52 protein-coding genes (2 of these 52 only partly in view) are annotated in these 57,671 nt (G+C 56.1%); 21 read left to right on the top strand and 31 right to left on the bottom strand.

Going from position 1 to position 57,671, the window contains the following annotated elements:
- Positions 1-6,304 carry the 5' portion of a tail fiber domain-containing protein gene (locus tag A11S_RS07515; RefSeq protein WP_235067590.1) on the bottom strand. The gene continues 1,916 nt to the left of window position 1, outside the view, so the window shows 6,304 of its 8,220 coding nt (coding positions 1-6,304); it begins with the start codon at positions 6,302-6,304; the stop codon falls past the left edge of the window.
- A 456-nt stretch (positions 6,305-6,760) separates the two neighbouring features.
- Positions 6,761-7,390: a hypothetical protein gene (locus A11S_RS07520; RefSeq protein ID WP_015467905.1), complete on the bottom strand. Its 630-nt coding sequence runs from the start codon at positions 7,388-7,390 to the stop codon at positions 6,761-6,763.
- Positions 7,391-7,699: 309 nt separating this feature from the next.
- Here A11S_RS07520 and A11S_RS07525 point away from each other — a divergent pair, with 309 nt between their 5' ends.
- On the top strand, positions 7,700-8,113 hold the full coding sequence (locus A11S_RS07525) for a disulfide bond formation protein B (RefSeq protein WP_015467906.1): 414 nt from the start codon (positions 7,700-7,702) through the stop codon (positions 8,111-8,113).
- A 317-nt stretch (positions 8,114-8,430) separates the two neighbouring features.
- Here the strand turns inward: A11S_RS07525 and A11S_RS07530 are convergent, their stop codons facing one another.
- The 3 genes from A11S_RS07530 to A11S_RS07540 all read right to left on the bottom strand — a co-directional run bounded on the left by A11S_RS07530 (position 8,431) and on the right by A11S_RS07540 (position 10,249).
- On the bottom strand, positions 8,431-8,787 hold the full coding sequence (locus A11S_RS07530; protein WP_015467908.1) for a hypothetical protein: 357 nt from the start codon (positions 8,785-8,787) through the stop codon (positions 8,431-8,433).
- 37 nt (positions 8,788-8,824) lie between these two features.
- On the bottom strand, positions 8,825-9,394 hold the full coding sequence (locus tag A11S_RS07535) for an HNH endonuclease (RefSeq protein ID WP_015467909.1): 570 nt from the start codon (positions 9,392-9,394) through the stop codon (positions 8,825-8,827).
- Positions 9,395-9,595: 201 nt separating this feature from the next.
- Positions 9,596-10,249, bottom strand: coding sequence for an alpha/beta hydrolase (locus tag A11S_RS07540; RefSeq protein WP_015467910.1), 654 nt, complete (start codon positions 10,247-10,249; stop codon positions 9,596-9,598).
- Between the two features lie 152 nt (positions 10,250-10,401).
- Between A11S_RS07540 and gluQRS the strand changes: the two genes are divergently transcribed.
- On the top strand, positions 10,402-11,280 hold the full coding sequence (gene gluQRS, locus A11S_RS07545; protein ID WP_015467911.1) for a tRNA glutamyl-Q(34) synthetase GluQRS: 879 nt from the start codon (positions 10,402-10,404) through the stop codon (positions 11,278-11,280).
- On the opposite strand, the gene A11S_RS07550 is transcribed toward gluQRS, so the two are convergent.
- Both A11S_RS07550 and A11S_RS07555 read right to left on the bottom strand, forming a co-directional pair.
- Entirely contained in the window at positions 11,219-12,304 is a 1,086-nt protein-coding gene (locus tag A11S_RS07550; protein WP_015467912.1) for a phosphatase PAP2 family protein, read from the bottom strand. The two genes, gluQRS and A11S_RS07550, sit on opposite strands and share 62 nt — an antisense overlap.
- Positions 12,288-13,343, bottom strand: a complete 1,056-nt coding sequence (locus A11S_RS07555; RefSeq protein ID WP_015467913.1) for a phosphatase PAP2 family protein — start codon at positions 13,341-13,343, stop codon at positions 12,288-12,290. Before A11S_RS07555 ends, A11S_RS07550 begins: the two co-directional genes overlap by 17 nt.
- Positions 13,344-13,469: 126 nt before the next feature.
- On the opposite strand from A11S_RS07555, the gene A11S_RS07560 reads away from it, so the two are divergent.
- Positions 13,470-13,799 (top strand): helix-turn-helix domain-containing protein, encoded by a 330-nt coding sequence (locus tag A11S_RS07560; protein ID WP_015467914.1) that lies wholly within the window; start codon positions 13,470-13,472, stop codon positions 13,797-13,799.
- A 3-nt stretch (positions 13,800-13,802) separates the two neighbouring features.
- Here the strand turns inward: A11S_RS07560 and A11S_RS07565 are convergent, their stop codons facing one another.
- Positions 13,803-14,639, bottom strand: coding sequence for a carbon-nitrogen hydrolase family protein (locus A11S_RS07565; RefSeq protein WP_015467915.1), 837 nt, complete (start codon positions 14,637-14,639; stop codon positions 13,803-13,805).
- A complete protein-coding gene (grxC, locus tag A11S_RS07570; protein ID WP_015467916.1) occupies positions 14,636-14,893 on the bottom strand; it encodes a glutaredoxin 3 in 258 nt (85 codons plus the stop codon). The genes A11S_RS07565 and grxC overlap by 4 nt, the downstream gene beginning before the upstream one ends.
- A gap of 64 nt (positions 14,894-14,957) precedes the next feature.
- Here grxC and A11S_RS07575 point away from each other — a divergent pair, with 64 nt between their 5' ends.
- Positions 14,958-16,196 (top strand): FAD-dependent monooxygenase, encoded by a 1,239-nt coding sequence (locus A11S_RS07575; RefSeq protein ID WP_015467917.1) that lies wholly within the window; start codon positions 14,958-14,960, stop codon positions 16,194-16,196.
- A gap of 1 nt (position 16,197) precedes the next feature.
- On the opposite strand, the gene A11S_RS07580 is transcribed toward A11S_RS07575, so the two are convergent.
- A complete protein-coding gene (locus tag A11S_RS07580; RefSeq protein WP_321162777.1) occupies positions 16,198-16,971 on the bottom strand; it encodes a ComF family protein in 774 nt (257 codons plus the stop codon).
- Positions 16,972-17,088: 117 nt separating this feature from the next.
- Between A11S_RS07580 and A11S_RS07585 the strand changes: the two genes are divergently transcribed.
- Together A11S_RS07585 and A11S_RS07590 are read left to right on the top strand one after the other, a co-directional pair.
- Positions 17,089-19,686 (top strand): class I SAM-dependent methyltransferase, encoded by a 2,598-nt coding sequence (locus tag A11S_RS07585; RefSeq protein ID WP_015467919.1) that lies wholly within the window; start codon positions 17,089-17,091, stop codon positions 19,684-19,686.
- A gap of 2 nt (positions 19,687-19,688) precedes the next feature.
- On the top strand, positions 19,689-20,624 hold the full coding sequence (locus A11S_RS07590; RefSeq protein WP_015467920.1) for a methyltransferase domain-containing protein: 936 nt from the start codon (positions 19,689-19,691) through the stop codon (positions 20,622-20,624).
- Between the two features lie 40 nt (positions 20,625-20,664).
- Here the strand turns inward: A11S_RS07590 and A11S_RS07595 are convergent, their stop codons facing one another.
- The 3 genes from A11S_RS07595 to A11S_RS07605 all read right to left on the bottom strand — a co-directional run bounded on the left by A11S_RS07595 (position 20,665) and on the right by A11S_RS07605 (position 22,484).
- The gene (locus tag A11S_RS07595) at positions 20,665-21,102 is read right to left on the bottom strand and encodes a hypothetical protein (RefSeq protein WP_015467921.1); all 438 of its coding nucleotides are present in this window, start codon (positions 21,100-21,102) and stop codon (positions 20,665-20,667) included.
- Positions 21,103-21,219: 117 nt separating this feature from the next.
- Positions 21,220-22,266, bottom strand: a complete 1,047-nt coding sequence (locus A11S_RS07600; protein WP_015467922.1) for a GMP reductase — start codon at positions 22,264-22,266, stop codon at positions 21,220-21,222.
- A gap of 32 nt (positions 22,267-22,298) precedes the next feature.
- Entirely contained in the window at positions 22,299-22,484 is a 186-nt protein-coding gene (locus tag A11S_RS07605; protein WP_015467923.1) for a DUF1192 domain-containing protein, read from the bottom strand.
- A 72-nt stretch (positions 22,485-22,556) separates the two neighbouring features.
- Here A11S_RS07605 and A11S_RS07610 point away from each other — a divergent pair, with 72 nt between their 5' ends.
- A complete protein-coding gene (locus A11S_RS07610; RefSeq protein WP_015467924.1) occupies positions 22,557-23,531 on the top strand; it encodes an NAD(P)H-quinone oxidoreductase in 975 nt (324 codons plus the stop codon).
- Between the two features lie 148 nt (positions 23,532-23,679).
- Positions 23,680-24,363 (top strand): DUF1013 domain-containing protein, encoded by a 684-nt coding sequence (locus A11S_RS07615; protein WP_015467925.1) that lies wholly within the window; start codon positions 23,680-23,682, stop codon positions 24,361-24,363.
- Between the two features lie 73 nt (positions 24,364-24,436).
- Here A11S_RS07615 and A11S_RS07620 read toward each other — a convergent pair whose 3' ends face one another.
- The 8 genes from A11S_RS07620 to petA form a co-directional block, all read right to left on the bottom strand.
- The gene (locus A11S_RS07620; RefSeq protein ID WP_015467926.1) at positions 24,437-24,631 is read right to left on the bottom strand and encodes a YdcH family protein; all 195 of its coding nucleotides are present in this window, start codon (positions 24,629-24,631) and stop codon (positions 24,437-24,439) included.
- 545 nt (positions 24,632-25,176) lie between these two features.
- Positions 25,177-26,724, bottom strand: a complete 1,548-nt coding sequence (gene amaB, locus A11S_RS07625; protein WP_051054919.1) for an L-piperidine-6-carboxylate dehydrogenase — start codon at positions 26,722-26,724, stop codon at positions 25,177-25,179.
- A gap of 49 nt (positions 26,725-26,773) precedes the next feature.
- Positions 26,774-28,558 carry a Na/Pi cotransporter family protein gene (locus A11S_RS07630; protein WP_015467928.1) on the bottom strand — a complete coding sequence of 595 codons (1,785 nt, stop codon included), beginning with the start codon at positions 28,556-28,558 and terminating at the stop codon, positions 26,774-26,776.
- A gap of 212 nt (positions 28,559-28,770) precedes the next feature.
- The gene (locus tag A11S_RS07635; protein ID WP_015467929.1) at positions 28,771-29,322 is read right to left on the bottom strand and encodes a DUF924 family protein; all 552 of its coding nucleotides are present in this window, start codon (positions 29,320-29,322) and stop codon (positions 28,771-28,773) included.
- Between the two features lie 37 nt (positions 29,323-29,359).
- Positions 29,360-29,623 carry a hypothetical protein gene (locus A11S_RS07640; RefSeq protein WP_015467930.1) on the bottom strand — a complete coding sequence of 88 codons (264 nt, stop codon included), beginning with the start codon at positions 29,621-29,623 and terminating at the stop codon, positions 29,360-29,362.
- A gap of 162 nt (positions 29,624-29,785) precedes the next feature.
- Complete coding sequence (locus A11S_RS07645) at positions 29,786-30,553, bottom strand: cytochrome c1 (protein ID WP_015467931.1); 768 nt, start codon at positions 30,551-30,553, stop codon at positions 29,786-29,788.
- 18 nt (positions 30,554-30,571) lie between these two features.
- On the bottom strand, positions 30,572-31,843 hold the full coding sequence (locus A11S_RS07650) for a cytochrome b (RefSeq protein WP_015467932.1): 1,272 nt from the start codon (positions 31,841-31,843) through the stop codon (positions 30,572-30,574).
- Between the two features lie 30 nt (positions 31,844-31,873).
- Positions 31,874-32,431, bottom strand: a complete 558-nt coding sequence (gene petA, locus A11S_RS07655) for a ubiquinol-cytochrome c reductase iron-sulfur subunit (RefSeq protein WP_015467933.1) — start codon at positions 32,429-32,431, stop codon at positions 31,874-31,876.
- A gap of 154 nt (positions 32,432-32,585) precedes the next feature.
- Here petA and A11S_RS07660 point away from each other — a divergent pair, with 154 nt between their 5' ends.
- From A11S_RS07660 to A11S_RS07670, 3 genes are all read left to right on the top strand, one after another.
- On the top strand, positions 32,586-33,050 hold the full coding sequence (locus A11S_RS07660) for a tRNA (cytidine(34)-2'-O)-methyltransferase (protein ID WP_015467934.1): 465 nt from the start codon (positions 32,586-32,588) through the stop codon (positions 33,048-33,050).
- A gap of 89 nt (positions 33,051-33,139) precedes the next feature.
- On the top strand, positions 33,140-34,069 hold the full coding sequence (gene hemF, locus A11S_RS07665; protein ID WP_041803102.1) for an oxygen-dependent coproporphyrinogen oxidase: 930 nt from the start codon (positions 33,140-33,142) through the stop codon (positions 34,067-34,069).
- A gap of 48 nt (positions 34,070-34,117) precedes the next feature.
- Entirely contained in the window at positions 34,118-34,840 is a 723-nt protein-coding gene (locus A11S_RS07670) for an SIMPL domain-containing protein (protein WP_015467936.1), read from the top strand.
- 111 nt (positions 34,841-34,951) lie between these two features.
- Here A11S_RS07670 and A11S_RS07675 read toward each other — a convergent pair whose 3' ends face one another.
- A complete protein-coding gene (locus A11S_RS07675; RefSeq protein ID WP_015467937.1) occupies positions 34,952-36,184 on the bottom strand; it encodes a CCA tRNA nucleotidyltransferase in 1,233 nt (410 codons plus the stop codon).
- Positions 36,185-36,192: 8 nt separating this feature from the next.
- Positions 36,193-36,675 (bottom strand): DUF1285 domain-containing protein, encoded by a 483-nt coding sequence (locus tag A11S_RS07680; protein WP_015467938.1) that lies wholly within the window; start codon positions 36,673-36,675, stop codon positions 36,193-36,195.
- A gap of 140 nt (positions 36,676-36,815) precedes the next feature.
- On the opposite strand from A11S_RS07680, the gene A11S_RS07685 reads away from it, so the two are divergent.
- The 4 genes from A11S_RS07685 to A11S_RS07700 are packed head-to-tail and all read left to right on the top strand — an operon-like array spanning position 36,816 to position 43,633.
- Positions 36,816-37,823 carry an AAA family ATPase gene (locus A11S_RS07685; RefSeq protein ID WP_015467939.1) on the top strand — a complete coding sequence of 336 codons (1,008 nt, stop codon included), beginning with the start codon at positions 36,816-36,818 and terminating at the stop codon, positions 37,821-37,823.
- Between the two features lie 5 nt (positions 37,824-37,828).
- Positions 37,829-38,800: a DUF58 domain-containing protein gene (locus A11S_RS07690; protein WP_015467940.1), complete on the top strand. Its 972-nt coding sequence runs from the start codon at positions 37,829-37,831 to the stop codon at positions 38,798-38,800.
- On the top strand, positions 38,797-41,541 hold the full coding sequence (locus A11S_RS07695) for a DUF4159 domain-containing protein (RefSeq protein ID WP_015467941.1): 2,745 nt from the start codon (positions 38,797-38,799) through the stop codon (positions 41,539-41,541). The genes A11S_RS07690 and A11S_RS07695 overlap by 4 nt, the downstream gene beginning before the upstream one ends.
- A 1-nt stretch (position 41,542) precedes the next feature.
- Positions 41,543-43,633, top strand: coding sequence for a Threonine dehydrogenase-related Zn-dependent dehydrogenase (locus A11S_RS07700; protein ID WP_015467942.1), 2,091 nt, complete (start codon positions 41,543-41,545; stop codon positions 43,631-43,633).
- A 132-nt stretch (positions 43,634-43,765) separates the two neighbouring features.
- On the opposite strand, the gene A11S_RS07705 is transcribed toward A11S_RS07700, so the two are convergent.
- Both A11S_RS07705 and A11S_RS07710 read right to left on the bottom strand, forming a co-directional pair.
- Positions 43,766-44,446 (bottom strand): LuxR C-terminal-related transcriptional regulator, encoded by a 681-nt coding sequence (locus A11S_RS07705; protein WP_015467943.1) that lies wholly within the window; start codon positions 44,444-44,446, stop codon positions 43,766-43,768.
- Between the two features lie 140 nt (positions 44,447-44,586).
- Positions 44,587-46,674 carry a lytic transglycosylase domain-containing protein gene (locus A11S_RS07710; protein WP_015467944.1) on the bottom strand — a complete coding sequence of 696 codons (2,088 nt, stop codon included), beginning with the start codon at positions 46,672-46,674 and terminating at the stop codon, positions 44,587-44,589.
- A gap of 75 nt (positions 46,675-46,749) precedes the next feature.
- On the opposite strand from A11S_RS07710, the gene dapA reads away from it, so the two are divergent.
- The 3 genes from dapA to A11S_RS07725 are packed head-to-tail and all read left to right on the top strand — an operon-like array spanning position 46,750 to position 48,934.
- Positions 46,750-47,670: a 4-hydroxy-tetrahydrodipicolinate synthase gene (gene dapA, locus A11S_RS07715; protein ID WP_015467945.1), complete on the top strand. Its 921-nt coding sequence runs from the start codon at positions 46,750-46,752 to the stop codon at positions 47,668-47,670.
- Positions 47,663-48,154, top strand: coding sequence for an SsrA-binding protein SmpB (smpB, locus tag A11S_RS07720; RefSeq protein WP_015467946.1), 492 nt, complete (start codon positions 47,663-47,665; stop codon positions 48,152-48,154). The genes dapA and smpB overlap by 8 nt, the downstream gene beginning before the upstream one ends.
- 57 nt (positions 48,155-48,211) lie before the next feature.
- Entirely contained in the window at positions 48,212-48,934 is a 723-nt protein-coding gene (locus A11S_RS07725; protein WP_015467947.1) for a type VI secretion system-associated protein TagO, read from the top strand.
- A gap of 100 nt (positions 48,935-49,034) precedes the next feature.
- On the opposite strand, the gene recA is transcribed toward A11S_RS07725, so the two are convergent.
- Both recA and A11S_RS07735 read right to left on the bottom strand, forming a co-directional pair.
- Positions 49,035-50,186 carry a recombinase RecA gene (recA, locus tag A11S_RS07730; RefSeq protein WP_041802584.1) on the bottom strand — a complete coding sequence of 384 codons (1,152 nt, stop codon included), beginning with the start codon at positions 50,184-50,186 and terminating at the stop codon, positions 49,035-49,037.
- 188 nt (positions 50,187-50,374) lie between these two features.
- Positions 50,375-50,839 (bottom strand): hypothetical protein, encoded by a 465-nt coding sequence (locus tag A11S_RS07735; RefSeq protein ID WP_041802586.1) that lies wholly within the window; start codon positions 50,837-50,839, stop codon positions 50,375-50,377.
- A 169-nt stretch (positions 50,840-51,008) separates the two neighbouring features.
- On the opposite strand from A11S_RS07735, the gene A11S_RS07740 reads away from it, so the two are divergent.
- Positions 51,009-51,626 (top strand): YcbK family protein, encoded by a 618-nt coding sequence (locus A11S_RS07740; RefSeq protein WP_015467951.1) that lies wholly within the window; start codon positions 51,009-51,011, stop codon positions 51,624-51,626.
- A gap of 26 nt (positions 51,627-51,652) precedes the next feature.
- Positions 51,653-51,916 (top strand): hypothetical protein, encoded by a 264-nt coding sequence (locus A11S_RS07745; RefSeq protein WP_041802588.1) that lies wholly within the window; start codon positions 51,653-51,655, stop codon positions 51,914-51,916.
- Between the two features lie 26 nt (positions 51,917-51,942).
- Here A11S_RS07745 and A11S_RS07750 read toward each other — a convergent pair whose 3' ends face one another.
- From A11S_RS07750 to fliQ, 4 genes are read right to left on the bottom strand one after another with little or no spacing between them, the layout of a single operon-like run.
- Positions 51,943-54,477 carry a hybrid sensor histidine kinase/response regulator gene (locus tag A11S_RS07750; RefSeq protein ID WP_015467953.1) on the bottom strand — a complete coding sequence of 845 codons (2,535 nt, stop codon included), beginning with the start codon at positions 54,475-54,477 and terminating at the stop codon, positions 51,943-51,945.
- Positions 54,478-54,528: 51 nt separating this feature from the next.
- On the bottom strand, positions 54,529-55,599 hold the full coding sequence (flhB, locus tag A11S_RS07755; RefSeq protein ID WP_015467954.1) for a flagellar biosynthesis protein FlhB: 1,071 nt from the start codon (positions 55,597-55,599) through the stop codon (positions 54,529-54,531).
- Positions 55,600-55,605: 6 nt separating this feature from the next.
- Positions 55,606-56,382 carry a flagellar biosynthetic protein FliR gene (gene fliR, locus A11S_RS07760; RefSeq protein WP_015467955.1) on the bottom strand — a complete coding sequence of 259 codons (777 nt, stop codon included), beginning with the start codon at positions 56,380-56,382 and terminating at the stop codon, positions 55,606-55,608.
- A 1-nt stretch (position 56,383) separates the two neighbouring features.
- Positions 56,384-56,650: a flagellar biosynthesis protein FliQ gene (fliQ, locus tag A11S_RS07765; protein ID WP_014103234.1), complete on the bottom strand. Its 267-nt coding sequence runs from the start codon at positions 56,648-56,650 to the stop codon at positions 56,384-56,386.
- A 202-nt stretch (positions 56,651-56,852) separates the two neighbouring features.
- Between fliQ and A11S_RS07770 the strand changes: the two genes are divergently transcribed.
- Positions 56,853-57,671, top strand: the 5' portion of a protein-coding gene (locus A11S_RS07770; RefSeq protein ID WP_015467956.1) for a peptidoglycan-binding domain-containing protein. 546 nt of this gene lie beyond the right edge of the window; 819 of the gene's 1,365 nt are visible here — the first part of the coding sequence; the start codon lies at positions 56,853-56,855; the stop codon falls past the right edge of the window.

Raw genomic sequence — 57,671 nt, forward strand, 5'->3', positions numbered from 1 at the left:
CGCCCGTCGTATCCACATCGGACAACCCATTCAGGCCCATATAGGTCGGCAGGTTCCCGGCCACGCCGCCCATGGCAATTTTTTCACCGACGCTGACCACGCCGCTGATGCTCAGGATCGTATTACCCTGATCCCATGTGAAATCCGCCGTGCCGCCCAACGCGCCGTTGGAATTAAACTGAACATACGTATCAGCCCCGCCCGGAGTCGCACCGCCGCCACCACCACCGCAAGCCGCCGCAGTCCATTGCGCACCATCATAGGCCAGACATTCACCATTCGCCACGCCCGACACGTCAACATCGGACAAATCGGCCAGAGCAATATAGGTCGGTGCGTTACCCGCCGTGCCACCCAGAACCAGACGGTCGCTGATGCTGACCACGCCGTTTACGTCCAGCGTTGTGGTGCCTTCATTCCATGTGAAGTTCGAAGACCCGTCCAGCGTACCGTTGGAATTAAATTGAACGTTGGTATCCACACCGCCCGGCGTTCCGCCACCGCCAATCGCTTCCCAATCATTGGCCGCCACGGCGCACATTTCAAATGTGTCGGTGCTGGACATGTAACGGATGGAACCTTCGCGGCTGGCATCGCACGCCTCCCCGCTATAGGCAATCTTGATCGTGCCTTCCACTTCAAACGCGGTATCGGCGGACAGGTTCGACGCCGGAACACGCGGGTCGATCACCATTTTACCGCCGAACAAGCCCATGGTGTTGTTATCGGCCAATTCGACGGCCTCTTGAGCGCTCATAAAGATACCCAGCGATTGATTCCCAGTCACTTTCGGGAAGACCGTAAGGAAATTATTCGCATTGTCCGCAGTCACAAGACCGATGGCCATTGTGGCTTCACCCACCAATGGGTTTTGGCTTCCCTGTTCAGGGTCAGAGCCTACAAACAATCCATCACCGGCAACAGCGGCAAGCCCCATGGCAATACCGTATCGACCAGTGGCCATGGTTCCCTCACCCATCGCGGTCGAGGCCTCGCCCGTGGCCATTGAAAACGTCCCCATTGCGGTGCTGGCATAACCAGACGCCTTCGTTTGATGCCCCAGGGCCGTACTGTTCTCACCGCCTGCAAAGGATGCGCTACCGCTGGCAAGGCTGCGGTTACCCAGAGCCCGAGACGTGCTCCCCAACGCCGTTGCCGCGTAGCCGCCCGCTTCGGTATCGGCCCCGAAAGCCATGGATGAATCACCACTGGCAATTGAATTTTCACCGACGGCGAAGGCCTGGTTCCCGGTGGCCTGGGTGAAATTACCCATGGCGACGGCGCGCTGGCCGCTGGCCGTTGTATTTTGCCCCAAGGCCACGCTCGCCCACCCGCGGTTCGCGGAATCCCAGAACACGTCATCACCGACAAATCCGGCCCGGAATGCAGCGTTGTCCTTATCAAAGAACATCTTCGTATTATCATCGGACGAACCGGAATCATCATCCATTTGAGAAGAACCGATGATCAGGCTTCCTTCGGACGTGTAAACAAAGTTGGCATCAGCCGCGAATGAATTGTTGGAGTTAAACTGAATCTGACGATCCGCACCCGCGGCGCTTGGGGCGCTGGATGTACAGGCACTGTTGATCCAGTTTGTACCGTTATAGGTCAAGCATTCACCGTTTGCGGAACCAGACAACACGACATCGCCCAGATCATTCAGATCTTCGACAAAGTTGCTGACCGGGGGATCGCCCGCGACCTGTTCAATATTGCCGCCAATTTCTTCCCATCCGCTGGCCGTTGCCGCGCAGACTTCGAAGGTGTCGGTATTGCTCATGTAACGGATGGAGCCTTCGCGCGATGCGTCACAGGCTTCGTTGCTGTAGGAAATTTTGATTGTGCCTTCGACTTCGAAGGTTGTATCCGCCGTCAGGTTCGTCGCCGGAACACGCGGGTCGATCACCATTGTACCGCCGAGCAGGCTCATCTGGTTATTGGCCGATACAACCAATCCATCCTGATCACCCATGAAAATACCCATGGATTGAATGCCGGTGACCTGGGATGGAGTCGTGATGGTCACAGCATCATCAATCAAACCAAGAGCCAGAGATCCATCTCCCAAACCGCTGAGCGCCACACCGTCACCAGCCACAACACTACGGCCCATGGCTGTGCTGGAAAGACCGCTGGCTATCGTCTGGTTACCAGCCGCAAAGCTGTTGGCACCACTGGCCGTTGTCACATGACCCAATGCAACGCTTGCTATACCACTGGCCGTATTTTGCCGCCCCATGGCCACGCTGTATGTACCGCTGGCTGTGCCGGTCTGACCAGAAACAAAACTATACGAACCGCTCGCAGTAACAGCACGTCCCGTTGCAAAGCTGGCGAGACCACTGGCAGTCGTATCCAGACCAAATGCAGCGCTGTTCACTCCGATGTTGGCATCATCCCATTGCGCCAAGGCAACGCGGCCGGCGCGGAATGCACCTTTGGAACGATTAAAGACCATCCGTGCATCTTCATTTCCGGTGGTTGTGTCATCGAACTGGTACGAACCAACAATAAAATCGCCGGCAGATGTATAAACAAATCTCGAATCCGCCGCCAACGCTCCATTCGAATTAAACTGGACCTGGCGATCCGTACCGGCGGCACCGATCGAACCAGCGCCGACCGTCCCCACAACCCAGTTTGTGCCGTCAAATATGATGGCATTACCGTCCACAGCACCCGTTGTATCCACATCGGTCAGATCACCCAGGCGCATCAATTGCGGAGCGCTGCCGACCTGTCCCGCGATGTTGACGCGGTCAGTGATATTCACGCGGCCCGTAACGTTCAACGCGCTGGAGCCTTCCGCCCAGGTAAAGCCCGGCGAACCGGCCAGTTTCCCGCCGCTGTTAAACTGCACTTCCGTATCAGCCCCACCGGCACCGGATACGTCGGCGATGTCGATACAATTCAAACCATCTTCATCGCAATATTCCGTTGCACCGACCGCGCCGTTGACGTCCAGACGCAGGCCCGCATCCGCCGCCAGATCACCCAGAACGATATTCCCGTCGGATTGCAGGATCATGGCATCCAGATCCATGGACGTACCGTTATGTACGCCAAACTGGATCGCCCCTGTCGCGCCTGTATGCGGGAACTGGATCATCGACACCAGATCAGAATTATTCCACGCCCCGATCGCACCAACGGCGGCACCATCGGCCACATTACCCTGCAGATTGATCCCAACCGCGCCCGAAGCCAACCCCGTGGACACAGAAAATTCGCGCGCGGCACTCATCAAATTCGGCGCTGTTGTTCCCACACCGACATTACCATCCGGCAAAACAACCAGACCGACGGACACGCAATCCTGCACATCGCCTTCGCCGTCAAAATCACCCGCGACATAACCCGCCGGGCACACGGCCGTATCATACAGCGTATCACCCGTTTGCAGACGGCCCGTTGGCGATGCTACACCAAGGCCCATGCGCGCGGTTGCGCGGTCCCATGTGAAATTTGCATCAGCACCCAGCGTACCGGCGCTGTTATAAACAACCTGGCTGTCAGAACCGGGCGCGCCACCAACACTGCTGCTGCTGGAAATCGGCGACCATGTGCCGCTGCTGTTCTTGATTTCCATGATGCCGTTATTGTCGCGGATACCGTACCCGGTCGTACCACGCGTTGTACCCCAGTTCAGGTAATGGTTCGGCCCGATACCAACATCATTTTCCGAATACAGACCCCAGCCACCAGCAAGGTTTTGGAAGTAACCACCAATACCATCAGGGCTGTTCACATCACCATAAACGCCATACGTGTTGCCCGTCGCTGATGCCGCGCGAGCAAAAAGACCATATCCGTTAGAACCATTACTGATCGCCTGAACACCGTAGTTCACACCTACCGTGGCGCTGGCATAACCATACACACCGCGGCCGCTGCCACTATCGCTTTGACCAATAACGCCCGTTACAAATCCTGCTGCCCCGCTGGCAAGACCAGTGATCGCCGATGCACCCGATGTCGTCGATGTCGTTGAAACATTCAGCGCCGCCGCCGATGCTCCCGTGTTCGTTCCGGCGATATTCAGGATGCTGCCTGATGTGATTGACGACGATCCCAAAATCAGGCCGTTATCCGTCGTCAGAGAATCCCAGCGCCATGTCTGCGTGTAGTTCGCGTTGTCGATGATGTTGGTCGCCGCCGCTTCCTGCAACGCGCTGATGCGCGGGGAACCAACGCCACCGCCACCGCCGCCAGACGCACCGATCGTGTACCAATTGCCATCGGACGAGCAATATTCCAGCGCATCGCCGGAACTGGTGTATTTGATCGAACCGGATGTTCCAGCCGCGCAACCATTGGCCGTATCACCGATACGGATTGCACCAGCAACTTCCAAATCCATATTCGGATTTGTTGTGCCGATACCCACTTCACCAGACGCCAAAACCGTCAACGCCGGCGCACCGCCGACATTCAGCGACACGCCCGTGCCCTGTTCATACAAACCGGAGTCGGAATTTACACGGAACGATTCACCCAGAACATAACCAGAAAATTCACCATTCCCGACAACATCCAACGCCTGCCCCGGTGACGGTTCACCGATACCAACGTTCCCGGATGAATCGACGACGAGGCGTTGCAGACCATTCGTGGAAATGGCCAAATCGCCGGCTCCTGAGCCAAAAATACCCGTATCCGCATCGCCATCAAACGAATAAGCAGGAGCGCCCGCATTTCCCTCATCAGCATAGAAACTTTCGCTCGCACGAATATCGCCAGCAACATCCAGCTCTTCAGACGGTGCCATACCAATACCGACAAGGCCGGCACTGTCGATCACCAAGCGCGTTGTGTTCGACGTCCCAAGAAGAAGATCTGACCCACTGGTGCTGTAGAAAACGTTAGGAGCAACTTCATAGCGATCCGCATTCACGGTACCGCCTTCAACATCAAGCTTATATCCAGCACCCGGCGCGCCCCCTATACCAAGGCGACCACCAGAAATATCACCAAAAATGAAATTGCTGATACGCAGTTCATTGCTCGTACCAGCAGCAAGCGCATCCGAATTACCAATGATGATGTTGTTCGAACCCGTCGTAACACCACCCCCAGCACCCGAGCCTATCATTACGTTGTTGTTACCGGTTGTAATATTGTAACCGGCCGAGTTACCCAACAACGTATTGTTATCGCCCGACACTATAGCTTCGCCCGAGCCCAAGCCCAGCGCTACGTTACTGATCGCCTGCGCAGGATCTACGTTCAGGTTGGCGTCTTCAGAACCAAGAAACAAGTTACGGCTAGCGCCATGGCTATATCCATCGGTCAGCCCGTCAATATTGCCGCCAACGCCGCCCGATCCACCGATATCAACCCACTTGTCCCCATCCGGGTCCAGAATAACGTCCGCGGAGGGATCGCAAATCTGCAACAGCTGGCCACCGCCAGATGTATCGATGCGCAACACGCCCGTGTTGGCAACGTTACAAACGCCGGACGTTGCCTGCGTCGGCAGTTTCATCAAACCGCCCGCGCTCAAATCAAGGAAGCCGCTGTCAAACTTTGCACCACCCTGGAAGCTGGTTTCGCTCAGGAAGCTTGCGGCCTTGCTCAGTTCGATTTCTTTATCGATGGTTGCAACATTCGGACTGCCCTGCTTCAACGTCCACAGGCCATCAGACAAACCACGTGCATCATCATAAGTGAAGGTGTGAACAATATCATCACCCGCCTGCGTCACATGGTCGTTATTCGCCGTATACGTTTCGCAAGCCGTTTGGAATGCACGGTCGGGACCCGCGGAAATAATTGCCAGCACGACAGAGCTGTTGGCGGCGGCATCCACAGTTGGCCCATCAATCAGACCGGCGGCGCAAGTCCCCGTACCAATATCTTTCATGTCCCAAACGCAATAGCCGTATTCCGTTCCCCATGGGTCGGTTTTGGTTGCGCCGATAACACCGGGGATCAAACCACCATTGGTGGGAATGGGTTCGCTACCCGATGGGCCACGCGGCACCAACGGCTCGATATAACCATCAGCATCGCAATCGCCACCCGCCGACTGTTGTGCAGCCTCCATAATCGCAAGCTTCGCCGCCAACTGCATTTGCGTGTCGGCTTTGGCTCTCTGGTTTACGGTGACAACGGTGGAAAGAGGGCCACGCATCAGCGCGGTGGATGCGGCACCAACAACGCCAATGAGGGCGACCGCCCCGAACAGGGCGGCGAAAATATTCCCGCGCTCGCTTCTGCGCTGTGACGTCAAACGGAAGTCCCCCGCTAGGTCCCTAGTATTATTACGCTCAATATTATTCTCGGGCCGGTGGTCGGTCATATGCCACTCCCCCCTCTTACCGGGGTGCCGTCACATACAATCGTTTTCATACCCCAAGCCCATAATTCTTTAACCGACTGAATTAAAAATTCTTTTTTGTTTTTATGGAGCCGGGGCAAATTGCAAATACACTGGCTTAGGTTAGATTCTCCCAGAAAATCATTACCAAAACCATAATTCCCGACACCAAGGCCCGCGATCCAACGTTTTGAAAAAAATACATTTTCGCACTCACCTGCCCGGGTTACGGCCAGGGGAGAATTGCATCGCATTCTGAATGATATGATCCGGGGTAAACCCATGGAAATACAACACTTGGGATAGGGTGAAGAACGCGAGAATATATAAAAAACGAACCGGGGACGACCGCCCCCGGTGAAAACGGGTACACACACCCGTCTATCTTACGGATTTTAAAGCGCGAATCAAGCCAACGCCCGCGCCAGAGGGCGAATTTCAGCCCCGCCCGGCCACCGGAGCCTGATTACGAAAAACCTCTGGTGCCACCGCCTGCACCTGCAGGGCAATACCGCCCGCCCGGTCGGTCAGCAGATGATGCTCGCGCAGGGCGCTGGCAAACTGTTGCCCCAGCTTTTTATCCGTAAACATATTGGCCGGACTGACCACCAGCGCGGCATCCCCCCCACTCACGATTTTACGGAGTGGCTCGACAAAATCCGGGTGGTTGGCCGCAAAAGATTGCACGTTCTGGGCCGTTGCATTGAAAATTGACGGCATAAAAGGCCGCCCATTGGCATTCTTCATAAACCCGGGGTGATAGTCTTTCTGAAACCCGTGCGCGGCATAATCCGACAACACCTTCATCACCGACGCATCGCGCGACAAACCCGTATTTTGCAAGGCTTTATCCAATGCCTGTAACCGATCCGCCGGAAGCGTTTCACCACTGCGATCACGCCAGCTTTTCGCCAGCCTGCTGAGATCGTCAAAAGCCTGCGGATGATCACGGCGCAATGTATCCAGTTGGCCACGCATGGTCGTGTAGCCCTGCTCGGTCAAAAACCCACCATCAACATCCACGTTCAACGCCACAAGGCGGGATCCGCCACGCTTATAATCGGTCATAACGATCTCTTTCTTACGGGTTCTGGTTTTCGAGTCAGAGCCCCTGACTATCTGTATCAGAGCATACAGCTCGATATGTAAATATTAGGTAAAGCAAATACAAGATAAATGCCCACAAACCTGCCATTTTCACGGTAGAATACTACATGACTGCCCATGACCACCAACGACCACAGCACATCATCAAAGCCATGCACCTGAAAAACCTGATCAATTTTGCCCTGACCCGCCCCACCCCAGCCGCCGCGTTTTTTTTTTTTTTTTTTTTTGCTGCTGGCGGCGGCGTTTATTTTTCAATATGGCTTTGGCTTGGCCCCATGCGTGTTGTGCATCTATCAACGCTGGCCCTATGCCGCGATCATCGTGATTGGACTGACCGCCTTCGTTCTGGCCCGACGCGGTCACGCCAAACCGGCCGCCGCGCTGATTTTTATCACCGCACTGATCTTTATCGGCGAAACGCTGCTCGCCGCCTACCATGTTGGTGTTGAATATCATTGGTGGGCATCCGCATTCGAAGGATGCTCCACCGGATTTGATGTCACGGGCGGCGGATCCATTCTGGATAAAATAGAAAGCACCGCGGCTGTACGCTGCGATGCTGTGGCATGGTCGTTGTTTGGAATTTCAATGGCGGGCTATAACGCGATCATCGCTTTCGCCATGGGGATTTATGCGATCGTCGCATCCATCATGGTCACGCGCAAAGCCAATGGGTTTTAAGCGAACAACCCAACCAGACCCGTAATGCCCAGACCGACCGCGCCGTAGAAAATATAAAAGCCCACGCTTTCTTTCAGGCTGCGGGATTTGGACAGGTCAAACAGGTCGTTAAACATTTTGCGAAGGCCTTTTTCAAAAATCAAATTGTGCGAAGTATTTATACTTAAATGTTGCACCTGCGAAGTCAAGCAGAATCTTCTGAAAACGCCTTATTTTATTGAACTTTTGCCACCTCCCCTATCCTTCAGCATAAGAAAACCGGGCCCCGCGGGTGCCCGGTTCGTTATTCAGTCAAGTCACGTAACGTGACGCGCGTTCTATTTGCGTGCGTCGAACGTGCTGAGCAATGCAACGGGGATCAGCCCCAGAAGCACACCCGTGGTCCAGGCCAAATAAATACCTGCGACCGCCAGGATGATTGAGAACACATCGCTGCTCAATCCCTTGCTCATAACGATACCGCTGGCCAGCAACAGCACGAAGGCTGAGCCGATCATCGTGTAAACAGATCCACCTTCGAAGAAACTTCCGGCTGCGCCATCAATGACGCCCATCATTCCCAAGACGTGGACCAACGTTGTTGAAATACCCACCAAGATCACCGTCTGTACGACGAAGAACATGATGGCATCCATCACCGTTTTTTGATTTATGCTAAAGACCTTCCCAAACATGACAACCTCCCTTCAAGGTTCTCTTACGCTTATGGGCTTACTGGTCTACAAGCTCTGTATCCCAGTAGAGAAAGTCGCCCCAGCTTCTATGCAAGAAGTTTGGAGGAAACCTTCGCCCGTTTTCCTGGAGCTCGAATATCGACGGCTGTATGGGATCGGTCATCGGAAACATGCCACACTCGCGTGGGGTCATGCTGCCTTTGGCCAAGTTACATCCCTGACAGGCCGTGACGATATTGTCCCAGGTTGTACGTCCGCCCCGTGACCGCGGGATCACATGATCGAACGTCAACTCTTGCGTCCTGAAGGTATCGCCACAATACTGGCATTCAAACCCATCCCTCAGGAACACGTTAAATCGCGTAAAGGCCGGTGCCCGTTCCATGGGCACGTATTCCTTCAGCGCCAGAACGCTGGGCAGCCGCATCTGATGCGATGGCGAGCTGATCACGCGTTCATATTCCGACACAACGACAACGGATTCGCGGAAGATTGCTTTAATCGCGTCCTGCCACGACCAGAGTGAGAGAGGGAAATAACTCAACGGTCTGAAATCCGCATTCAGGATCAGAGCCGGACATTGTTCAAGGGGAGTTATAGCACTCATGCAAACACACTCCTTCGCTGTGACGAAAGGGAGACCCTACGGGCGGGAGTGAGGAGAACAAAAAGGTCTCGCGCTTTGCCTACACAATATATTGTAGGGCAAAAACACATTTTGCACAATTTTTTCGCAATCGAAGATTGATGCGTTGCGTCAATATGGTAAGACGCTTTCTTCACACGCAGAGCGGAAGAACGCCCGTCTTTAATGGCCTAAATGCGATTGCAGGAATTCCGAACCCGTTTCAATCGCGGCATCATCAATGCCATGCGCCAGATACGGGATCATCTTCCCTGTCACTGGAAACCCTTTGTTTTCAAGCGTCTGTAACGCCATTTGATAAAACCCAACGGGCACGACCGGGTCCATTCCCCCATGCACCAGATGAATGGGCAATTTGCAAATTGCATCACCATTCAATCCATCAGCACCCGCTAATAAACCGGAATAAGCCAGCACACCGGCAAGCTTTTGCGCACGGCGCGGCGCAACATAAAGCGCCATCATCGTGCCCTGGGAAAAGCCCAGCAACGCGATATTTTCATCCTTCAGCCCGTAATGGTCCCGCTGTTCCGTAATAAAATCATCGACGATTTTCGCACTCTCTTTCACACCGCGCTCCATCGCCTCCTGCGTAAATTCGCGGATGGAAAACCATTGCCGTCCCATCGGGGCCATATCAAATGGTTGCGCGCCATCGGGTGATACAAAAACCGTATGCGGCAATTTTTCCGCCAGCACCGGGGCCAACCCCAGCAAATCCTGTCCGTCCGCGCCAACACCGTGCAACAAAATCACCATGGATGTCGGTGCCCCGCCCGCGGCAGGACCAAATGTGTAGGATTTCAATGCGGACATGGGCACACCTGTTTTCTTGTTATGACGCCCCGCAATTTAGCACGGTGCTCCGATTTTTACACCCGTCATTCCGGAGAAAGCCGGAATCTTCAACCCTTATGGCGAAAAGATCCCGGCTTGCGCCGGGATGACGTCTCCATGATAATGCCCCCATGACTGTCTCCCGCTTCGCCCCATCGCCCACCGGCTATCTGCATATCGGCCATGCCTGGTCCGCGCTGTTCAGCGCCGCCCACGGTACGATGATTTTGCGCATTGAGGACATCGACACAACACGATGCAAGGCGGAATTTGAAACCGGACTTTACGACGATCTGCGCTGGCTCGGCCTGACATGGCCGGAACCGGTACGACGCCAATCAGATCACTTTGCAGATTACCGCGCGGCGCTGGCGCGGCTGGATGATATGGGCCTGCTCTATCCCTGCTTCTGCACCCGCAAGGATATCCAGGATGAAATCGCCCGCGCTGATTCCGCCCCGCACGATATTGCAACGGGGCCGGAAGGCCACCTGTACCCCGGCACATGCCGCCATCTCTCCGCCGACGACCGCGCGCGAAAAATGGATCTGGGCCAGTCCTACGCCCTGCGCCTGAACATGGATGCCGCGCTGGCCACCCTCACGGCTCCGCTCACATGGCACGACCGCTATCGCGGCCCGCAAACCGCCACACCGGATATTTTGGGCGATGTTGTTCTGGCCCGCAAGGACACCCCCGCCAGCTATCATCTGTGCGTCACGCTGGATGACCATATCCAGAACGTGGACATTGTGACGCGCGGCGAAGACCTGTTCTACGCCTCACACCTGCATCGCCTGTTACAAAATCTTTTGGATTTAAATGTCCCTGAATGGGCGCACCACCCACTCCTGTTGGACCCGGACGGCAAACGCTTCGCCAAACGCAACAACGCCGTCACCCTGCACCATATGCGCACGGTTGAGGGAAAAAATCGGACTGACATCCTTACGCTTGTGCGGGACTCTCTACCAATTGACGGGCCGTGGCGCGAGCATCTACCCACTTAAGCACCTGCCCAACACTCAGCCAGATAATCAGCGTGCTGATAATCGCAAAATATCCGTCAATGGCGTAATGCCATCCGAGGAATACAGACCCCACCATCACCAGCAGGAAATAAACGGTAAACAGAATACCCGTTTTACGCCCCGTGCCCCAACCGACCAGCACAAACAGGAAGGCCAGAGAGACGTGAAGGCTGGGCATCGCCGAAATACCGGAGAACCGTAAAATTTCTTTGCTTTCATACGCGTACCACAAGTAATCCTGCGCCACCAAATCCCAAACAGGCATGGTTTTATTGGTTTCGCGCAGGAACGCCATCAACTCCGCGTACGGATTGGGACCGTCCACAACATTGCCGTAGAAACATGGCCCCACAGATGAAAACAAAAGCGCGAAAATCGTTCCATTGATAATCCAGACCAGAATATAGGTCAGGAAAAATTGTTCCCGCAACCGCGGACGTTTAAGCGAAAATGCCTGCCAGAACAGAACGGAAAACTTGGCAACAAACCAGATTTTGTAAAAGAAACTCAGGACCGAAACCATAATCCCGACACTGAAAACCGGGAATAAAATACGCCACGGATCAACACCAAAATGCAATGTTCGATCAATGTGTGAGAAAAGTTCATCGTACTTGAACGGAACGATTTCAGGGATCAAGCTTTTATAACTGGTAAACACCGAAAACATGACGGAGAACATCAAGACAATCGGGATACCCCGCGCCAGTCGCTGCGGGTTCAGGCAGATGCGCCGCAAATCCTGCAAAATGGTCAAGGTCAACCGCTTTGGCCGCAGCGCAATCATGATGTAAAAACTGCGCCAACTGACAATCCCCAGCGTAAACCAGATCACAGCCCAGTGCAGCGCCTTGGAATACATCAACGTGTGAATTTCCAGAGGCCAGCCGTAAACACGCGCCAGGACCGCCCCGACAAGTATGTGTAAAGCCGCGATGGAGAGAATCCAGAGTGTCAGGCGATTGCCCAGCTCCTGCCGAAAACTATCAAACCAGCTTTTCATCCATCGGCTCCTTTAACACCAGACCGCAAATCCACCAGATCAGGGCCGCAACCGCCGCCCCCAGATACCCATCCAAAGCATAGTGCCACGCCAGATGAACGGACCCAATCATGATTATGAACACAAAAATACCAAAAAACCATTGAACAAGCCGCCCATAAGAACGCGACAACAGAAAAAATAAAAAGGCGAGTGCCACATGCACGCTGGGCATCGCCGAAATACCTGACCCAATACCCGTGGCATTCGCTTGATAAGCCGTCCAAAGCATATCCTGCGTCTGCAACGCCCAAACCGGCCACCCACTCTCCCCCATACTATGGAAGTAATCCATTTGCGCCGCAAACGGATTGGGGCCATCCACCAGATAACCGTAAAAACACGGCCCCCCGGATGACAATCCCATCGCCAGAACATTTCCGCAGATGACCCAGGTCAACAAAAAGGCCCAGAAAAATCGTATCCGCAACACCGGGCGTTTCAGGTTAAACAACTGCCAGTACAGCACCCCGAACATCACCGCAAACCACAGATTATAAATCAGGTTGATAACGAAGGTGATCGGCGAATATCCCAAAACAGGCTGGAGGATACGCCACGGATCGATTCCAAAATGAAGGGCACGATCCCACGCCGCGAATGTTTCATCCCACCGGTAATCCTGCACCAGCGGGATCATGGATTTCAGGCTGGTAAATGTTCCCATAAACAGGATGAAGGCAAAGAACAAAGGCGCAGCCGCCACCAGCATACGGCGGTTGAACAGCATGCGCCGCAGATCCGCAATCAACTCCCGCGTCAAATGATCAGGGCGATCGACAATCATCATGCGGAAACCGCGCCACCCCAGAAACAGGCTGAACAGCAAGAACGTCACCGTCACCACGGCGCGGGAATAAATGAACGGACTAAATTGATCCGCCGCCCCGAGATAAAGAGACAGCCCCCACCCCGCCACCGCGTAAACGGCAACGGCCAAAACCCACCCGGTAACAGCGGGGGCATAAGGCCAGAATTTATGCAGACGGGGAAATTTCATCGGAGGTTGATTCTTTATGCAGATTCAATATACTGTAGCTTAATGTGACATTGCCGCTTCAGGCAAGCCCACCCCGCCATTTTTCTTCACTCGCTACCTCAACATCCCACCTTAAGAGGTTATTTCATGGATCTTCTTCATATTGACGGCAAACCCTATGTGCTGGTTCCGATGCAGGAATACCGCAAACTGACCAACCGGGTGGATGAAGATGCGGCGGCGGATGCAGCCCTGCCCGACGATGTCCTGAACGCCATTGCCGCGGGCGCTGATCACCCGGTCAAAATCCTGCGCCGCTTCCGCAAGATGACACAGGTTGATCTGGCCAAATTGGCCGACATGTCCCGTGCCTATTTGACCGAGATCGAAACCGGCCGCAAGCAAGGATCCATCCGCGCCATGCGCCAATTGGCGGATGCACTGAAGGTCAATCCCGGCCTGTTGCTAGCCCAATAAGAATTATACGGAAACCACGTTAAAATTCCGGTCATGACGAAGCGCGGGGATGGCACTCCGCGCTTTTTCGCTGTCGGCCAGATTGAGCGTGGCGGTGATCAGACCCGGCGCATCGCCCCCTTCGGCCAACACCTTGCCCCACGGGTCCACGACCAAAGAATGGCCATAGGTCATCCGCCCGCCTTCATGCGTGCCGCATTGCGCCGCCGCCAGAACGAAGGACCCCGTTTCAATCGCCCGCGCCCGCAACAGGGATTCCCAATGCGCCAGCCCGGTCGGTACTGTAAACGCCGCCGGAACGGTCAAAATGCGCGCGCCACCTTGCGCCAGCGCGCGGAACAGCGGCGCAAAGCGCAGATCATAACAAATGCCCATGCCGATTTTGCCAAACGGCGTATCGACCACAACGGCCTTGTCGCCCGGCACGATATGCGCGCTTTCACGGTGCGTTTCCCCGGTGGGCAAATCCACGTCGAACAAATGGATTTTGTCGTAGCGCGCTGCAATGTCGCCGTTGGCGGCAAAGATGTAACCGCGATTGGCCATCTTATCATCCGCGACCTTCACCGCGATGGACCCGACATGAATCCACACACCCAGATCCCGCGCGAGGTCGGAAAAATATGGTAAAGCCGGATGATCGCTTTCCGCCTTGGCGGATTTCAATTTTTCCGTCGCCGGGAACCGCATGTGACAGGTGTTTTCCGGCGTCTGAATAAACTGCGCCCCATCCAATGCCGCCACGCGGATCATATCACCGGCGGTTTTCAGATTAGCGTCAATGTCCGGCCCGCTGGTCATCTGGACCAGCGCGACATTTAATGTTTCCGGCACGCTCATGCGGACAGGAGCTGGTCCAGCTCCCCTTTCGAATCCAGCGCATGCAGATCATCACACCCGCCAATATGCGCATCGTTGATGAAAATCTGCGGAATGGTGCGGCGGCCATTGGCCCGGCCCAGCATTTCTTCGCGCTTTGCATCGTCCTCATCCACTTTGTATTCGGTGAAGGACACGCCCTTGCGGGTCAGCAGGGCTTTTGCCCGGTCGCAATACGGGCAATACGCCCCGGAGTAAATCTCGACTTTTGCCATGGTTCGGTTTCCTCTATGTTAGGCCCTTAGATATAGCACGCTTAAACGGGTTTGACAGACCATCATGACAACAAAACGACAAGCTTTTGATGTTGTTATCAGCGGCGCCGGGGTTCCCGGGCTGGCGCTGGCTGCCCTTTTGGGCCGGGCCGGGCTGAATGTGGCCATCATCGACCCCGCCCCCATCCCCGCGCCGGACGATGTGGCGGATAACGCCCGCACCGCCGCCTTGATGCATGCCTCTGTCAACGTCCTGCGCGCCACCGGGGTGTGGGATGATGTGGCCCGCTTTGGCGCGGCGCTGGAAACCTTGCGGATTGTTGAGGACAGCACCGGAGGGAAAGACCGCGCCGTTACCGTTGATTTCCATGCGTCTGACATCGACCTGCCGTGGTTTGGCATCAATATGCCGAATGACCGCCTGCGCGCGGGCTTAGGACTTGCGTGCAACGATATTCAAAACATTACGTTCTTCATCCCCGCCCGCGTTGCCGATTATGCCGCCGATGACACGGGTATCAGCCTCACACTGGATGACAAAACACATTTACGCGCGCGCCTGTTGATCGGCGCGGATGGACGCAATTCCAATATCCGCACCATCGCAGGCATTGAATGTGATGAATTTGATCCGGGGCAAAGCGCCATCACGTGCCTGGTGCAACACACGCGCCCGCACGGCCATGTGTCCACCGAACATCACCGCCCCGGCGGCCCGTTCACCACCGTTCCCCTGCCCGGCGCGCACCATTCCAGCATTGTCTGGGTTGAATACGCCGATGACGCCGATGCGTTCATGCGGATGCGCAAAAATGAATTTTTACAGGCATTACAAGATCGCGCGGGTACTGCGCTTGGCACCGTCACGCTGGACAGCGACCCGACCTGCTGGCCCTTAAAAATCATGCGGGCGCAAAAACTGACCGCGCCGCGCATGGCCCTGATGGCTGAGGCCGCCCACGTCCTGCACCCGATGGGCGCGCAAGGGCTGAACCTCAGCCTGCGTGATTGTGCCGTTCTGGCCGAAGTCATCGTTGATGCCGCCCGTGTTGGCATTGATATCGGGTCGCGCAGTGTTCTCGACACTTACGAATCCCGTCGCCGCCCGGATATCGTCACCCGCGTTGCCGCGACGACCGGCCTGAACAAAATGGCCAGCAATGATTTTTCAATCCTGCGCTATCTGCGCCGCGCCGGATTGAAAACAGTCGACAGCATTACACCACTGAAAAAATTCGCAATGAACGAAGGCGTGATGCCGGGATACGACGACAGCCGTTTGGCACGCGGAGAAAACCTGTAATCTACTCCCGGCTCACCCGCGCCACGGCCACCACATCCACGCGTGCAGCACCCGCATTCAATAGCGTTTGCGCACATTCGCGCACCGTGGCCCCGGTCGTGAACACATCGTCAATCAGCACGACATTTTTACCGCGCACAGCATCCGCATGACGGGGATTGACCGCAAACGCGCCCTTCACATTCTTGCGGCGTTCGGCGGCGCGTTTGTGTCCTTGGGATTCCGTGGCACGGTGGCGGATTAATCCATCCGCCAGACAGGGCAAGCCCGTTTCCTTCGCCACACCGTGCGCCAGCAACGCAGCCTGATTATACCGCCGCCGCATCAGCCGCCAGCGATGCAATGGCACAGGCACCAGCACATCAGCATCCGCCCACAATTCTGCCCCTGCCCGCATGATCCACGGCACCAAAACCGGGACGGCGTGCAAATGATCGGCATGCTTGAATTTTAAAATCACACCCCGGCTGGCATCGTCATACACCACCGCCGCCCGGGCCGCGGTAAAGGGTGGTGGATCATCCAGACAGGCCGCGCATTGCAGGTCTTTCACCCCTTCGGATGTAAACGGAAACGGCATGCCGCAGGTCCGGCAAAAAGGGGGAGCGATAAAGGACAACCCGGCCCAGGCCCCCGGGTCCAACTGCCCCGGCGCCCCCACAATGGCCCCACTTATGATGCAGCGCGGTGGAAAAATTGCATCCACAACCTGCCCCGCCCCGTGGAGAAGAGTATTAACACACTGTTTTAAAGCAGATATTTGCTCCACACCCACCCCTGCTCAGGCCCCCGATATATGTTGCGAAAAACCGGGCCCTTCCGGTATTATACGGAAACCCTAAAAAGCCGGGTTTCCGGGCAAAAATGTAACGTCTAACCGTCGAAATTACAAATGGCAGGCGCGAAGAAACGCACATTGCGGGACGGCCACAAGAAAGCCCTCGGGCTGGACCAAGACGACTCCGTCCGCGCCACGCGCCAGCAGCCCAAACCCAAAATCCCCGATTCCAATCCGTTGCAGGACCGTTACCAACGTCTGGCCCACCTGCCCGATGCCACGGTGCGCCGCGCATGGTTTACATTGGCTCACCTGATGGTCCAGCCGGGTTCGACAATCCTCGATCTGGGTTGCGGTGGTGGCAAGCTCACCTACGCCATGGCCGTGCTGGCACCGGACATGAAATTTATCGGCATGGATACCGATACGCGCGGCATTCAATCCGCGATCAAAACATGGGATGCGCCCAATCTGGAATTCCAGAATGGGCCGATTGATAATCCCGCCGCTGCTGGTATCGGCCCGGTCGATGCGATTATCAATTGCTTTACCCTGCACGAAATTTATTCCAGCAATGCGTTCCATGACCGCCCCGTGGTTCAGGCGCTGGAAAACCAGTTTGCCCTGCTGAAACCCGAAGGGTTGATGTTGATCCGCGATTACGCGAAACCGGACCCGGATGGTTACGTCCTGATGGAAATGCCGGATGTGCGCAGCACAGGCGAAGAATTGCACGAGTTGTCCGAGGCCGACCTGCTGGTCTGGTTCTCCGAACATGCCAGCCCGAACGGTGACCCGGGTTGCGCCGGATTCTTCATCGAAGAATTGCCACCGCGCTTCCCGCGCACGCGCCTGTTCCGCCTGCCGCACAAATGGGCTTATGAATTCATCATGCGTAAGGATGATCTGAGCAGCTGGGAAAGCAACCTGCCCAAGGAATTTACATTCTTTACCCAACGCGAATACCGCAAGGCTCTGCGGTCGCTGGGCGCGCGCGTTTATTACTCCGCGCCGCACTGGAATGACGAGTACGTGAAAAGCCGGTTCGAAGGTCACTTCCGCCTGTATGGCGAAGACGGCAAACCGCTCGGCCCGCCACCGACCAGCTTTATCGCTGTCGCGCAAAAAGTTGGCGAACGCCGCTCTCTGCGCCTGCAGGAACGCCGCCCGTCATCAAAAACCGGATCATCCCTGCGCGTTCAAGCGATGCGGAATGATAATGATGGCCGTTTGGTTGATATCGTCACACGCGATATCAACATCACCGAAATTCTGCCCTATCGCGTCACGGAAAATGGCGAACTGAACATCTTCGTTCATCACGGCGTTCCGCGCGGTATCGTCAACGCCGTTCCGCGGATGGGCCAGGATTTAGACGGTAAAAAATGGTCCGGTCACATGACCGAAGCGATTGCCGTTGAAACCGAAACCGTGACCCATATCGGCCCGGACGATGTGAAGGGCGCCGCCCTGTTCGCGCGCGATATGCTGGGCCTCAAACCCATGCCGAACCGCGTGATGGAAAAGGGCCCGGCTGTATACCCCGCCCCGGACTACATCGATGAACGCATTGATACGCTGTATCTGGAAGTCGAAAGCACCGGTGCGACGCTGGAGCCGAAAGTTATCAATGCCGACATTGCGGGTTTCTTAAGCCGCGGGAAGATTGTTGAAATCAGCGCGCAAAGCATCCTGAACGGCATAGCCGTCGGCATGATCCCGAACGCGCGCATGGAAATTCAAATTCTGGCTCTGTACCAGCGTTTGGGGATGAAGGCCGAAAGCTGGTCCGAATGCCCGCTGATCCTGGAAGAAGCCGACGTGCCCGTTACCGATGTGCATGATCTGATGGCCAAGATGACCGAAACCGATGGCCGTTACCGCGCCACACGCGGCAGCGCCGGTCAATTGCGCCCGGTTCAATCCATCTTCGTCGATGAAGGCCAGATCAATGGCGGCGTTGCTGGCCTGGCCGCCCGCGACATGGATTTCATTATTGCCGATGACCAGACGGAAAACATCGCCATCGTCATGCCGCTGCTGCGCAGCCATTCGGGCGAAGTTCTTGCCGGATACACCACCGAATTCCTGCCCGTTCCACAACGGTACAAGGGCAACGGCCTGACCGTGACGGTACCCAGCATTCCCCTGCCCCGCGATATTCGCAGCATGGACGATGCCCGCCACTACATCGCCGATTATATGAAGGTCAAACCCGAACACGTCGCACGCATGGGCGAAAGCTTCTTCCTGCACATGGGCCTGACCCCGCGCCGGGTGTACCCGTTTGTCATGTCCGGTCCGTTCGGCCAGACCAAGGGACAAATTCACGGCACGACCAATTATTCGCCGCTCAAAGATCTGTGGAAGCTGATGTATTGGGACAATTCAAAAAGCTTCGCCAAGATCATGTCCCAATCCTATAAATCTCTCTGTCATGACAGTGATATGAGCCCCGTTTTCTCCTTCTCCAAGAAGATGGCGGAATCCTATGGCAAAAGCCCCATGTCCGCGCACGCCACCGATATGCGCGGCCTAGGCGGATCGACCAGCGGCGACAGCGGCAGCGGCGGAGCGGCCAGTGGCGGTGACGCCCCATCTGGCGTATTGCTGCAAGACCAGCCGCAAAACAACGACACCATCCAACAAAAACGGATGGAACGTCGTGAAAAGGCGCGTGACCAGAACGACAAAAAACCGATCATAAAATAACCATGACGGTTGCATCATCCAAACCCATGAACGACATGGCGGTTTTTGACCGCAACCGCGTCCGCGCCAACCGCGACCGCGCAGCGCCTTTCATGGTGAACGGACATAATTTTCTGCACAACCATGCCATGGCCGTTCTGGCCGACCGGATCATGGATGTGAAACGCACATTCGACACCGTAATCCAGATTGGCGCGGGACCATCGATTGATGCGCTGAACGCCCCCATTCAGTCGGGCCGCATGGCATCGCCCTTTATCGCCGATTTATCGACCGGGTTCCTGAAAAACCATTCCGGCCCACGATTGCAAATGGACGAAGAATTTTTGCCCTTCGCCCACGAAACGCTGGATCTGGTTCTCGCTCCGCTGGGGCTGCACGCCGTCAATGACCTGCCCGGTGCCTTACTGCAAATCCGCAAAAGCCTGAAGCCCGATGGCCTGTTTCTCGGCGCCATGCTGGGCGGTGAAACATTGTATGAATTGCGCGCCTGCCTGCAGGATGCGGAAATGGCAACGCGCGACGGCATCAGCCCGCGGATTGCCCCCTTCGCCGACAAACCGCAAATGGGCGGCTTGCTTCAACGCGCGGGCTTTGCCCTGCCCGTAGTGGATTCCGAAATCATCACGGTCACCTATTCCGATATGTTCGCGCTGATGCGTGACATCCGCAAAATGGGTGAAGGCAACGCCATTGCCCGCCGCGACACGCGCAACCCCGGACGCGCCATGATGATGGAGGCCGCGCGCATTTATGCCGAACGCTTTGCCGATGACGATGGTCGCATCCGCGCCAGTTTTGAAATCATCTACCTGATTGGCTGGGCCCCGCATGACAGCCAGCAAAAACCCCTGCGCCCCGGCAGTGCGAAGATCCGCCTGGCCGATGCGCTATCGACAAAAGAAATCGGGGCTGGCGAACCAACCCCGACATCGTAATTCCGTTTATTGGGTAATTCCGTTTATCCGCAATCGACGATTATTCGTCGCCACCTTCACGCGGCGGTACCGGCGCTGCGCCGCCACCACCTTGTTGTTGTGAACGGCGGCCCAATTGACGGCGCGGCGCGCCCTGGCCACCCGGCTGGCCGTTTCCACCACCCTGATTATGGCTCTGGCGATTGCCACCACCTTGATGACCTTCGGCCATGTTACCGGCATTGTCGTCATCTTCCGGGCCATTGTCGCGGCGGCGGGATGAACGGTGCGGCGGGATCGGCAACGGACGTGACGCCATCTGGTCCCGTTCGCTGGTCGCGATTTCAATTTCCAGACGCGCGGCAACTTTGCGCAGTTCATGGATCGCTTCCTGTAATTTCTCGCGCGCGTCCAGGTCCTTTTTGTTCCCGGCCCAGGTTTCATAAACCTTGATGCAAGTATCCGCAGTGTCGCGCAAACGTTTGTCGATTTCGTCCATACCCTGAACTCCTAAATTGTCGGGGAAAATAAAGCCCGGGCCACGTGGCCGGGGGCTTGGAAAGATTAGGCAAGGATACCCCCGCGGTCCGAAAACCGCAAGGGTTTCCAAAATCACTTAGCTTTGGCCGAAAATATTGTTAATTTGCTGGCCCACGCGGACAAACGTCGTGCGTTTTGACAATTCCTTCAGCTTCGTCGCACCGACATAGGTGCAGGCCGAGCGGATACCGCCCAGAATATCCTGCAACGACTCGGTCACATCGCCGCGATACGGAACGCGCACGGTCTTGCCTTCGCTGGCGCGATACTTGGCTACGCCGCCAACATGCTTCTTCATCGCCGTGTCGCTGCTCATGCCATAGAAGGTCACGAATTTGTGGCCGTCTTCGTCCACAACATCACCTTCGCATTGATCGTGCCCGGCCAACATACCGCCCAGCATGACGAAATCGGACCCTGCACCAAACGCTTTGGCCAGATCGCCCGGAACCGTGCAACCACCATCGCCGCACACCAGACCACCCAAACCGTGCGCCGCATCGGCGCATTCGATAATGGCGGACAGTTGCGGATACCCAACGCCCGTCATTTTACGCGTCGTGCAAACACTGCCCGGGCCAATACCAACCTTCACCACATCCGCACCGGACAGGATCAGTTCCTCGGTCATTTCACCCGTGACAACGTTGCCCGCCATAATGGTCGTGGTCGGCAGTTTGTCGCGCATGCGTTTAATGAAATCGACGAACGGCTGGGAATAACCGTTGGCCACATCAATGCACAAACGATCCAGCTTCGCACCAGCCGGGGTTTTCAGGAATGCTTCCAGCTTTTCCTGATCCTTTTCGCTGACGCCAATGCTGTACCATGCATTTGCGGATTCTGCGGTGCCGAAGAATTCAACCAGTTGGTCCACCGCATAATGTTTATGCAACGCCGCGGTCAGACCATCGCCCTGCGCATGAAATGCACGGGCCATCGCCATCGTGCCGACGCCGTCCATGTTTGCGGCAATCACCGGAATGCCATGGAACGATTTCTTGCTCCATTTAAAATCATAGTCGCGGCGAATATCAACATCGCGACGGCTGGCCAACGTGGACCGTTTCGGACGGATCAAAACATCTTTGAAATCCAGTTTCAGGTCTTCTTCGATACGCATTTATATACCCTCTGTGGTTACGCGCGGATTGTTCAGTTTTTAAAGAAGGACGACGCAGCATCGCGCACAGCAATCTTGCGCTTGATTTCGCCTTCGGCCCGTTCAATTTCGGATTTAAGATCGGAGATATAAGTGTGCAGCTCCTCGATCGAGAGGGGCTCCAGGTTCTTCTTCTGCGCGCCGGGTTTTTTCCGGGGCTCGAGATCATCATCAAACATGGTTCAAAACCGGGTGTTTCACCGTTAATATGGGCGTTCCGGTGGCACACCATAAGGCAAACAGGGACGCAAATGCAACAAAACATGAAAGCCGTTGAAATTCAGGGGTTTGGCACCCCCGATGTTCTGAAAATCGCATCCCGTCCGGTGCCAAACCCGGTTTCGGGAGAGGTTTTGGTCCGCGTCACGGCCGCCGGGGTCAACCGCCCGGACCTGCTCCAGCGCATTGGGAAATACCCGCCCCCGCCGGGGGTTAGCGATATTCCGGGGCTGGAGGTCGCGGGCGAGATTGTTGAAAGCCACCACCCCGATTGGGGCGTGGGCGACCGGGTGTGCGCCCTGCTGGCTGGCGGTGGCTATGCCGAATATGCGGTGGTGCCGGGTGGGCAATGCCTGCCCATCCCGCAGGGGCTGACTATGGCTCAGGCCGCGGCCTTGCCCGAAACCACCTTCACCGTCTGGAACAATGTGTTCGTGCGCGGGCATTTAAAGGCCGGTGAAACAGTGCTGATCCATGGCGGATCATCCGGCATCGGCACCACTGCCATTCAAATGACCAAAGCCTTGGGCGCACGCGTTGTGATCACCGCAGGAACCGACGATAAATGCGCGGCCTGCATCAAGCTGGGCGCGGATATCGCGATCAATTACAAGACGCAGGATTTCGTCGCGGAAATTGCCAAGATCGGCGGCGTTGACGTGATCCTCGACATGGTCGGCGGCGATTACATTCCCCGCAATCTGGAATGCCTGAAGCTGGATGGCCGCCATGTCAGCATCGCCAGCATGAACGGGGCCAAGGCCGAAATCGACATTCGCACCATCATGCAAAAACGCATCATCATGACCGGGTCCACCTTGCGCCCGCGCAGTGTCGCGGAAAAATCCGCCCTCGCCCACGGCCTGCGCACCCATATCTGGCCGCTGATCGAAGCCGGAAAAATCACCCCGCTGATCCACACCACCTTCCCGCTGGCCGAGGCGGCCAAGGCCCATGCCCTATTGGAATCCGGTGATATGGCCGGGAAAATCGTGCTGGAAACCTGAAAAATAAATTATGTAAAAATATAAAAGCTGGCGATTCCCCCCGCCCTGCCTTATAGTCCCTGCTATTCCCGACAGTTTGAATTGATGTCGAGAGTGGGCCTCTGAAACACGGGGTCGCGCTACAGGACCCCTTTATTGGAGATTTAAAATGGCTGAAAAACACGTTGTATCCGGCTTGCTGATGCCGAAGGCGACCGCCGTATGGATGATTGAAAACACCCTGCTGACCTTCGGCCAGATTGCCGATTTCACCGGTCTGCACGAAATTGAAATTCAGGCCTTGGCCGACGAAGAAGTGGGCCGCGGCATTGTGGGCCGTAACCCGGTTGAAAACCATGAACTGACCCAGGATGAGCTGGACAAAGCCACGGCGGATTCCAACTACCGCATGCGCATGGCCCGCACCGACCTGCCGACCGTGAAACTGCGCGCCAAAGGCCCGCGTTACACCCCGGTATCCAAACGCGCCGACAAACCGGATGCAATTGCCTATATCCTGAAACACCACCCGGAAATCAGCGATGCGCAAATCTGCAAACTGGTTGGCACGACGAAGCCGACCATTGATGCCGTGCGCACCCGCTCCCACCCGAACAGCGCAAACCTGCGCCCGCGTCACCCGGTTGATCTGGGCCTGTGCACCTATGCCGAATTGGAAGGCGCATTGAAAAAAGGTCTGAAAGCCGCCGGTAAAGACACCAGCGAAATCGAAGCCCAAAAACAAAAAATGTACGAAAGCCAAGAGAAAGACGAAAGCGCAGACAATTCCGCCAGCTTCGACTTCTCCAACTTCGTCAACAAGACGGGCACGGACAACAATTCCGGCGAATAATTTTTTCGCCGCTTAAAAATAAAAAAGCCCGCCATAACCGGCGGGCTTTTTCTTTTCATTCGGATGAGCGCCGTCAGGACGCTTGCCTCAACTCCTCCATCTCATCCTTCAATCTCAATTTCTCGGTCTTTAACCGCCTCGCCTCGGTATCGGTGAAGGCCGGGTGCTTATACGCCTCGTCCAGCCTGCGGCAAATCTGCGCATGGCGCGTTTGCAGCGCTTCCAGACGGCTTTTCATTGCACCGGACAATTCACGTTCTTGCGACATTCGTCAAACTCCCTCTTTCAACATCGATGACATCTTTTCACACACCAAACGATCATCAGGTTTTTCGGACCCGGACCGCATTGTGCAAACGGGCCATCCCCCGGCCCGACGCCTCTGCCAATCCCTTTGCAACGGATAAAGAAAACCCCCGGGCCAATCGCCATGCCGCGACACCACCCGGGGGAATTCGTCTTTAACCGTTTTCAAGAATAACCAGAGCCATAAGAATCAGTATCTCACCATCCCATTAAAAAACGTTTAAATACGCGGTTTTTCGTGCCCACTTGGAATCGCACAAAAAAATCAACCAGTCCCCATCGCTGGGGCACTGGTTGAGCAGGTGTTTGTGTGTGAGGAGGAACAAGATATTCCCAATTCCTATGCTACACCGGCCCTCGTTAACGCCCGTTAAACTTTAGATAAAATTTGAAATATCTCTCCGCCGTTATCTTGACCCCTATTGTCATTCGCGCGAAAGCTGGAATGACAATGAAAAAAGCGGCACAGAATATTCTGCGCCGCTTTAAATTCATCTGATGTTTGCCTTACAAATCGAACACAACACCCTGCGCCAATGGCAATGCGCTTGAATAGTTCACCGTCTGCGTTTGTCGGCGCATATAGGTTTTCCACGCATCGGACCCGCTTTCACGGCCACCGCCTGTTTCTTTTTCGCCGCCGAACGCGCCGCCAATTTCCGCGCCGCTCGGCCCGATATTGACGTTGGCAATGCCGCAATCACTGCCCGCAGCGGACAGGAAGCTTTCCGCTTCGCGGACATCCATCGTGAAGATGCAAGATGACAAACCTTGCGGCACGCCGTTTTGCAATGCGACCGCATCCTTCATGTCTTTATATGTCATGACATACAGAATCGGCGCGAAGGTTTCTTGCTTCACCACATCGCTCTGTTCCGGCATGGCCACCAAGGCCGGGCGAACATAGTAGCCACCGCCCATGATGCCATCGCTGACGCGATCACCACCGACCAGAATTTTTCCGCCCTGCGCGCCCGCATTTTTCAATGCGGCCTGCATCGCGTTGAATGATGCTTCATCAATCAGCGGCCCAACCAGCGTTCCGGTTTCCAGCGGGTTGCCCACGCGCAAAGAACCATAAGCCTTGGTCAAGGATTCCAGCAAACGATCACGCACGCTTTCATGCACGATCAAACGGCGCAGCGATGTGCATCGCTGCCCCGCCGTGCCAACGGCCCCGAACAAAATGGCGCGCACGGCCATATCCAGATCGGCGCTTGGCGCAACAATCATGGCGTTGTTGCCGCCCAGTTCCAACAGGGACCGGCCCAGACGTTTCGCGACCACTTCGGCCACGGCGCGGCCCATCGGCACACTGCCCGTCGCACTGACCAACGCAACATCGTGGTGTTCAACCAAGGTCTGTCCGATATCGCGGCCACCAATCAAAACCTGGCTCAGACCATCGGGAATGGTATGACCCGCGGCACGGAAGGCTTTCACCGTGCGATCAAACACGGCCTGGCACGCAATCGCGGTCAGCGGTGTTTTTTCGGACGGTTTCCAAATCACCGGATCACCGCAAACAAATGCCAGCGCGGCATTCCATGCCCACACAGCCACAGGGAAGTTAAACGCCGTAATCACACCAACGGTGCCCAGCGGATGCCAGGTTTCACGCATATGGTGGCCCGGGCGTTCGGATTGGATGGTCAGGCCGTAAAGTTGACGGGACAGGCCGACAGCGAAATCGCAAATGTCGATCATTTCCTGGACTTCGCCCAGCCCTTCGGACAGGATTTTTCCGCATTCCAACGTGACCAGACGACCCAGATCGTCCTTCACATTCCGCAATTCAACGCCCAGCAGGCGAACAAATTCACCACGCACCGGGGCCGGAACAACTTTCCATTGTTCAAAGGCCGCCTGCGAAATTTTGATCGCCTTTTCGACATCGGCCGTCTTGTGCTGTGGCACCATACCGATCACGGCACCATCGACCGGCGAGCAAACTTTCAGGTCGCCACCGTTAAAGGCCTTGTCCGCAACACCCAGGGCGGACAAAATCCGCGCCACTTCGGCCTTGCTATCATTGATTTGTGCAACATTACGCATGGCATCCCCCATGATGATCTCCCCTTTTTAGTTATTGTAGACTCGTCGTTTAAATGCCCCACTCAACCGCGCGGTTCGGATTATCCAGATCGCCTTCGCCGGCGCCCGATTGATCGCGCTCCACCATGGCCTGCGCCTTTGCCATCTTGTCCTTCTCCGGACGCAGACGGCTGGTCCGCAACTGGCCCTTTTGCTCCAGCAACGGATAGGCCACCGTGCACATATAGCTGTTCACACGGCGATAATCGCGAATGATGTCCAGGTGCATGCTGGACGTTGCAATCGTTTCCGGAACAGCATCACGCAAGCGCTCAATATGCGCCGTCATCGCCTCCTGCTCAGCCTTGCGCAGGACCTCCTTGCCTTCAACCATTTTCCGGGCCAGACGGATATCGCCGGACACAAACACGGTTTGGGCCAGACGGATACTTTCCAGCACCAGATTGTGGATGTGTTCGATTTCATCCAACCCTTCTTGCGAGAAGCTTTTCTGCGCGCGAATTTTTTTCAGGGCCATGGGCATGATGTTCTTGTCAATCACATCACCCGCATGTTCCAGGTTGGTGGAAAAGGTCAGCGTCTGCACATAACGGGACGCCTCGTCCGGATCCATCGCACTCTGGCTCAACCGCGCCATATAGGATTTGATCGATTTATAGATATCATCAACCACGTTGTCCTGTTCCTTGATCCGGTTGACCAGGGCTTCGTTATTCCCCTTCAGACTGCGGAATGTATCTTCCATCATCTTTTCAAGAATATCGGCCATACGCAACGTTTCACGGGCGGCAGACGCCAGCGCAATCGTCGGCGTGTCCATGGATTTTGTATCCAGGTAACGCGGGCGGCCCGGATCATCCGCCGCCGGGCGGTCGGGCATCAACTTGTATGCCGCTTTGGCAACCAATCCGGTGAACGGAATAAATGCAATCGCCAGAATAATGTTAAAGGCCATATGGAAGTTCACGACAATACGTGTCGGATCCGTGCCCAGCAATGTAATACGGGACGGGTCATCCACCGGCAACGCCAGATTTGTCGTCAACATGCCCATCAGCGGCATAAACGCCACGACACCAATCAGACGCATCAGCAAGTTGCCTACCGGAACACGCGCGGCCTCGGGCCCTTCGCGCATGGTCGCGACCAAGGGGGCAACCGTGCCACCAAGGTTCACACCCAGAACCATCATCAACGCCAGATGTTCCGGCAACACACCACCGGCCACAAACGACACCAACAACAACACAATCGCCAGCGACGAATGCGCCATCCATGTCAGCAACGCCGCCACAACGACTGATAAAATCGGATCTGCCTCCAGCGCCTTGAGAATAACAGGCAACGTCTCCGAATGTTGTAGCGGACTGGAGGCCAGTTTAATCGCGCCCAGCGCGAACAGCATCATGCCCAGGCCCAACAGCAATTTGCCGATATGCTGACCTTTGCCCGTATCTTCAAAAATGGTGTAGACGATATACCCCGTCAGCATCAGCAGCGGCGCAAACCATGACAGGTCGAACGACAGCAACTGGGCCACAACGGTCGTGCCCACATCCGCGCCCAGCATAACGGCCAGACCCGCCGCCACGGTAATCAGCCCACGGCTGGCGAACGATGCAATAATCATCGCCGTCGCGGTCGAGCTTTGCAGCAGCGCGGTTACACCGATCCCGGACAGGAAACTGAGAAAACGGTTGCCCGTGCTGGCCGACACCACCTTGCGCAAATTCGCGCCAAAGGCCCGGGTAATGCCCGTGCGTACCATGCGCAGGCCCCAGAGCAAGAGGCACACACCGCCAATAATATTAATAAGTACCAACGTCGGGGTCATAGTCCGCCTTAAGTCACGCAAGAGGGGTCAAAATATGCAAAATTGCACAGGATGGACGATCATCCATCGCAAGAACGGCGATTTTATGGCTTTCAGGGCTGCTTTTTATAAGCGCCGTTCCGAACCGGAGATATTAGGGCGGAATACGCCCCGGTGCAAGGAATGGGCAAGATGCAGCACAGCAATTCGCGCCCATAACAATTATGCAAAAACTAAAACCCTGCCCCCGGCTGAGACAGGTAAATCAATTCGTCCGCCGTGCTTTCCCGCCCCAACACGGCATTGCGATGGGGAAAACGCCCGAACCGTTCAATCACATCGCGGTGACGCAGCGCGTATTCATAGCCCAGCGGGTCATCATCCCGCATCGTCGCAAACAACTCCACGGCCCGGTTCTGATCATCCATGGACTCACTATGTTCAAACGGCAGATAGAGAAAACGGCGCTTGATCACAGGAAGAATTTGGTCAAACCCCCGCATAATGGCCAGCCGGGCGGTTTTCAGGGCTTTCTCATCCGTGGCAAAGGCCTCGGCACTGTCACGAAACATATTGCGCGGGAATTGATCCAGCACCAGACACAAGGCCAGGCACCCATCCGCATCGCTGGACCAATTGTCGCACACGCCATCACGCGCCATGGTATAGGTCAGGCGGAAACGATCACGAATGGATTGATCGAAGTCTGGATTTTTCTGAAACCATTGCACGGGCTCCGTTTCGGAAAACCAGAAGTGCAAAATATCCTGTTTGCTGTCGCGCATAAAATCCCCAAAAGCACCGGAGTGTCATACCCCAGTATTATTTCTTGGGTGCCTGTTCATTCGCGGTCAGACCAGCAATCACCTTCTTTTCCATCCGCGCCGCCACCCATGACAGAACGATGGCAGGCAGAAACGGGATAATCAACATCAAAACCACACTCGGCTGGGTCATGGTCGAAAAGAAACTGCCCTCAAAATTGCTGAGGTACAGGCTCACGAAGATGAACACCCCCGTCAGCGCAAAGATTAACGCGAACAACCTGTAAAGGCGGGCTTTGGCGAGGATTACTTTTGCTTGCATTGGCCTATTCATTGGGCTCCGGGTGTATTTCTTATTTTACTAATATACCAGACAAAGATTAACATTTCATGCCACTTTTAACATTTGGATCAGGTAGATGAAGAAAAAAGGGCGGAAGCCCGCGCTCCCGCCCTTTTAAAAATTCTGTTCAAAATCGTGATCTTAGTGAACCGAAGACCAGATTTTGCGTTTCACGGCATACGCCACGCCGGTAAAGACCAGCAAGAACAAGAACGCCTTCAACCCCGTTTGCTTGCGCACTTCCATCTTCGGCTCAGCCGCCCATTCCAGGAAGTGGGACACGTCCTTGGCATATTGATCCACGGTTTGGTTGGTGCCGTCTTCATACGCCACCTGGCCATCAATCAGCGGGGCCGGCATGGCAATAATGTGACCCGGCATATAGGTGTTCCAATGCTGACCCGGCAACAACGTCGTCCCCTCCGGGGCCTCTGCATAACCGGTCAGAATGGCATGGATGTAATCCGGTCCACCTTTGCGCGCCTTGGCGATCAACGACAGGTCCGCAGGCAGGGCACCGTTATTCACGGATTTTGCCGCGTTCTCGTTCGGGTACGGATTTTTGAAACGATCGCTCGGGCGGCCCGCGCGTTCGAACATTTCACCATCTTCGTTCGGGCCGTCGGTAATCATATAAGACGCGGCAATCGCCTTGATCTCACCTTCGCTGTATCCCAGCGCGGCCAGATCACGATAAGACAGGCGGTTCATCCCGTGGCATGCGGAGCATACTTCGCGATAAACCTGAAAACCACGTTGCAGGGACGCGCGGTCATACGTGCCGAAGATTCCATTCGACGACCAGTCCACTTTCGGCGGCTCAACGGCCTCGCTCGCGGCCAGCGCCGGAACAGACACACCCATAACCAACGCCGCAAAGCCGGCCAGAATAAATGTTTTACGCATCATAATTCTCTCTCCAGCCTTTTAGTGGGACTGTTTCGCCAAGACGGCTTCGTTAATGCTGTTCGGCAGGTCTTCCGCCACTTCCTTGCGCGACAACCACGGCAGGATGACCAGGAAGAACACAAAGTAGTACGTTGTGCAGATCTGCCCCAGAATGACCCAGATGCCTTCCGGCAATTGCGCGCCGACATAGCCCAGGACCAGGAACGACACCACCAGCAGCATCAGGAATTTGCGGTACAGCGGACGGAACCGCGCGCTGCGCACCGGATGGGAATCCAGCCACGGCAGAACGAACAGAACCGCAATCGCACCAAACATCGCAATCACACCACCCAGCTTCGCCTCGATAAAGACGATGTCGGTGAACGGAATGCCAATATCAAACGTGATCGCACGCAGGATTGCGTAGAACGGCAGGAAGTACCATTCCGGAACAATGTGCGCCGGTGTTTGCATCGGGTTGAACGGGATATAGTGATCCGGGTGCGCCAGCAGGTTCGGGGCAAAGAACGTCACACCGACATAGCACAACAGGAACACACCCAGGCCAAACGTATCTTTCGATGTGTAATACGGATGGAACGGCAGGGTATCCTGCGGCCCTTTCACATCGATACCCAGCGGGTTGTTCGAACCCGTGATGTGCAGAGCCCAGACGTGAATACCAACAACCGCGAAAATCACGAACGGCAGCAGGTAATGCAGCGCAAAGAAGCGGTTCAGGGTCGGGTTATCAACCGTGAAGCCACCCAGCAGCAAGGTGTGAATGGAATCACCAACCAACGGAATGGCGGTGAACAGACCGGAAATAACGGTCGCGCCCCAACCACCCATCTGTGACCACGGCAGAGTGTAACCCATAAACGCCGTCGCCATCATCAACAGGAAGATTATAACGCCGAGGATCCACAGCAGCTCGCGCGGCTTCTTGTAAGACCCGTAATACATGCCACGGAAGATGTGAATGTAAACGGCGATGAAGAAGAAGGATGCACCGTTCATGTGCAGGTAACGCAACATCCAGCCCCAGTTGACGTCACGCATGATGCGCTCGACGCTGCTGAACGCCAGATCTTCGTGCGGGGTGTATTGCATGGCCAGGAAAATCCCGGTCAGGATCATGGTGACCAGCATCACCATGGCAATCGCGCCAAAGTTCCAGAAATAGTTGAAGTTCTTCGGTGTCGGGAAAACGCCGTATTCCTTGTTCATGATCGTGAAGATCGGAAGACGGGAATCAATCCACTCAACAACCGGATTTTCAAACGGGGCGCGGTGTCCGCTGGCCATGATGTTTACTCCATGCTCTCTTTTAAATTATTAACCGATGCGAATGAGGCTGTCGGACAGGAATGTATATTCCGGTACCGTCAGGTTCTTCGGCGCAGGACCCTTGCGGATACGACCGGATTGATCGTAGTGCGATCCATGGCACGGGCAGAACCATCCGCCGAAATCACCATGCGGGTCTGTTTTCTTCTGCCCCAGCGGGACGCAACCCAGGTGCGTGCAGATCCCGACAATCACCAGCCACTCCGGCTTCGTCGCGCGATCTTCGTCCGTTTGCGGATCACGCAAAGACGATACATCCACTGCGCGCGCGGCTTCAATTTCCTCCGCCGTGCGGTGGCGAATGAATACCGGCGTGCCGCGCCATGTCACGGTGATGGATTGGCCCACTTCGACCGGGGACAAATCCACTTCGGTGCTGGCCATCGCCAACGTGTCCGCTGCGGGGTTCATCGAGTCGATAAACGGCCAGGCAAAAACCCCTGCCCCCACTGCGCCGAATGCTCCGGCGGTCAGGAACAGAAAGTCGCGGCGTGTGCCGCCTTTTGAATCTTTATCTGAAGGATGCGTCGCGCTGTGTGTACTCATGGCCTACGGGTCCGAAAATTGATGGGTCTAGACGTCTTTTTTTGAATAGTTTCAATCGTGAAACCACCCAGCGATTTACCTTTTATAGCGCCCGGATGCAAGCCCCCTTCCAACCCCTCTGGACGGTTATGCAACATACTCTTATATAGGGGGCATGATCCGGATCGCCCTGTACCAACCCGATATTCCGCAAAATACCGGCGCCATGATGCGCCTGGCCGCCTGTATGGGGGTGGGGCTGGATGTCATCGAACCCACCGCTTTCCCTTGGGATGAGCGGAAAATCCGCCGCGGCGCACTGGATTATATCGACCATATCGACCTGACCCGGCATGGGGACTGGACCGCTTTTACAAAGCATTATGAAAACAAAAACCGTCGAATTGCCCTGATGACCACCAAGGGCGCCATCCCCTACACCGCACACAAATTTCACCCCGACGACATTTTATTGGCCGGGTCGGAAAGCTCCGGCGTGCCCGATCACGTCCATTCCTACGCCGATTCCCGAATCATCATCCCCATGCGCCCGGGATTACGGTCGCTGAACGTGGTGAATGCCACAGCGATGATTTTGGGCGAAGCGTTGCGGCAAACAAACAATTTCTTCATTGAATAAAGCCGCACCGTACAGAGTGAATGACAATAAGTTGCAATACCATAATGCATCTTGAAATCACACTGCTGCGGGCGTAGGTTTTGCGCATGATGAAAACAGCTTCCGCACCCACAGAAAACAATTCCCAGATCGAGCAACGCAAGGCCACCGCCGCCGCGTGGTTTGAAAGTTTGCGCGATCAAATTTGCGCCGCGTTTGAATCGATCGAAGATGATTGCGCCTTCCCCGATGCCAACCGCGCGCCGGGACGGTTTGAACGTAAACCATGGGACCGCATGAACGAAGACGGCACACCCGGCGGACGCGGTGAAATGTCGATCATGCGGGGGCGCGTGTTTGAAAAAGTCGGCGTGAATATTTCCACCGTGCATGGTCATTTTTCCGAACAATTCCGCGCGCAGATTCCAGGGGCCGCTGGTAATGACGGTGCATTCTGGGCCAGTGGCATTTCACTGGTCGCCCACATGCAAAACCCGCACGTGCCCGCCGTGCATATGAACACCCGCATGATCGTTACATCGAAAAGCTGGTTCGGTGGCGGCGCGGATTTGACGCCGATGTTTTTTGAAAACCATGCCGCCGACGGTGCGGATTTCCATGCGGCGTTTAAAACATGCTGTGACAAACACGATCCCGCGTACTATCCGAAATTCAAGGAATGGTGCGACGAATATTTCTTCCTGCCCCATCGCAATGAACCGCGCGGGTTGGGCGGCATCTTCTATGACTATCTGAACAGCGGCACAGTCGATGGCAATATCATCCGCGATTCATGGGATGATGATTTCGCGTTCACTCGCGATGTGGGCCAGACTTTCCTGTCCATCTATCCGCAAATCGTCCGCCGCCACATGAACACGCCATGGACCGCCGCCGACCGCGAACACCAACGCATGCGTCGAGGCCGTTACGTGGAGTTCAATTTACTGTATGATCGCGGGACGCAATTCGGACTGAAAACCAATGGCAATACCGAAGCCATTTTGATGTCCCTGCCCCCGGACGTAACTTGGCCATAATTAGGGGCCATAATCTGGGACAGTCATAACACCGAAGAGGACCAACCCATGCGCACCGCCGTCATCACATTGCTCTCCGCCAGCGTCTTTGCCGTTTCCGTCGGCTTTGCCGGCCATGCCGTACAACAGGGCCTGAAGCAATTTCGCCAAGCGGACCGTTATGTAACGGTGAAGGGCCTGTCCGAACGTGACGTGATCGCAGATGTTGCCATCTGGCCCCTGCCCATTCTGGCCACGGGCGATGATCTGGCCACGGTTCAGGCCAATATTGACGATGCCACCACCAAGGCCCGCGCCTTCCTGATTGCGCAAGGGTTTGAGGATACGGAAATCAAAATCCAGAAAACCGAAGTGACCGATTTGCTGGCGCAGGCCTACCGCTCCGGCGACACAGGCCAGGCCCGTTACATCATCCGCCAGTCCCTGGCCGTTGAGACGTCGAAGATTGCCGCCGTACTGGCCGCACAGGGCAAAATTGGTGAGTTGTTTAAACAAGGCGTCGTGGTCGACGCCGCCCCGGCGAAATATGTCTATAAGGGCCTGAACAGCATCAAGCCGGAGATGATCGCCGAAGCCACCGAAAACGCCCGCCAAGGGGCCGAACAATTCGCCAATGATTCAAAGGCGACGCTGGGCGGCATTAAAACCGCGTCCCAAGGCCAGTTCCAAATCATGCCCGCCGATTCCGAATTTCAATATGACGAGGGCCAAAGCCCGAACAAAAAGATCCGCGTCGTCACCACGGTGCAGTACGATTTGTTCCAGAAGTAAGGGAAGGCCCTCTCCCTAACCCTCTCCCAGAGGGAGAGGGAATAGCGTGAGCGTAAAAAAGCCCCTCGCCCTTTGGGAGAGGGGTTTGGGGAGAGGGCCTTTTTCCGAGATTCAGAGATTCTGTAACTCTTCCTTCACCCGCGCCCGGCAGGCGGATTCCGGTGGAAGGAAATCTTCCGCGATCCACCATTCTTCAATAGTTTTCAGAATGCGGCCCACATCAGGGCCGCGCTCTACCCCCGCCTTCATCACATCATCACCCGTGATCGGTAACGCGGGCGCGCGCCAATTTTTCAGAACATCGACATCCGCCGCATTCGGTTCCGTCCCCGCCATGGCGTGATGAACCAGATGCGCCTGCACCGCCGCGCGGTTGCCGAAGCGATAGATCAGTTCGTGGACCTTCATGCTGTCCGCAACGGCAAGAATCTTTAGGACAAGAATCAAATCACCGCGCAAAGCATTTGAAAACACAATATATTTATCGAATTGATCAACCCAATCCATGCGCGCATGCGCGGCCACAACCATCCGCGCCGCCAGATCCGGGGCCACATAGATATTTTGCAATTTTGCCAACGCATTAAGAGCAGATGCTTGATAATCCGGATGCACGAAATCCCGCATCACCCCGTTTTCAAACATCAAGCCCAGAATATCCGCCGGATGATCAACCATCAGGATGCGGACCATCTCCTGCGTGATGCGTTCGCGCGACAAGGTGCCGATTTTATCCGCGCCCATCCGGCACGCGGCCAGCGCATCCGCATCGGGGGCCGTCCCCGCCCCGTAAAGCGCATAAAACCTGAAAAAACGCAGGATGCGCAAATGATCTTCCGCCACGCGCTGATCTGCCTCGCCCACAAATACGATCCGGCGCGTTTCGAGATCAGCCAGCCCTTTTCCCGTCGGATCGTAGATATGCCCGTCCGCATCGGCCAGCAATGTGTTGATGGTAAAATCACGCCGCGCGGCATCTTCGCGCCAGTCATCGGTGAAGGCCACCACCGCCCGCCGACCGTCCGTTTCAACATCCCGGCGCAACGTGGTGATTTCAAACGGCTTTCCATCCACCACAGCCGTTACGGTGCCATGATCAATGCCGGTCGGGATCACGCGGACGCCCTGCGCCTCCAGACGGCGAATGACGCTTTCCGGCTTATGCACGGTGGCCAGATCCATGTCCCCCGGCGGCAGGCCGAGCAACGTATTGCGCACACATCCGCCAACGAACAACACCTGCGGGTCCACCGCGCCCGTGTCGGTCAGCGCATGGAAAACAACCTGCACGGCCCGGTCTTTCATCCAGGCGGTCGGCGGAATGGTGCGTTCAATATTCAACATAAGATTCTCTAGATTGATCCCAAAACATGATCGACCCCGCCGCTGCGGATCATCAATTGACCATCGCGCTCAACCGCCAAATCGACAAAGGCATAATACACGGCCCGGTCCAGCCGCGCCATCAGACCGTCACGCACCATAATATAGGGCACGATGGCCCCCGCCAGCGGCTCGGGCCGCAGTTCCAACGGATGATCCGCCCCCATCACCACATGATCCCCCATATTGGTGATCAGGGTTATGACATCACCCTGTATGTCATAACCCACGATCAGGAACGGCACATCCTCGACCTCCACCGGATATTTTTCAAACGGGGTGCGCAACCAGTACCGCCCCTTGTCATCCATTTTCAACGCCCGGTCGGAAAACAGCCGGGACAGCGCCGCGCGGCGGATTTCCGCCCCGTCATGGAACCACCGCCCGTCATAGGCGATACGGAACAAAGGCCGCCCGTCATTATCGTAAAATGCTGATTTTTCTGTGCTCATTCCGGGATTTAGCGCGTGGCCGCCTTTTTTTTACCCCGCCGGGGGATTACAATGGAATCAATCCTTTGAAACAGAATTATAGCCTTAAGCCGTCCCGGATCAAAACCCGGGCCTTTTGACCCAAGCCATGGAGCCACGCCGTGAGTGAGATCGCAACCGCCCGCCCGAACATTGACAAAGATCTGGACGATGCCGCCCGCCGATTGAAAGACGCCAAGCGCGAAATCGGATCCGTGATTTACGGGCAGGAAAATGTGATCGATAAAATCCTGATCACGATTTTGTCCGGCGGTCACGTATTGCTGATCGGCGTGCCGGGTTTGGCCAAGACATTGATGGTGGACACCGTCGCCCGCGTGATGGGTTTGGAATCCGCCCGTATTCAATGTACGCCGGATTTGATGCCGTCCGACATTCTGGGGTCCGAAGTGTTGGAGGAAGGCGAAGACGGCAAACGCCATTTCCGCTTTATCGAAGGTCCGGTTTTCACTCAATTCCTGATGGCCGACGAAATCAACCGCGCATCCCCGCGCACACAATCTGCACTGTTGCAGGCGATGCAGGAAAAATCGGTCACCGTTGCGGGTAAACCGCACCAATTGCCCCACCCGTTCCACGTTCTGGCCACGCAGAACCCGATTGAACAGGAAGGCACCTATCCCCTGCCGGAAGCGCAGCTGGACCGTTTCCTGATGCAGATTGATGTGGATTACCCCGGCCTGGCCGCCGAACGGGAAATGTTGCTGGCCACCACATCGAACCGCCGGGCCGAAGCCAAAGCCGTATTCGAACCCGCCGATCTGGAAGATTTGCAAAAACTGGTGCGCGATATGCCCGTGGGCGAAAGTGTTGTTGAGGCCATTCTGACCCTCGTCCGCCGCGGCCGTCCCAATAAAGATGGCGGCGACAGCGCCCCGGATCTGGTGAATGAATATGTGGCCTGGGCCCCGGGCCCGCGTGCGGCGCAATCGCTGATGCTCGCCTGCCGCGCCCGCGCGTTGCTGGATGGGCGCAGTGCACCGTCGGTTGATGATGTCATCGATCTGGCCGGGCCGATTTTGAAACACCGTATGGCCCTGAATTACCAGGCTCGCGCCAACGGCGTCACATTGTGGAACGTCATCGATAAAATGACCGAAGGTCTGTAAGACCCATGACCAACCCAGCCAGCACCACCGCGACCGATAAAAAACGCACCGGCCCCACCGCCGTGCGCGGTCGTGATTTGCTGGCCTTGCTGCAAAAATTGCGGCAACGGGGCGAGGATGCATCCGAAGCCCTGCCCGCGTTGATCGCCGCCGCCGAACGCGCAACGGCCAGCCTGATCGGTGGCGAACACCGCCAGCGCCGCGCCGGGTCCGGTGAAAATTTCTGGCAGTTCCGCGAATACCAATCCACCGACCGGCCACAGGACATCGATTGGCGTCAAACGGCCAAGGGCGAACGTGTTTTTGTCCGGCAAAAGGAATGGCAAACAGCCCAGACCGTTTTATTCTGGGTCCAGAATGATGCCGGGATGCATTTTCGTTCATCCATCAACCTGCCCAGCAAATTTGAATCCGCTGTGACGCTCTGCCTTGGTCTTGGCATGATGCTGGTCAAATCCGGCGAACAGATTGGCCCGCTGGATGGATCGGTCCGCGTCGGACGCGGGGAACAGGGTATCCAATCGCTCGGTCTGGCCCTGCTCGCGGAAAAAAGCCGCGCGTCCGAACATGCGCTGCCCCACCCCGACACGGTAACGGCCAATGCATCCATCATTCTGTGCGGTGATTTTTTGGGCGACCCGGACGAACTGGACCGCAATTTAACCGCCATCGCCGGACAACAACGCCATGGCGTTCTGGTCCAGGTCCTGGATAACGCCGAACGCACATTGCCGTGGACAGGCCGCGTGATTTTCACAGGCATGGGCGATGACGCGCTGGAAACCATCGAAAATGTCGACAGCATCCGCGAAGAATACCGCACGCGGCTGGACAATCATCTGGACGCCGTCCGCCGCGTTGCCCGCCGCCATGGGTTTGAATGGGTGATGCACGATACATCCCTGCCCGCCTCCACCGCGCTGGCGCAAATCTGGGGCGCATTATCCCCCCATGGTGATACGGAGCGTATGGCATGACCGGATTCCTTGCATCCCTGTCCGGCCTGACCTTTATCAACCCGTGGATTTTGGCGGGGTTGGCGGCGTTGCCCGTTTTGTGGTTCCTGTTGCGCGTTATTCCGCCTTCACCAAAAATCGTCCGCCTGCCCACCGTGCGGTTTATGGCGGGGCTGAACCCCAGCGACCGCGTATCGGCCCATACGCCATGGTGGATTTTGCTGCTGCGCCTGATCATCGCCGCTTTGGTTTTGCTGGCACTGGCGCGCCCTGTTCTGAACCCGGCGGACAGCCTGAACCAATCCGGCATCATCCGCATTGTCATGGACAATGGCTGGGCCGCCGCGCAAACATGGACCGCGCAACAAACGGCGGCCGAACAAATTCTGGACCGCGCCGCGCGCGACCGCCTGCCCGTCATTGTCATGACCACCGCCCCCGATCCGGGCAAGGTACGGATTGGCATGCTGGGCCCCATGCCCGCAGGCGAAGCCCGCAATATGGTGCGTGGCCTGCACACACGCCCGTGGCCCGCCGACTACGCCGCCGTGGCCAACGCCGTGCGGGACGGAACAAAGACAAAGGACGCCATCCATACCTACTGGATCGGACATGGCTTAAACGACGGCACACCCGCCAGCGCCACCGGTCTGGCCCGTACATTACAGGGCAATGGCAGCCTGACCTACCTGGAGCCCGAGGCTGCCGCGCGTCCTGTCCTTCTCGTCTCCCACCTGAAACCGGGGCAGGATTTATCCGTCGCCATCTCCACCGCCGCCGGAACACCGACAGGATTGCCGCTGGCTGTTGATGCGCTTGGCAATGATGGCCGCGTGCTGGAACGGGTGGATACCCTGACGGGGGATAAAACGACAACAGATGTCACGATTAAAATTCCCGAATCCCTGCGTTCGCAAGTGGCCCGCATTCATTTGTCCGGCCGCCATGGCGCGGGCGGATTGATCCTGTTGGATGATCAATTTGAACGCCGCATGGTTGGCTTGGCCACGACAAAGGATGAGGGCACACGCGCCCCCCTGACCGATGCGCCTTATTACCTGACCCGCGCAATTGAACCCTATGTCGAATTGAAAACAGGATCGATTGACGATCTGATAAAATCCGGGCCGTCCGTTATCATCCTGCCCGATATCGGTGCCATTCCGCCGGACACGCTGAACGCGTTGGAAAACTGGGTGAAGGCGGGTGGCCTGCTCCTGCGTTTTGCCGGGCCGAATATGACGCAGGGTGAATCCTTCCTCACCCCCGCGCCGTTGATGCGCGGTGGACGGGCGATGGATGGCGGGCTGACATGGGACAAGCCGCAAACCCTCGCTCCATTCGGGGATGAAAGCCCATTCTATGGCCTCGACCTGCCCGCCGATATCGAAGTGCGCCGCCAGATTCTGTCCGCACCCGGAACCAGCGACGCGGTGCGTGTCTGGGCCGCGTTGACCGATGGCACGCCTTTGGTCACTGCATCATCACTGGATAATGGACTGCTGGTGATGGTGCATACGACGGCGTCGCCGGAATGGTCCAATCTGGCGCTGTCCGGTTTGTATGTGCAAATGCTGCGCCGGATCATTGCGCTGGCCGGAACGCCGATCACGAACACCCATGCCGATGGCACGTTGGAACCGTTGCAGATTCTGGACGGTGATGGCCGTCTGCAGGCCCCGGACAGCACGGCTGAACCGATTGATGCCCGTGCCTTTGATAAACAGATGCCAGATTCCCGCCATCCACCGGGATATTACGGCCATGCCGGGGCCAAACGCGCCCTGAATATTGGCGAACGCATCCGCGCAGTTGCCGCCATGCCCTCTTTACCCAACGGCGTGGTGCGCGGAACATTCACGGGCGGAACGGAAACAGATTTGATGCCAGCCCTGTTGGCCACAGCGCTGATGTTGTTCCTGGCCGACTGGATCATCATGATGATTTTGCAATCCCCCCTGATGATCGGGCTCAGCCGCATGGCACGCAGTGGCGGTACCGCCATCATCGTTTTGGGTCTATCCTTCGCCACCCTGCCCGCCCACGCGCAAACCGCCCAAACCCAAACCGCGATGGACTTCGCCAATGGCACGTGGCTGGCCCATGTGCGCAGTGGCGACCCCACCCTCGATGCCGTGGCGCGCAAGGGGCTGGAGAATATGGATTTCGTTTTGACCAACCGCACGTCAATCGAACCCGCGGGCGTGGTGATGGTTGACCCGGAAAAAGACGACCTCGCCTTCTTCCCCCTGCTCTACTGGCCGATTGCGCCGTCCGCCCCGCCTGTATCCGACAAGGCGTTGAAGGCCATTCAATATTATCTCGACCACGGCGGCATCATCCTGTTCGATACGCGGGATCAGGGGGCCACAATTGCCTTGCCTACCGGTGTGCCGGGCCGGAACCAAATTATTCTGCGCAATATGGTTGCGGGGCTGAACGTGCCGCCTTTGTCCATCGCACCGGATGACCATGTTCTGAAACGGTCCTTCTACCTGCTCGACTCCTTCCCCGGACGGTATGACAGCAAGAATTTATGGGTTGAGGAACAAACCGCCATTGGCCGCGACGGCGTATCATCCGTCATCGTCGGTGGCAATGACTGGGCCGCCATGTGGGCCGAGGGCGATCCCGAACGCCCGACCATGTCCCAGGAAATGTCGTACCGCTTCGGCGTCAATCTGATGATGTATGCGCTGACCGGCAATTATAAAGCGGACCAGGTCCACCTGCCCCATATCCTCGAACGGCTGGGGCAATGATATGAACCAAAGCGCCCTGACCCTGCATTTCGCCCCGTTATTGCCCGAACCCATTGTATGGACTTTGGCCGCGCTGGTTGCGCTGTGCATGCTGGCCTCTATCTTCGTTTTTCGCCGTGGGCTGATCTGGCGCGGGCTGTGTGCCGGAGCGTTTGTTCTGGCCCTGCTCAACCCCGCAATGTTGGAAGAACAGCGCGAAGCCGTCCCCGATACGGTCGTGATCGTGGCCGATAAATCCGCCAGCCAGAATTTTAACAACCGCGCCGACGTCACCAATGACGCGCTGGCCGGGCTGGACCAGTTTTTCAAGAATTACAGCGATATTGATGTGCGCATCGTATCCGCCGGAAATGAGCGCGACCGCGACACGCGCCTGTTCTCAACGATTGATCAGGCCTTGTCCGATATTCCGGTCCAGCGCCGTGCCGGGGTGATCATCCTGAGCGACGGGCAAATTCATGACGCCCCGCGCGATGATTCACGCATCAAGGCCTTTGGCCCGGTTCATACCTTGCTGACCGGATCGCGCGGTGAACGGGATCGGCAATTGCAGATTATCGAAGCCCCGTCCTATGGCATCGTGGGCCAGACCGTGACCGTCAAATTCCGCGTCACCGACAGCGGTGCCACCCCATCCGACAATGAATATGCCACCCTGTTGATCCGGGCCAACGATGAAAAGCCGGATATGCAGATGGTGCCGGTGAACACCGACCAGACCGTTACCTTTAATGTTGCCCATGCGGGACAGAATATTCTGGATCTGGAAGTGTCCCCCCTGCCCAGCGAAATCACGGCGGCGAACAACCGCATTCCGTTGATTGTGAATGGTGTGCGGGATCGTTTGCGCGTGTTGCTGGTGTCCGGTTACCCCTATGCCGGGGAACGGACATGGCGGGATTTCCTGACGTCCGACCCCGGCGTCGATCTGGTCCACTTCACCATTCTGCGCGAACCGCAGAAACTGGACATGACACCGCAACATGAAATGTCATTGATCGCATTCCCATTCCGGGAATTGTTTGAGCTGAAACTCTATAATTTCGACCTGATCATTTTTGACCAGTACACGATGAACAAGGTTCTGCCGAATTTCTATTTCGCCAATATTGCCCGCTATGTTCAGGAAGGCGGCGCGGTGCTGGAAGCCAGCGGGCCATCCTTCGCTGGTGAAAATTCCTTGTACCAAAGTGTACTGAACACCATCCTGCCCGGCGAACCGACGGGCCGCGTGATTGAAAAGGAATTTACCCCCGGCCTGACCGATCTGGGTTTACGCCACCCCGTCACCCAACATTTGCTGGATGGCAAGGATACCAAGGAAAGCCCATGGGGCCCTTGGATGCGGCAGACGGAATTAAAACCCAAAAGCGGCGATGTTTTGATGAACGGGGCCAACAATGCACCCCTGTTGATCCTGGACCGTGTGGGCAAGGGCCGCGTCGCCCATTTGGCCAGTGAACAAATCTGGCTCTGGTCGCGCGGCTTTATGGGCGGCGGGCCGCATGCGGACCTGCTCCGCCGTTTGGCCCACTGGCTGATGAAGGAACCGGATCTGGAGGAAAACGCGCTGGCCATTACCGCCGATGGTGGCGATGTGGTCATCCGGCGTCGCAATCTGCACAACGCCCTGAACACGGTCACCCTGCGCCACCCGGATGGCAAGGCCGAAGACGTCACATTGAAACAAGGCGAAGATGGATGGTTGTCCGCCCGCATCACCGCCAGCCAACCAGGCGTGTACAGCGCCGAGGATGAAACACAAAAACGCTTCGCCGTGATTGGTGAATTAAATCCGCCGGAAATGCGCGCCGTTGTCACCACCGACACCATTATGCGCCCCATCGCCGAAACATCGGGCGGCACCGTGCAGTGGTTGAGCGGCGATGCCGGAAACATGCCCGATATCCGTTTCGTTGGACCGGGACGCAGTTCCGGGGGCAATGGATGGATTGGCCTGCGCGACAACAACGCCTTCACCATCACGGGCGCACGCGACGTGCCGTTCCTGCCCGGATGGGCTTATGCGCTTGGCCTGCTCGCGCTGGCCATTGCGGCATGGTGGATGGAAGGACGTAAATCCAAAAAGTAACGTCCACAACCGTCATGCCCGCGCAGGCGGGCATCCGGCACAATAATGTGCGCGGCAACGCCGCGCGCAAACCGGATCCCCGCCGTTTCAGCCCCGCTTGCGCGGGGCCACGGGGATGACAAGACTTATAGCTTAATGGATATGGTTATGTTCGGCCGCGGCGGCTTGCTGCGCCAGAATAACGGCCTGGGTCCGGTTGGTTGCGCCCAGCTTGCGGCAAATGCCGCGCACGTGCAATTTCACCGTCACGACCTGAAGATCCAATGCACGGGCAATATCCTTGTTCGTGGCCCCCTGCATCAGATAACCCAGCACCTCGCGTTCACGCGGGGTCAGGTTTTTATCCTCCGGTATGGCCGGCGCATCGGGTCTGGATTGTTCAGAAGAAACACCGTGATCGTGCGATGCCATGATCATATTGGTGTTGTGATCAACGGGCACGAATATCTCACCGCCGACAATTTTGCGGATCGCCTGCATCACTGCGGTTCCCGGCAACGTTTTGGGCAGATACCCGCGCGCACCGATGGACAGCGCTTCCTCTATATCCGCCTGTTCGGCCAAGCCGGACACGATCGCGACCGGTATTCTCGGGCGTAGGGAGATGGTTTTTTCCAACCCCTTCAACCCCGACATGCCGGGCATTTTCAAATCCAGCAGGATCAGGTCGACATCATTATTCGTTTGTAAATGTTCCATGACCCCATGCAAATCATGCGCGGGCAGAACCTCAACCGTGGGGTCGGCCTGCAATATATAATGGGTCAAGGCATCGCGAAAAAGCGTATGGTCATCAGCAAAAATAATCTTCATTCAATCATTTCCCAACAAGGGCACAATATACTCTGTGCGGTCTATACCCAGGGATATGGGTCACTATGCATCCATTATCCCATACGAAAGATATAGAATGCGTTTATATTTCCTCAAGACCATCAAAAAAACTTGTCGGTTTAGCGCGTTGCACGCCCGTTTTCCGCCCCGTTCAACGGCTGTAAGTAGCTGATATGAATGGGCGCATTCGATGTTTTTTGCACTTTGGCAAATTTGTGGCGGTACACAAAAACGCCTTCCATCACGCGTTGTATATAGTTACGCGTTTCGGCCACCGGAATGATTTCGATCCAATCGAGCATATCAATCTCGCCTTTACGCGGATCACCAAACTCTGCCAACCACTGGCTCACCCGCCCCGGTCCGGCATTATAGGCGGCAATCGCCAAAGGGTAGTGCCCGTCATAGCGGCGCAACATCTGGTCGATGTAAAGCGATCCCAGTTTCACGTTATGATCCGGGCGGGCCGTCAACCAATCCGTCTGGTGCGACATGCCGGCTTTCTTCGCCGTTTCCTTGGCGGTCGCGGGCATCAACTGCATCAGACCACGCGCACCGGCGGGGCTTTGCGCTTTTGTATCAAACGCACTTTCCTGTTTGATGATCCCGTGCACCAACGCCCATTCCGTATCAACGTTTTTCATCCGCGACAACATGGTGGGGAAGGCGAAATCGGCCAGAACGTAGCCTTTCTTCTGCGCTTCCTTGGCCACGGCCAGTGCCGTGTCAGGCTGGCTGAATTCCGTTGCCAGATCGGCGGCCAGATGGAAATCATCATGCGTTTTGGCCTGCACCGCAAAAGCCCGCAGGAACGATGATGAATAATCATTCAGCCCCGCACGCTTGAACAACCGCGCCGCCTGAACCATGTCATGCTTTTCAAACGCCGTACGGGCCTGCATCGTTAAATCCGGCATGGCGGTGACCAGCGTATCATCCCGCCCCAGCTTGCCGAGTGCCATCTGGCCATAGAACGTGGTGGAATACACCGCACCCGCCTCGTACCATTTGCGGGCAATGTCCTTGTGCCCCAAGGCTTCGCTGGCCATCCCGGCCCAGAATGCGGCCCGCCCGCGTGTAATGGGCATGGACGAATTGTGATAAAGCCGTTCAAAATGCTCGAACGCTTCCCATGGACGTTTCACAAAACGCAACGCCAGCCAACCCGCAACAAATTCCGCATCGGCAAAGGACGCACCCTCTTTGGTGCCGTGTTTCGCGGCCAGCAGATAGGCACTTTCATACTGTTTCCGTTCGATCAGGCGGCGCACCATGATATGACGTTCCCGCCACCACGCATCCGGATCCGGTTGCGTGTAGGCTGGCGGCGCGTTATGGAGGATTTCAATCGCCTTAAAATCCATGTCTTTCTTCCGGCGCCAGCGCAAACGCTCCAGCATCAAACCCGGATCATTTTGCAAATTGGCGGGCACGCGGGCCACGGCCCCATCCACCCCCGGTGACATCGCCGCCAACGCGATGCGCGCCTCGGCCAATTGCGGATAACCACGGCCCAATATATTCGCAATACCACGGGCCGCCGATTGATAGTCACGCGACAACAACATGTTCAAGCGTTTGATATGGGCATCACGCGTGATGGTTTTTCCCCATGTCCGCAAAAACTTGTCCTGTGATTCCGGGCCGAACGCCGTGTCCGCCCACCACGTATTCAAAATGGCGGGAATATCCTTGTTCGCCCCGGCGGCGCGCAGGGCGGACAGATACAGCATCATGCCATCCGCCGTTTGCGGTTTGTATGTGTTGAACCATTGCACCACATCCTGAATCGGCGTGTCGGATGACACGGATTTTTCGGCGCTCAGGCGCAACGCCCCCTGACGCGGCCAACTTGGAATTTGTCCGACAAAACTTGAGATGCGGCGGAAATTATGCGGCCCCGCCTTTTGCGTATAATACATCCAGTAATAGATGCGCGCCGCCAGCGGATCACGCGTTTGCGCGATCAGGCTTTCAGCGTAGGACCAGCTCCCCTGCGCCGCGGCCTGTAGCGCCTTAACGGTCAGGGCGGCATCATTCGCCGACATCCCGACAACCGGGGCCGATTTTGCCGCAAACGCCATGGACGGCCCCCAGCCGCCCCCCTGCGCCGCACCATACGGCGATGGTTGCGGAACAAAAGCCGCCAAAATCAGTGCCAAGGCCCCTGCATACGCAGCTTTCTTGAACACGCGGCCCGTTGGCATTAGAGTGAGAACGTTTTTAGACAACAGGCCCGTCAAGGACCGGCCAAACGGCGCACGCGCCAAAAGGATATGACCATGCCCACCATTCGCTTCCGCGGCGCAATGACCGCCCTGATCACCCCCTTCGTCAACAACGCGGTTGACTGGAAGGCGTATGACGATCTGGTTGAATGGCAGGTTGAGCAAGGCATTCATGGTGTTGTCGCCTGTGGTACCACGGGTGAATCGCCGACTTTGACGAAAGATGAACATAAATCCATTGTCGAACGCACCGTTGCCGTGGTCAAGGGGCGCGTGCCGGTCATTGCCGGAACGGGCAGTTACTCCACAGATTTAAGCATTGAAACCACCCTGTTCGCCCAAAATGCCGGGGCGGATGCCGCCTTGGTTGTAACCCCCTATTATAACAAACCGACCCAGGACGGTTTGTACGCCCATTTCAAGGCCATCCATGATGCCACCAATATCCCGATTCTGATTTACAACATTCCGGGCCGCAGCGTTGTCGACATGACCAACGACACCATGGTCCGTTTGGCCGAACTGCCACGCATCGCCGGGGTCAAGGATGCGACCGGGCAACTGGACCGCCCGACCTTGATCAAGGCCCGGGTGAAGGATGATTTCTGCCTGATCTCCGGTGACGATGGCTCGGCCCCCGGTTATCTGGCCCAGGGCGGACACGGGGTTATTTCCGTCATTTCCAACCTCGCCCCGCGTGACAGCGCCGCGATGCAGGATGCATGGGTTGCAGGGGATTTGAAAACATTCGCGGAATTGCGCGATAAACTGGCACCCCTCTGCCGCGCCACCATGATTGAAACATCCCCGGCCCCGGTCAAATACGGTGCCGCCCGCATGGGGCTGTGCCGGGATGAGGTGCGCCTGCCCCTGGTGCCCGCGACCGCCAACGCCCGCGCCGTAATGGACGAGGCGATGGAAAAGGCCGGCTTGATTTCCGCCGGAAGTGGCACCATAGTGCGGGCCCATGGCTAAGAAAGACAAGAAAACAGGCTTAATTTCTGTCAACCAGACGGTTACCGATAACCGCCGGGCCCGTTTTGATTACCATTTGGAAGAAAAATTCGATGCCGGGATTGAATTGACCGGCACCGAAGTCAAATCCCTGCGCCATGGGCAATGCAGCCTGAACGAAGCCTTTGCCGCCGATCATGACGGTGAAATCTGGCTGTATAATTGCTATATCGCCGAATATCAGCAGGCGGGCACCCATTTGCAACACGCCCCGCGCCGCCCGCGCCGCCTTCTGCTGAAAAAGAAGGAAATTCACCGTTTGATGGGGGCCGTGACCCGTGACGGATACACCATCGTGCCGGTGAAGCTGTATTTCAACGGCAAAGGCCTGGCCAAGGTGGAAATCGCGCTGGCCAAGGGCAAAAAGCAATACGACAAACGCGAAACCAGCAAAGAACGCGACTGGGGCCGCCAGAAACAGCGCCTGCTCAAGTCCCGGGAATAGCCCCCACCCCCAATTTTTGTTACACTATACGTTCGAAATACAGAACGGAGGATTGGTGTGACATTTTTTCGGACCCTGACATTGGCGTTGTGCGTGGGCTGTGCGTTTGGTTTTTCAACCCCGTCATATGCAACCGACAGCGCCGCCCCGGCGGCACCGGCGGAGGCCATTCCCGCAAAACCGGAAACGCCGATTGATGTCGCCAACGAAATGGCGCGGCGCTTGCGCGCGTGCAAGGACATTCAATTATCGATGACACGCCTGCGCTGCTATGACGACACGCTGGCCGATTATAATTTGCAAACCCTGACACTGGCCGATCTGGGGCAGGACATTGGCAAATGGGATATCATCAACGAAAAATCCAGCATTTCGGGCCGCCACAACATCATGCTGAGCCTGAAAGCCAACGCCCCGATCATGACACCAAGAGAGGGTAATGTATGGCCGACATTGGTGATGCGCTGCCGGGACGGACAGACGGAATCCTATTTGGTGTTTCACGTCAATCTGGCCGATAAAAGCAAAAACACCCGCCCCCGTACCGCCATCACCACACGCTTTGACGGCGGCAAAGCAACGACAGTAATTTGGGATTTGTCCCAGGATAATTTGGGTGCCTTCGCCCCTGATGCCAACGCATTGATTGAAGCCGCTTTGCAGAGCGAACGTTTATACACGCAAGTCACCCCGCCGACGAAAAGCATGATCGAATCCACGTTCGATCTGCGTGGCTTGGACAAGGCGATCGTGCCGTTAAAAAACGCCTGCGCAAAATAACAATCTACGCCACCATATCATGAGAAAGAAAAAGCCCGCCGGGGGAGATCGGCGGGCTTCTTTTCCTTGGTGCTGAAACCAAACTTTTAATTAAAGGCGCTTAGCTTGCCTTACGGCCACGCTTCGGTGCGGCATCATCGTCCGTCGTGTCAACGGTATCATTCACCGCTTCCATTGTGGCGTCAGACGCTTCTTCTGCACTTTCCGGACCGACCAGCATGGCATCGGCAACAACACCCGCCTTGGTACGGATTTCGTTTTCCAGCTTTGCGGCCACTTCCGGGTTATCACGCATAAATTGTTTCGCGTTTTCACGGCCCTGCCCGATGCGTTGACCGTCATAGGAGAACCAGGCACCGGATTTTTCAACCAGGTTGCCCTGAACGCCCAAATCGATCAACTCACCCATCTTGGAAATCCCTTCACCAAACATGATGTCGAATTCCACCTGACGGAACGGCGGGGCCATTTTGTTTTTCACGACCTTCACGCGCGTCTGGTTTCCGACCGGGTTTTCCTTGTCCTTGATCGTACCGATGCGGCGAATATCCAGACGGACGGACGCGTAGAATTTCAGCGCGTTCCCACCGGTTGTGGTTTCCGGGGAACCGAACATCACACCGATTTTCATACGGATCTGGTTGATGAAAATAACGATGGTGCGGGACCGGGAAATGGAGCCGGTAATTTTACGCAAAGCCTGCGACATCAAACGCGCCTGCAAACCAACGTGGGAGTCGCCCATCTCGCCTTCCAATTCCGCGCGCGGAACCAGAGCAGCCACCGAGTCAATCACCAGAACATCCAGCGCACCGGAGCGCACCAGCGTATCGGCAATTTCCAGCGCCTGTTCACCCGTATCCGGCTGGGAGATCAGCAGGTCATCAATATTCACGCCCAATTTCTTGGCATAGGACGGGTCCAGTGCGTGTTCGGCGTCAACGATGGCGCATGTACCGCCGGCCTTCTGCGCTTCGGCAATCACCTGCAAAGCCAGCGTGGTTTTACCTGACGATTCCGGACCGAACACTTCGATAATCCGGCCACGCGGCAAACCGCCAATGCCCAGCGCGATATCCAGCCCCAGCGAGCCCGTCGACACGGCCTCAACCTGCATCGGGTTGGTATCCCCCGTCAGTTTCATAATCGAACCCTTGCCAAAAGCGCGTTCGATCTGCGCCAGAGCGGCGTCCAGAGCTTTTGATTTTTCGGCGTTGCTGCGTTGTTCCATTGCGGTATCTGCCTTGTTCATAGAAGTGACGGTCATTTGATATCCCCTGATTTTGCATGGCCGGGCTGGCTTTGCAACGCAAGTCCCGGTCGTTTTTGATTCTGTCCTCTGATTGCAACTGTACCGCATTTGTTCTCTTTGTAAAGCGTAAAAGAGAACAAAATAAAAACATTTGAGGATAAGAAGGATTTATATTCTAATTCAATGAATTAGGCCGCACGAAGCGCCGCGAACGCGATCCGGGTTGATTGCCACATATCCGCCGCCCCCCGGCACGTCACCCGCCATCCCAGCGCAATGCCCCGGACAGAATCGGCCTGGGGCCGATCCACCGAAGGACGAATAAAGCCCATGTAATTTTCCATGAGCACAGGCGGACGCACCGCGGCGGCAAAACTGCTGCGCAGGGCCTTCGCCCCCGGCAAAATCGGAATAGCCGCATAAAGCCCTGTCAGCGCCAACAGCACCGTGCTGCCGCCCGGAACAGGCAGTGGCGTCGTTAAACAAACCATATAGGCCATGAAGAATGGATAGAGCCACGGGCGTTTTTGCGTGCCCTCACGGACCATGCCCGACAGAGTTTCGGCCAGCGCTGCGCTCCGCAGGCTGTTGCGTCCCCAGAATGACAGCCGGTTAAACCGAGCCGTCAAACTCTCGTCATACGCAGTTCCCATAGATGATCCCAAACCTTACCCTGCGCCGATTTTTCGGCTTTGTTGCCTTTAGTCTACACAAAAAAACAAGGCGTTAGAAGGCGGGAGCGCACGGGACAAAAAACTTGCGCAATTTTCCATATGTTTATACGATCCCCCCATAAAACAAGCCAAAAGGCAGGAGGCGGACATGAACGGAACGCGATCAAAAATTCAAGGCCATGCCACAGGAATCGTCGCCGCCCTGACATTGGGCTGCGCCCTCGCGTTTAACACCGCCAGCGCGGCACCGACCACCACCTCTGCGGAACAATCTCTGCACCTGCACAATCTTCACACCAAGGAAACGATCAACGTCGTTTACAAGCGGGATGGGAAATATGTCCCCGCCGGATTGCAGCAGATCAATCACCTTCTGCGCGATCACCGCCGGAACGAGGAAACACAGATCAACCCCAAAACGCTCGACCGCCTTTACGACATTGGTCAGGCGGTCAAACGCTATAGCCCGGGCATCCGCATCAAGTTTGAAATTATTTCCGGCTACCGCGCCTTGCAAACCAACAATGCCCTGCGCGCAGCCGGTGGCGCGCAAGGGAAAGATTCCCAACACACGCACGGTAACGCCATTGATTTCCGCATCCCGGGCGTCAGCACCGAAACATCACGCGATGTGGCATGGTGCACGGGGTCCGGCGGCGTTGGATATTATAAACAGGACGGGTTCGTGCATATCGACACCGCCCGCAAACGATTCTGGCCCGCCAACTGGAACCCGGCCCACATCAATTGCGCAAAATTTAAATAACCCAACAACAGGAAAGATAGAACCCCATGGAAAAGCTCCCCTATTTCACAAAAACCTTTCTCGAAAAGCGTGAAGCACACATGTACAGCGCGGAGAACACAAGCAAATCCAGACAAGCCTTCAACAAGGCCGTCCTTTTATCAGCAGGCGTTGCCTCTGCAATTGAACTTGGGGTGCTGGGTCTCGGCTTGGGTGAAGAGTCCCAATACATGAAAAAAGTATCACAGGCCGTCGACAAAAAATTGTCGACCCAGAAAGACCCGTCGCGGTCCTATTCAATATCGGCCTGACTTTTTAGCCGAAATTGAAGAAGCGTTTACTCTTCCAACGCTTCCTTCACTTTCGCCGCCAGCTGTTTCAACGTAAACGGCTTGGGCAGGAACCAGATATTTTCACCCATGTGTTCTTTCAGCTTCTCTTCCGTATAACCGGAAACGAAGATGATTTTCAAACTTGGGTTTTCCTGGCGCAGGCGGCGGGCCAGGGTCGGCCCGTCCATATTCGGCATGATCACATCGGTCACGACCAGATCCACCGGCATGGTGCCACCGTGTTTTTCCTTGAGCGATTCAATAACGGCCAGAGCCGCTTCGCCGCTTTCGGCGTCCAGAACCTCGTACCCCTTGTTCGTCAGGGCGCGGGTGGAGAAAGTCCGCACGGCGTCCTCGTCTTCGACCAGCAGGATGCGCGCGGTCCCGGTCAGGTCGCGCGTTGTATCTTCCTCAACATCCTTGTGATCGTCATGTTCAATTTCGGTATCGGACAGGCGCGGCAGATAGATGGTGAAGGTCGTGCCCTCACCCACCACACTGTCGATGCCCAGATATCCGCCCGTCTGCCGCACGATCCCGTACACGGTGGCCAGGCCGAGGCCCGTGCCCTGCCCCACTTCTTTCGTGGTGAAGAACGGCTCCAGAATGCGGGCCATGTTTTCCGGCGGAATACCGCACCCGGTATCCGTCACCGCAATCGCAACCCAATCACCCGCGGGCATTTCATCGGTGCCGCAGGTCATGGGCGCATCGTTACGGAACGCGCGTGTTTCAACGGTCAATTGCCCGCCGCCATCCATGGCATCGCGCGCATTCACGGCCAGGTTGATCAACACCTGTTCCATCTGGCCCACGTCGACGCGCACCAGACCAAGGTCGGAACCATGCACGACATCCAAATCGATATTCGCACCAATCAAACGGCGCAGCAGATGCGAAATTTCCGTGAGGATATCGGTGATATCCTGCACCTTCGGCCGCAAGGTCTGTTGCCGTGAGAACGCCAGCAACTGGCGCACGAGGTTCGCGGCGCGGTTGGCGTTTTGTTTGATCTGCATAATGTCCGAGAAGGACGGATCACCCGGCTTGTGCCGCAACAGCAACAGATCACAGAACCCGATCATCGCGGTCAGCAAATTGTTAAAGTCGTGCGCGACGCCACCGGCCAGTTGCCCGATGGCCTGCATCTTCTGTGATTGCACGAATTGCGCTTCCAGCGCTTTCTGGCGGCTCAAATCAATAAAATGCAGAACCACGCCGTCACTGCCGCGAAAACGGCGGGCGAACATTTGCGTCGTCACGTTACCTTCAAGACCAAGGAGCGTCACCTCCATCGGCGCAGGCATGGCGGCCACACCCTTTTGCGGGGCATGAACGATTTTATCCAGTGCGTCCATCACGGCGGCGCGGTCATCTTCGTGGATCAACCCTTCGAAATGGCGACCTTCAAACGTTTCCACCTGACCATTCAGCATCGAGGCCAGCGCATGGTTCACGTCGCCCAGAACGCCATCGGCATTCAGCATGGCGATACCCAGCGGTGCCTCTTCGAAGAACCGTTGGAAGCGGTCTTCGGAGGCTTTCAACGCCTGCTTCATCGCGCGTTCCGCGGTCAAATCGTGGACAACGCCGCGCGTCCGCACCGCACCGTCGGCTTCGTTCACCACGGCTTGGGAAATGGATGCCGTGAAGGTTTTGCCCGCCGGGCCCTTCATCAGCAATTCAACAACCTGTTTCGCCCCGCCCCCTTCGACAACGTCATAGGGATGCGCATCCACCGGCGGCTGATCCAGATAAGTGTGCAAATGCCCGTGCGCCAGCAGGTTTTCGATATCTTCACCCAGCCAACGGGCCAGCGTGGCATTCACGAACACGAATTTCCCGGTTTCATCGACGGAGAAGAACCCCACCGGGGCATTGTCGGTAAAGTCGATCAGCTTTTCGCGTTCTTCGCGCACGGCGCGGTCATTGGCGCGCTGTTCGCTGATATCATCAATACGCCAGTGAATATATCCCGCCCACCCGGCGATCGGCTGGGCCGTGACGATAAACCAATAATCGGAATCGCCGCGCACGCTGTGCAATTCGATGGAATCCGTCAAGCCACGATGCGCCTGATCCGCCAACAGGCGGAAATGCATGGCGGCTTCGTCGTCATCGGTAAAAAATTGCGCCAGCGTTTGTAAATTGGGCGCACCAATACCGTCACATAATTCGGAAAAACGCTGGTTGAAATAAATGCTGTTATCCGCGCCATCGGTGATCAGGCGCGCCCCACGGCTACCCTCCAGCACCTCACGCAACAACGCGCGTTCTTTTTCCTGTTTGGCGTGCAGCTTAAACCCGCGCTGCATCAAAAACGCCACCCCGGTGGCCAGCAGGAACGCCGCCCCGGCCACCGCAACGCTCTCACGCGGCACATCCATAAACATGGCCACGCCCGTACACACGGCGGCATAGGCCACAATCGCACTGGATGCCATCAGCAAACGGCGGCGACTGCTCGGCGCGGGGGTATCCCCCCCGCTTTGGGCGGAACGATGATGACGGGCAATAAATTCAGAATGATCGGTGCGCATAGTCCAAAGAATATGCCATATCGAACAAGGCATTAACAGGGGGAAATGGGCTTATTTCAACTTGCCTTTTTGGCGGAAGACGAAGGAGATAATCTCGGCCACGGCCTTGTAATGTTCCGCTGGAATGACCTCATCCACCTCGACCGTGTCATACAGGCTGCGCGCCAGAGGCGGGTTTTCGTGGATGGTGATTTTATGTTCCTTGGCCAGTTCACGGATGCGCAGGGCGACCTGATCCATCCCCTTGGCCACGCAGAGCGGTGCCTCCATCTTGTCCGGGTCATATTGCAGGGCCACGGCGAAGTGGGTCGGGTTGGTGATGACCACATCGGCCTTGGGCACGTTGGCCATCATGCGCTGGCGCGCTTTCTCCGCGCGCAACTGGCGCAATTTCGCCTTGACCATCGGGTCACCTTCGGTCTGGCGATATTCGTCTTTCAATTCCTGTTTCGACATGCGCAGCTTTTTCATGTGGTCCTGGCGCTGGTACACCACGTCAATCACGGTCAGAACGACCAGCGCCATCAACACGCCCATCATCAACCGGATAATCAGATCTTCTGTTTCATGCATAATGTCGTACATTTCCAGCCCGACGATATGCTCAACACTGCCATAAAACGGCATCAGCAAGACCGTTCCCACCGCGCCGACGATACCGAATTTCAAAAGGCCTTTTAAAAATTCCATCAATGACCGTTTGGAAAACAGACGCTGGAATCCCTTTTTGATCGATATTTTACTGATGTCCGGCTTGATGACTTCCGGGGCCAGCAAGGGGCCGACCTGAACAAATCCGCCGATAAAGGCCACAAACATAAACGCCACCAGCGGAATGCCAATCGCCCCCATTACCATCCAGAACGAATCGCCCAGCAGCGATGAAATCATCCCCGGCCCGGGCGATGCCTGCCCGGCCATTTCAATATAGGATCGCAAATTGATGGTCAGCTTTTCCATCAGCGGCCCGGCAAAGGCCATGATCATGATGGTTCCGGCCAATAACATGACGAAGTTATTGACCTCGCGGCTCATCGGAACCTGGCCGCGTCGCCTGGCATCCTCCAGTTTTTTCTGGGAAGGGTCTTCTGTTTTAGAGGAATCGTCTTCTTCATCCGACATCGGGTTTTATCCTCCCGATGACATGAGAAAGAACACCATGCCCTCCTCAAACTGGTGCAACCAGAACAACATCCCCGCCGACAGGATCAGCGCCAGCGTCATCAACGAAATCAGAATTTGCACCGGAATGGCGATCATAAAAACCTGAATCTGCGGCATCAGGCGCGAGAGAACACCCATGCCGATATAAATCATCAAACCCACAACGATAAACGGGGCCGATACCTGCACCCCGATGCGGAAGCTGGCCGAAATGGCCTGGCCAATCATATTCGCCATACCGCCAACATCGGGCAATGATCCCACCGGAAACATGTTGTATGAATCCGCAACCCCCATGATTAACAGGTGGTGCAAATTGGTGCTGAACACCAACACCATGCCCATGACGGACAAAAACGCGCCCAGAATTGAACCCTGCGTCGAAAAGGCCGGGTTGAACAATTGCGCGTTGCCCAGACCGGATTGCATCGACATGATCATGCCCGCCGTATCCAGCGCCGCCATCAAAATGCGCGCCACCGTGCCGATAAACATGCCGATGATAAATTCCATGACGATCAGGCTCAGCAACATGGTCGTACCCGGTATCGGGTCCGGCATGTGCGGTGCCACGACCGGCGCCATCACCAGCGCCAAGGCGAGCGCCAGATGCAGGCGCACGTTCTGCGGTGTAAAGGAATCGCCCAGCCCCGGCATAATCATCAACGCCGTCCCCACCCGGACAAAGGTCAGGATGAAGGCAAACACGCCAGTGGTGATGAAATGCTGAAGCGTTTCCATCTTACTGAATCGCGATCATGCGATCCGCCAGAGTTTCCATGAAGGCAATCAACGCCGTCGCCATGCCCGGCAGGAAGATAAACAGCGCAATAAAGATCGCCAGAATTTTGGGAACGAACACCAGTGTAATTTCCTGAATCTGGGTCAGGGCCTGAACCAGCGCAATCGACACCCCCACCACCAAACCGACCATAAGCGTCGGCGTGCTGAGCTCAATGGTCAGCATGATGGCTTCACGGGCAACTTCGATAATCTCTTCTTCGTTCATAGTTCAATTATACGGGATAGCCCCGCCCGCGCGATACCCGTTTTGGGGGTGAATACGATTATCCTCTGGAAAAAGCTGCGCTTTTGGCTTGACAGCACACCCCATTTATAGGAATATAATCTTAAATCAAGCCCCTTTGCGCCCGTTTTCAAAAACGGCACGCCAGGGGCTTTTTTATCACTTTAAGCAGGACACCCACACCATGAGCATAAAACCCAATTTATTTTCCGACTTCCTCTTAAACAATGTTGGTAATGCCTTAGAAAACAACCCCGAGGATATCCGCACAACCAAACGTAATTTGGCCAACGCCGGATATTTTAATGATGAAACTGAAAATGACTACCTGACCCGACAACTGGATGACAGCATCCGCAAGTTCCAGAAAGACCGCGGCCTGCGTGTGGACGGCATCCTGCGCCCCGGTGGTGAAACGGAACGCGGCTTGTTTGGCATTCTATCCGGGCTGGCCCCGGAAAAAATCTTTGACGCAGCCGATGATGTCTGGGTCACAGACGCCACGGGACGGGTAACAACCCCACCCTATTTCCCGGAACAAAAGCGCGAAGAAAAGCGCAGCAAGAATATCCTGGTCCAACTCGGCCTGATGCAGGATCCGAATGAACGTTTTCCAATGGATGAGAAAGACCCATCACGCCCCAAACCGTTTGGTGATATGGACACAGAATCCTCTGAAACCGCAGAAGGAGACATTATATCGCCCGATCCGGTAAGCGAACCCGATAGTAAAGAAAACCCGGAATCTGCGCCAAATACGGATACCGAAGGAACCGATGAAAAACCGGAACCCACCGAAATTCCGGATTCTGGCCAAGCGGAAGAAAAGGATGCACCAAACAACACAGAAATTTCTCAGGCCGAAATTGAGAAGGCGGAAGGAAAGGTTCAAAATGATTTAAATTATCTTCAAAAAAATGAACATAATTTTTCCGCTAAACTTTTGAAACATTACATCGGAAAAAGTGGACAGGACTATAAAATGCCCATTGAAGAAATTGAG

It is taken from the genome of Micavibrio aeruginosavorus EPB (genome assembly GCF_000348745.1).
In the GTDB taxonomy this organism is placed as follows: domain Bacteria; phylum Pseudomonadota; class Alphaproteobacteria; order Micavibrionales; family Micavibrionaceae; genus Micavibrio; species Micavibrio aeruginosavorus_A.

Coding starts and splice junctions, on each gene's coding strand:
- dapA (WP_015467945.1), top strand. CDS start 46,750: ATGCCCACCATTCGCTTCCGCGGCGCAATGACCGCCCTGATCACCCCC.
- gluQRS (WP_015467911.1), top strand. CDS start 10,402: ATGACTGTCTCCCGCTTCGCCCCATCGCCCACCGGCTATCTGCATATC.
- A11S_RS07560 (WP_015467914.1), top strand. CDS start 13,470: ATGGATCTTCTTCATATTGACGGCAAACCCTATGTGCTGGTTCCGATG.
- A11S_RS07565 (WP_015467915.1), bottom strand. CDS start 14,639: ATGAGCGTGCCGGAAACATTAAATGTCGCGCTGGTCCAGATGACCAGC.
- A11S_RS07635 (WP_015467929.1), bottom strand. CDS start 29,322: ATGCGCGACAGCAAACAGGATATTTTGCACTTCTGGTTTTCCGAAACG.
- A11S_RS07650 (WP_015467932.1), bottom strand. CDS start 31,843: ATGGCCAGCGGACACCGCGCCCCGTTTGAAAATCCGGTTGTTGAGTGG.
- A11S_RS07530 (WP_015467908.1), bottom strand. CDS start 8,787: ATGTTTGGGAAGGTCTTTAGCATAAATCAAAAAACGGTGATGGATGCC.
- A11S_RS07605 (WP_015467923.1), bottom strand. CDS start 22,484: ATGTTTGATGATGATCTCGAGCCCCGGAAAAAACCCGGCGCGCAGAAG.
- amaB (WP_051054919.1), bottom strand. CDS start 26,724: ATGCGTAATGTTGCACAAATCAATGATAGCAAGGCCGAAGTGGCGCGG.
- fliR (WP_015467955.1), bottom strand. CDS start 56,382: ATGGAAACGCTTCAGCATTTCATCACCACTGGCGTGTTTGCCTTCATC.
- A11S_RS07695 (WP_015467941.1), top strand. CDS start 38,797: ATGACCGGATTCCTTGCATCCCTGTCCGGCCTGACCTTTATCAACCCG.
- A11S_RS07630 (WP_015467928.1), bottom strand. CDS start 28,558: ATGACCCCGACGTTGGTACTTATTAATATTATTGGCGGTGTGTGCCTC.
- A11S_RS07520 (WP_015467905.1), bottom strand. CDS start 7,390: ATGACCGATTATAAGCGTGGCGGATCCCGCCTTGTGGCGTTGAACGTG.
- A11S_RS07600 (WP_015467922.1), bottom strand. CDS start 22,266: ATGCGTATCGAAGAAGACCTGAAACTGGATTTCAAAGATGTTTTGATC.
- A11S_RS07660 (WP_015467934.1), top strand. CDS start 32,586: ATGATCCGGATCGCCCTGTACCAACCCGATATTCCGCAAAATACCGGC.
- A11S_RS07735 (WP_041802586.1), bottom strand. CDS start 50,839: ATGGGAACTGCGTATGACGAGAGTTTGACGGCTCGGTTTAACCGGCTG.
- A11S_RS07610 (WP_015467924.1), top strand. CDS start 22,557: ATGCAACAAAACATGAAAGCCGTTGAAATTCAGGGGTTTGGCACCCCC.
- grxC (WP_015467916.1), bottom strand. CDS start 14,893: ATGGCAAAAGTCGAGATTTACTCCGGGGCGTATTGCCCGTATTGCGAC.
- A11S_RS07700 (WP_015467942.1), top strand. CDS start 41,543: ATGAACCAAAGCGCCCTGACCCTGCATTTCGCCCCGTTATTGCCCGAA.
- petA (WP_015467933.1), bottom strand. CDS start 32,431: ATGAGTACACACAGCGCGACGCATCCTTCAGATAAAGATTCAAAAGGC.
- A11S_RS07750 (WP_015467953.1), bottom strand. CDS start 54,477: ATGCGCACCGATCATTCTGAATTTATTGCCCGTCATCATCGTTCCGCC.
- flhB (WP_015467954.1), bottom strand. CDS start 55,599: ATGTCGGATGAAGAAGACGATTCCTCTAAAACAGAAGACCCTTCCCAG.
- A11S_RS07585 (WP_015467919.1), top strand. CDS start 17,089: ATGGCAGGCGCGAAGAAACGCACATTGCGGGACGGCCACAAGAAAGCC.
- A11S_RS07705 (WP_015467943.1), bottom strand. CDS start 44,446: ATGAAGATTATTTTTGCTGATGACCATACGCTTTTTCGCGATGCCTTG.
- A11S_RS07615 (WP_015467925.1), top strand. CDS start 23,680: ATGGCTGAAAAACACGTTGTATCCGGCTTGCTGATGCCGAAGGCGACC.
- A11S_RS07710 (WP_015467944.1), bottom strand. CDS start 46,674: ATGCCAACGGGCCGCGTGTTCAAGAAAGCTGCGTATGCAGGGGCCTTG.
- A11S_RS07740 (WP_015467951.1), top strand. CDS start 51,009: ATGAACGGAACGCGATCAAAAATTCAAGGCCATGCCACAGGAATCGTC.
- A11S_RS07640 (WP_015467930.1), bottom strand. CDS start 29,623: ATGCAAGCAAAAGTAATCCTCGCCAAAGCCCGCCTTTACAGGTTGTTC.
- A11S_RS07550 (WP_015467912.1), bottom strand. CDS start 12,304: ATGAAAAGCTGGTTTGATAGTTTTCGGCAGGAGCTGGGCAATCGCCTG.
- A11S_RS07690 (WP_015467940.1), top strand. CDS start 37,829: ATGACCAACCCAGCCAGCACCACCGCGACCGATAAAAAACGCACCGGC.
- A11S_RS07670 (WP_015467936.1), top strand. CDS start 34,118: ATGCGCACCGCCGTCATCACATTGCTCTCCGCCAGCGTCTTTGCCGTT.
- hemF (WP_041803102.1), top strand. CDS start 33,140: ATGAAAACAGCTTCCGCACCCACAGAAAACAATTCCCAGATCGAGCAA.
- A11S_RS07645 (WP_015467931.1), bottom strand. CDS start 30,553: ATGATGCGTAAAACATTTATTCTGGCCGGCTTTGCGGCGTTGGTTATG.
- A11S_RS07620 (WP_015467926.1), bottom strand. CDS start 24,631: ATGTCGCAAGAACGTGAATTGTCCGGTGCAATGAAAAGCCGTCTGGAA.
- A11S_RS07675 (WP_015467937.1), bottom strand. CDS start 36,184: ATGTTGAATATTGAACGCACCATTCCGCCGACCGCCTGGATGAAAGAC.
- recA (WP_041802584.1), bottom strand. CDS start 50,186: ATGAACAAGGCAGATACCGCAATGGAACAACGCAGCAACGCCGAAAAA.
- A11S_RS07745 (WP_041802588.1), top strand. CDS start 51,653: ATGGAAAAGCTCCCCTATTTCACAAAAACCTTTCTCGAAAAGCGTGAA.
- A11S_RS07680 (WP_015467938.1), bottom strand. CDS start 36,675: ATGAGCACAGAAAAATCAGCATTTTACGATAATGACGGGCGGCCTTTG.
- A11S_RS07555 (WP_015467913.1), bottom strand. CDS start 13,343: ATGAAATTTCCCCGTCTGCATAAATTCTGGCCTTATGCCCCCGCTGTT.
- A11S_RS07535 (WP_015467909.1), bottom strand. CDS start 9,394: ATGAGTGCTATAACTCCCCTTGAACAATGTCCGGCTCTGATCCTGAAT.
- A11S_RS07590 (WP_015467920.1), top strand. CDS start 19,689: ATGACGGTTGCATCATCCAAACCCATGAACGACATGGCGGTTTTTGAC.
- smpB (WP_015467946.1), top strand. CDS start 47,663: ATGGCTAAGAAAGACAAGAAAACAGGCTTAATTTCTGTCAACCAGACG.
- A11S_RS07575 (WP_015467917.1), top strand. CDS start 14,958: ATGACAACAAAACGACAAGCTTTTGATGTTGTTATCAGCGGCGCCGGG.
- fliQ (WP_014103234.1), bottom strand. CDS start 56,650: ATGAACGAAGAAGAGATTATCGAAGTTGCCCGTGAAGCCATCATGCTG.
- A11S_RS07595 (WP_015467921.1), bottom strand. CDS start 21,102: ATGGACGAAATCGACAAACGTTTGCGCGACACTGCGGATACTTGCATC.
- A11S_RS07540 (WP_015467910.1), bottom strand. CDS start 10,249: ATGTCCGCATTGAAATCCTACACATTTGGTCCTGCCGCGGGCGGGGCA.